Annotated in this window: 35 protein-coding genes (1 of these 35 running past the window's edge); 19 read left to right on the top strand and 16 right to left on the bottom strand. The window is 68.0% G+C overall.

The genetic code is table 11. The features are described 5' to 3' along the window. A protein-coding gene (pglW, locus tag ACIRD7_RS39575; RefSeq protein WP_403460866.1) for a BREX system serine/threonine kinase PglW crosses the window boundary here: on the bottom strand, positions 1–1,520 show its 5' portion. It extends 2,968 nt beyond the left edge of the window; the window shows 1,520 of its 4,488 coding nt (coding positions 1–1,520); the start codon lies at positions 1,518–1,520; its stop codon lies off the left edge, out of view. 235 nt (positions 1,521–1,755) lie between these two features. On the opposite strand from pglW, the gene ACIRD7_RS39570 reads away from it, so the two are divergent. The 7 genes from ACIRD7_RS39570 (at position 1,756) to ACIRD7_RS39540 (ending at position 10,969) form a co-directional block, all read left to right on the top strand. Next, positions 1,756–3,711, top strand: coding sequence for a DNA/RNA helicase domain-containing protein (locus tag ACIRD7_RS39570; protein WP_403460865.1), 1,956 nt, complete (start codon positions 1,756–1,758; stop codon positions 3,709–3,711). A gap of 134 nt (positions 3,712–3,845) precedes the next feature. After that, positions 3,846–5,750, top strand: coding sequence for a DNA/RNA helicase domain-containing protein (locus ACIRD7_RS39565; RefSeq protein WP_403460864.1), 1,905 nt, complete (start codon positions 3,846–3,848; stop codon positions 5,748–5,750). Between the two features lie 1,118 nt (positions 5,751–6,868). Beyond that, on the top strand, positions 6,869–8,170 hold the full coding sequence (locus ACIRD7_RS39560) for a transcriptional regulator (RefSeq protein ID WP_403460863.1): 1,302 nt from the start codon (positions 6,869–6,871) through the stop codon (positions 8,168–8,170). Then, positions 8,167–8,739, top strand: coding sequence for a helix-turn-helix domain-containing protein (locus ACIRD7_RS39555; RefSeq protein ID WP_403460862.1), 573 nt, complete (start codon positions 8,167–8,169; stop codon positions 8,737–8,739). The genes ACIRD7_RS39560 and ACIRD7_RS39555 overlap by 4 nt, the downstream gene beginning before the upstream one ends. A 191-nt stretch (positions 8,740–8,930) precedes the next feature. Further along, positions 8,931–9,647, top strand: coding sequence for a ParA family protein (locus ACIRD7_RS39550; protein WP_403460861.1), 717 nt, complete (start codon positions 8,931–8,933; stop codon positions 9,645–9,647). 587 nt (positions 9,648–10,234) lie between these two features. Then, positions 10,235–10,531 (top strand): hypothetical protein, encoded by a 297-nt coding sequence (locus tag ACIRD7_RS39545; protein ID WP_403460860.1) that lies wholly within the window; start codon positions 10,235–10,237, stop codon positions 10,529–10,531. Positions 10,532–10,657: 126 nt separating this feature from the next. Continuing rightward, positions 10,658–10,969, top strand: coding sequence for a hypothetical protein (locus tag ACIRD7_RS39540; RefSeq protein ID WP_266704048.1), 312 nt, complete (start codon positions 10,658–10,660; stop codon positions 10,967–10,969). A 642-nt stretch (positions 10,970–11,611) separates the two neighbouring features. On the opposite strand, the gene ACIRD7_RS39535 is transcribed toward ACIRD7_RS39540, so the two are convergent. From ACIRD7_RS39535 to amcB, 10 genes are all read right to left on the bottom strand, one after another. Beyond that, positions 11,612–12,268 carry an HAD family hydrolase gene (locus ACIRD7_RS39535; RefSeq protein ID WP_403460889.1) on the bottom strand — a complete coding sequence of 219 codons (657 nt, stop codon included), beginning with the start codon at positions 12,266–12,268 and terminating at the stop codon, positions 11,612–11,614. A gap of 92 nt (positions 12,269–12,360) precedes the next feature. After that, positions 12,361–13,638, bottom strand: coding sequence for a hypothetical protein (locus ACIRD7_RS39530; RefSeq protein WP_403460858.1), 1,278 nt, complete (start codon positions 13,636–13,638; stop codon positions 12,361–12,363). Between the two features lie 44 nt (positions 13,639–13,682). Next, positions 13,683–14,960, bottom strand: a complete 1,278-nt coding sequence (locus ACIRD7_RS39525) for an ATP-grasp domain-containing protein (protein ID WP_403460856.1) — start codon at positions 14,958–14,960, stop codon at positions 13,683–13,685. Between the two features lie 129 nt (positions 14,961–15,089). Next, the gene (gene egtD / locus ACIRD7_RS39520) at positions 15,090–16,097 is read right to left on the bottom strand and encodes an L-histidine N(alpha)-methyltransferase (RefSeq protein ID WP_403460854.1); all 1,008 of its coding nucleotides are present in this window, start codon (positions 16,095–16,097) and stop codon (positions 15,090–15,092) included. Beyond that, positions 16,094–17,350 (bottom strand): MFS transporter, encoded by a 1,257-nt coding sequence (locus ACIRD7_RS39515; RefSeq protein ID WP_403460853.1) that lies wholly within the window; start codon positions 17,348–17,350, stop codon positions 16,094–16,096. Before ACIRD7_RS39515 ends, egtD begins: the two co-directional genes overlap by 4 nt. Further along, positions 17,347–17,751, bottom strand: a complete 405-nt coding sequence (locus ACIRD7_RS39510) for a hypothetical protein (protein WP_403460852.1) — start codon at positions 17,749–17,751, stop codon at positions 17,347–17,349. Before ACIRD7_RS39510 ends, ACIRD7_RS39515 begins: the two co-directional genes overlap by 4 nt. Continuing rightward, positions 17,748–18,764 (bottom strand): hypothetical protein, encoded by a 1,017-nt coding sequence (locus tag ACIRD7_RS39505; RefSeq protein ID WP_403460851.1) that lies wholly within the window; start codon positions 18,762–18,764, stop codon positions 17,748–17,750. Before ACIRD7_RS39505 ends, ACIRD7_RS39510 begins: the two co-directional genes overlap by 4 nt. Before the next feature lie 176 nt (positions 18,765–18,940). Further along, positions 18,941–20,179 (bottom strand): MFS transporter, encoded by a 1,239-nt coding sequence (locus ACIRD7_RS39500; RefSeq protein WP_403460850.1) that lies wholly within the window; start codon positions 20,177–20,179, stop codon positions 18,941–18,943. Between the two features lie 656 nt (positions 20,180–20,835). Beyond that, complete coding sequence (amcA, locus tag ACIRD7_RS39495) at positions 20,836–21,027, bottom strand: multiple cyclophane-containing RiPP AmcA (RefSeq protein WP_403460848.1); 192 nt, start codon at positions 21,025–21,027, stop codon at positions 20,836–20,838. Beyond that, the gene (gene amcB, locus ACIRD7_RS39490) at positions 21,024–22,250 is read right to left on the bottom strand and encodes a cyclophane-forming radical SAM peptide maturase AmcB (protein ID WP_403460847.1); all 1,227 of its coding nucleotides are present in this window, start codon (positions 22,248–22,250) and stop codon (positions 21,024–21,026) included. The genes amcA and amcB overlap by 4 nt, the downstream gene beginning before the upstream one ends. Before the next feature lie 140 nt (positions 22,251–22,390). On the opposite strand from amcB, the gene ACIRD7_RS39485 reads away from it, so the two are divergent. Further along, complete coding sequence (locus tag ACIRD7_RS39485; protein WP_403460846.1) at positions 22,391–22,912, top strand: NUDIX hydrolase; 522 nt, start codon at positions 22,391–22,393, stop codon at positions 22,910–22,912. A 35-nt stretch (positions 22,913–22,947) separates the two neighbouring features. After that, the gene (locus tag ACIRD7_RS39480; protein WP_403460845.1) at positions 22,948–23,880 is read left to right on the top strand and encodes a hypothetical protein; all 933 of its coding nucleotides are present in this window, start codon (positions 22,948–22,950) and stop codon (positions 23,878–23,880) included. A 65-nt stretch (positions 23,881–23,945) separates the two neighbouring features. Here the strand turns inward: ACIRD7_RS39480 and ACIRD7_RS39475 are convergent, their stop codons facing one another. From ACIRD7_RS39475 to ACIRD7_RS39460, 4 genes are all read right to left on the bottom strand, one after another. Continuing rightward, on the bottom strand, positions 23,946–25,409 hold the full coding sequence (locus ACIRD7_RS39475) for a hypothetical protein (RefSeq protein WP_403460844.1): 1,464 nt from the start codon (positions 25,407–25,409) through the stop codon (positions 23,946–23,948). Between the two features lie 82 nt (positions 25,410–25,491). Next, a complete protein-coding gene (locus tag ACIRD7_RS39470; protein ID WP_403460843.1) occupies positions 25,492–25,680 on the bottom strand; it encodes a hypothetical protein in 189 nt (62 codons plus the stop codon). Positions 25,681–25,704: 24 nt separating this feature from the next. Further along, on the bottom strand, positions 25,705–26,499 hold the full coding sequence (locus ACIRD7_RS39465) for a hypothetical protein (protein WP_403460842.1): 795 nt from the start codon (positions 26,497–26,499) through the stop codon (positions 25,705–25,707). After that, on the bottom strand, positions 26,496–27,689 hold the full coding sequence (locus tag ACIRD7_RS39460; protein ID WP_403460841.1) for a hypothetical protein: 1,194 nt from the start codon (positions 27,687–27,689) through the stop codon (positions 26,496–26,498). The genes ACIRD7_RS39465 and ACIRD7_RS39460 overlap by 4 nt, the downstream gene beginning before the upstream one ends. Positions 27,690–28,115: 426 nt before the next feature. Between ACIRD7_RS39460 and ACIRD7_RS39455 the strand changes: the two genes are divergently transcribed. The 10 genes from ACIRD7_RS39455 (at position 28,116) to ACIRD7_RS39410 (ending at position 56,073) form a co-directional block, all read left to right on the top strand. Continuing rightward, positions 28,116–28,439, top strand: coding sequence for a hypothetical protein (locus ACIRD7_RS39455; protein ID WP_262505522.1), 324 nt, complete (start codon positions 28,116–28,118; stop codon positions 28,437–28,439). Then, on the top strand, positions 28,439–29,236 hold the full coding sequence (locus tag ACIRD7_RS39450) for a hypothetical protein (RefSeq protein WP_403460840.1): 798 nt from the start codon (positions 28,439–28,441) through the stop codon (positions 29,234–29,236). Before ACIRD7_RS39455 ends, ACIRD7_RS39450 begins: the two co-directional genes overlap by 1 nt. Continuing rightward, positions 29,226–30,767 carry a hypothetical protein gene (locus ACIRD7_RS39445; RefSeq protein WP_403460839.1) on the top strand — a complete coding sequence of 514 codons (1,542 nt, stop codon included), beginning with the start codon at positions 29,226–29,228 and terminating at the stop codon, positions 30,765–30,767. Before ACIRD7_RS39450 ends, ACIRD7_RS39445 begins: the two co-directional genes overlap by 11 nt. Before the next feature lie 31 nt (positions 30,768–30,798). After that, positions 30,799–32,298, top strand: coding sequence for an SCO6880 family protein (locus ACIRD7_RS39440; RefSeq protein WP_403460838.1), 1,500 nt, complete (start codon positions 30,799–30,801; stop codon positions 32,296–32,298). A gap of 2 nt (positions 32,299–32,300) precedes the next feature. Then, positions 32,301–33,680, top strand: coding sequence for an ATP/GTP-binding protein (locus ACIRD7_RS39435; RefSeq protein WP_403460837.1), 1,380 nt, complete (start codon positions 32,301–32,303; stop codon positions 33,678–33,680). Continuing rightward, complete coding sequence (locus tag ACIRD7_RS39430) at positions 33,677–35,497, top strand: type IV secretory system conjugative DNA transfer family protein (RefSeq protein ID WP_403460836.1); 1,821 nt, start codon at positions 33,677–33,679, stop codon at positions 35,495–35,497. Before ACIRD7_RS39435 ends, ACIRD7_RS39430 begins: the two co-directional genes overlap by 4 nt. Then, positions 35,490–36,095 carry a hypothetical protein gene (locus ACIRD7_RS39425; protein ID WP_403460834.1) on the top strand — a complete coding sequence of 202 codons (606 nt, stop codon included), beginning with the start codon at positions 35,490–35,492 and terminating at the stop codon, positions 36,093–36,095. The genes ACIRD7_RS39430 and ACIRD7_RS39425 overlap by 8 nt, the downstream gene beginning before the upstream one ends. 22 nt (positions 36,096–36,117) lie before the next feature. Beyond that, positions 36,118–36,447 (top strand): hypothetical protein, encoded by a 330-nt coding sequence (locus tag ACIRD7_RS39420; protein WP_403460833.1) that lies wholly within the window; start codon positions 36,118–36,120, stop codon positions 36,445–36,447. 274 nt (positions 36,448–36,721) lie between these two features. After that, a complete protein-coding gene (locus tag ACIRD7_RS39415) occupies positions 36,722–36,994 on the top strand; it encodes a hypothetical protein (protein WP_403460832.1) in 273 nt (90 codons plus the stop codon). A 53-nt stretch (positions 36,995–37,047) separates the two neighbouring features. Beyond that, on the top strand, positions 37,048–56,073 hold the full coding sequence (locus tag ACIRD7_RS39410; RefSeq protein WP_403460831.1) for a UvrD-helicase domain-containing protein: 19,026 nt from the start codon (positions 37,048–37,050) through the stop codon (positions 56,071–56,073). Positions 56,074–56,109: 36 nt separating this feature from the next. Here the strand turns inward: ACIRD7_RS39410 and ACIRD7_RS39405 are convergent, their stop codons facing one another. Further along, a complete protein-coding gene (locus ACIRD7_RS39405; protein WP_403460830.1) occupies positions 56,110–57,522 on the bottom strand; it encodes a hypothetical protein in 1,413 nt (470 codons plus the stop codon). Positions 57,523–57,671: the final 149 nt, after the last annotated feature.

The raw sequence follows: 57,671 nt of genomic DNA, 5'->3' as shown, positions 1-57,671 counted from the left end.
TCGGGATGGGTGGCCTGCTGGATGAGGTGGTCGAGTTCCTCGGAGAGGCCGTCGGCGACCGCGATGAGACGCAGCCCGGAGTCGGTGCGCAGCCGTTCGCGCAGAGCACTGCGCCGGTCAGCCGGCGGCTCCCCGGTCAGGATGAAGTACGAGACCGCGCCCAGACCGAACATGTCGAGGTCGGCTGGATCCGCGTAGGGCTGCTCGCTCTCCGGGGCGAGGTAGACCTGTGCGGCATCCTCGATGAGGCCCACGTCGAGAGTGGCATTGCCTAGGGAACGCAGCAGGGTCGCGTTCGTGTCGAAATCCCGGGCCGCGGTCTGCCAGTCGGTGATCCGGAGCTCGGGGCGAGAACCGTCCTGACGGGCGCTGACGTAGACGGAGCGTGCGGCGAGCGCGCGATGGTAGAGCGAGCGGCTGTGGGCATGACGTACGGCCTCCGCCAGCTGCCGGACCAGGTCCAGACGCATCTCGGGGGTGAGTCTGCCGCCGTGAGTGGCCAGGTACTGGTCGAGCCGGAGGTCAGTCTTGCGGTGGCGGAACAGGATCGCCGGACCCGCCTCGTGGTCACGGATCTCGACCGCCGCCGAGATGCCGCGGTGCGTGATGCCCTGGAGCACCTGGTACTCGCGGCGTGCGGCGCGCTCAGTCGCCCGCTTCACCGACTCGTCGGTCTGCTGGCCGACAAGGTAGATCCGGACCCGACCCTCCTCTTGTACAAGGCCGTCGACCCGCTCGGCCAACCGGTCCTCCCAGGAGGGGCCGGCGTCCAGCGGGTGCGGCCGCATCCGCCAGGCATCACCGAACTTGAGGTGGGCGGTCGACTGCCGGATACCGATGGCCTTGAGCAGCCGAGGCAGATGCTGGTGCGAGAACTCCTGGGTGATGCGGCGCTCCGGCCGGTCCGGCGGCAGTCCCAGGAAGTCCTGCCAGATGCGTGGCAGCCCGCTCGCGCCGTCGTCCCTGCCGAAGACCCGGATGCGCTGGACGTCGTCGAGGTGGCTCTCGAGATCCGGGGAGGAGAGGAAGACCGCCGGTTCGATGCGCGGCAGCGGACCCGTGTAGCGCAGTTGACGTGCGGCCCACTGAAGCTGGCGTTTGAGGTCCTTGGACTTGGCGTCGTTGAAGTGCAGCGGGTTGTTAATCGTCCGGGTGCGGTCGGTGCCGTGGAAGTTCCAGGTCGAGCCGGAGTTCTCCAGACGGCCCGGATGGCTCTTGATCTCGACGAGGTAGAGCCCTGCGGGAACCGCGATGAGCAGGTCGCACTCGTTGATCCGTCCGGACTGGGCGGTGAAGGAGAACGTCGCCCAGGCACGGTACGGCTCAGCCGGCGGCATGAGACGTCGAACGTGATCGAGCGCGTCCTGTTCCCATGGATACGGGGACGGACGCTCCTGGTTCCACTGGTTCGCGGGCCGCGGCGGGGGTCCCGGCTTGGGTGCGGGAGGCGTGCCTGTCGCCGTCACAGTCCGACCTCCGCGGTGTCCTTCCGTTCCCGTACCGGCAGGCACGGGAAGCATTCGCCCAAAAATCCTCCGGCCGACACTACCTTGCAGCGATTATCTCCCTTCCATACTCACTGGGAATCCCTGGCTCGATCTTGCGCATGCGACTCCCAATCGAGCTAACGTTGCACGCTGTCATCGCGGCCCGCCAGGCTTCCGCCTCCCAGGACATGCCTCCACCCGCATGGGATTTGGCGTGCCGTGGGGGAAGTCCTTGTCGTCGTATCTGCTCCGGGAGTCTGCTGCTTCGTTGGCCGAGGAGGTCAAGCGGCAACCCGGAATGGTTCATCGTCCGCTGACCGAACGGCTGATCCTGGCCTACAAGGACAAGCACAAGCGGAAGAAGGGCAAGGATCAGGACGGAACGCCTCCGGCGAATAGTCTGGTCGAGGCCTGGGAGAACAGTCTTCCGCCGGTGATCAATGCCCTCCTCGAGCGGGGCCTTGGTCAGGTGGAGGTGTTCATCGAGTTCGGGCTTCCGCACACCAACGCCGATGTGGACATGCTCCTGGCAGGCGTGCACCCGGGCAGCGGCGCACCCTCGTACGTGTTGATCGAGCTGAAGCAGCAACGTTCCGCCGCCGTGCACCCGGAACGGTCGGTCGCTGTCGATCTCGGCTTCGCCAACTGGAAACTGCATCCGGTCCGGCAGGTGCAGAAGTACTGCGACTACCTGGTGCAGTACAAAGCCGCTCTGCGCGGCAAGCCCGAGAGCGTCGTCGGAGCGGTGCTGATGCACAACGCTCACGACGATGACATACGAGAGCTGTTCAAGCTTCCGGAGAGCGAGCACGGGCGGCTCTACACCATGGACCGGTTCGAGCAGTTCCGTAAGTTGCTGGGTGCGCGGCTGGCCGCACTGCCGGGTGGAGAGGCCGCCCAGGTACTGATCGACTCCCCTGAGTACGATCCTCCGAAGATCGCCGACGTCAACCTCCCCACTCGTATGGGGCCGCCAGAGCGCTTCCAGCTGCTGGACGAGCAGGAATTGGCGCACCAGGACGTACACGAGGCTGTACGACGGGTCCGTGAGGGTGGCACCAAGGAAGTCATCATCGTCCGGGGCGGGCCGGGCAGCGGCAAGAGCGCGATCGCGCTCGAACTCCGACGCACTCTCGACCTGGCTGGCTGGAACGTCGTTCACGCGTCGGGAGCCAAGGCACTCACCCTGACCCTTCGCGAGACCTACGCGCAGAACGCGCCGCGTGGCATGAAGGGAAAGCTGAAGAAGGAAGCCACCCGCCTCTTCACCTATTTCAACCAGCTGAAGAAGCTGCCGCCGGACAGCTGTGACGTGGTCATCTGCGACGAGGCACATCGCATTCGCCGCCACTCCGTCGACCGGTACACGCCGCGCGAGGAGCGGGAGAACGCACGACCTCAGGCCGACGAAATCATAGAAGCCGCACGGGTCCCCGTCTTCCTGCTCGACGACTGGCAGTCCCTGCGCCCCGGCGAGGTCGGCACAGCCGAGTATCTGATCGAACGCGCCAAGGCGTTGGGGCTTCGGCACACCCTCATCGATCTCGACGGCATGTTCCGGGCCCAGGGAAGCGCCTACTACCGGGACTGGGTGCTGAAGCTGCTCAGCGTGGGCGTGCACACCCCTCAGGTCTGGGTGCCAGACGGGCGGATGCAGGTGCACCTCGCCGACTCTCCGCAGGAAATGGCGGACTTCCTTGAAGAGCATCGGCTCACCGGAGCGAGCACGCGGACGGTCGCCGGTTTCTGCTGGCCGTGGAGCAATCCGGACGAGAACGGCGAGCTGGTCCCGGACGTCACCATCGACGGCTGGCAGCAGCCCTGGAACGTGAAGAGCGGCCATGCAGTGGAGGGCGCACCCGATGCCGACTTCTGGGCCACCGACCCGCGCGGAACCGGGCAGGTCGGTTGCGTCTACACCGCCCAGACCTTCGAGTTCGACTGGGTAGGCGTGATCATCGGCCCCGATCTCGTCTGGCGTGAGGGCCGTTTCACCATCGACCGAACCGCCACCCATGACCCGGAGCTGCGGTCCAGGACGATCGACGAGGCCGATATCGACCGATGCATCCGTAACGCCTATCACGTCCTACTGACCCGCGGAATCATGGGCGTGGTGATCTACTCCACGGACGAGGCCACCCGGGACGCTCTGCGCGGGCATGTGATCACCTCGGTGCAGCACCCACTCCCCAAACAGATGCGCAAGATTGCCAGCCCCTGACGACGTTTTTCCGCCAGTTCGCCGGGGAGTCTGTTCGGTAGCATTCGATCAATCGTCATTGCGGCCCGCCGGGCTTCCGCCTCAGGACATGCCCCCACCCGCACGAGTTGTTTCGTGCTGCCTGGGGGCTTCTCTTGCTGTTCCGCGACTCCGCCACCGCGGTCGCCGCCCGCCACCTCGAAGGATCGTTGGGCCTCTACCTCACCGAGCAGTTCACTCGGGCTCATGGGTACAGGCCGAGCATGGCGGAAGCGCGCTCCTGGGAACGGAGCATCCCGGCACTCACCGACGCACTGCTCGACGCGGGGCTGGGTCAGGTGGAGGTGCTGGTGGAGTTCGGGCTGCCGTTGACCAGCAAGCGGGCCGACGCGGTTCTCGCCGGAGTCCATCCTCGGACCGGTGAGCCCTCCTATGTCGTCGTTGAGCTCAAGCAGTGGAGCGAGGCTCACCCCGACGATGACGATCCCCTGCTTTGCTTCCTGGCCGACTACTCCCATCCAGTCCTCAACCCCATTGTGCAGGTGCGCGGTTACTGCGACTACCTCGTCGCCTTCAACGGCGCACTGGCCCAGCATCCTGAGCGGATTTCGGGCGTCGCCTACCTTCACAACGCGACCGCATTCGGTGTGTCCGGCCTCGATGAAGTCGAACTCAGTGAGCGTGGCCGCATGTTCACGGCAGACAGGCGCGGGGACCTCCTCGCATACCTGCAATCGAAACTGGCCGCCGTATCTGGAGCCAAGGCGGCCGACGACTTGATGCTCGCCAAGGTCCAGCCCTCCAAGCAGTTGATGGCCGTTGCGGCGCAGGAGGTCCGCGAGCGGGAGCAGTTCGTGCTTCTCGACGAGCAGCGTGTGGCGTACGAGACCGTGCTGAAGGCCGTCGAGCGGGCGCACGATGCTGATCACAAAGAGGTTGTGATCATCACGGGCGGGCCGGGGACCGGCAAGAGTGTGATCGCCCTGTCGCTCCTCGGGGAGCTGTACCGGCGTGGAGTTCCCGCTCTGCACGCGACCGGCTCGCAGTCGTTCACCAAGACCATGCGCAAGGTGGCCGGCGCGCGGAAGCCCGAAGTGCGGGACCTCTTCAAGTACTTCAACAGTTTCGTGGCCGCTAAGCGGAACAGCCTGGACGTGCTGGTGTGCGACGAAGCCCATCGTGTGCGGGAGACGTCTGCCAGCCGTTTCACTCCGGCGGCACAACGCACCGGCAAGCGGCAGCTTGAGGAGCTGATGGACGTGGCCCGCGTGCCCGTCTTCCTCCTGGACCAGCACCAGGTGGTACGGCCCGGGGAGACGGGGACCGTCGAGGAGATCAAGGCAGCGGCCGCGCAGAAGGACCTGCAATGCAGAGTGGTGGAACTGGACAGCCAGTTCCGTTGCGGTGGGAGCGACGCATACCTTCGGTGGGTCGTACGGCTGCTGGGGCTGGAGGGCGACGAGGCCGTCGTATGGGAGCCCGATGGCCGGATGCAGCTCGAGGTCGTCGATTCTCCGGAGGAGTTGGAAGCCCTTCTGGACGAAAAGCGGTCGAAGGGGTATGGGGCCAGGTTGTCAGCCGGGTTCTGTTGGCGCTGGTCGGATGCCAAGCCCGGTGAGCCACTTCCCGCCGATGTCCAGATCGGCGACTGGCGCCGGCCGTGGAACCTCAAGGGGGATCGGTCGATCATGGGTGCACCGCCATCAGCGCTCTGGGCCACAGACCCTGCGGGCTTCGGCCAAGTCGGCTGCGTCTACACGGCGCAGGGCTTCGAGTACGACTGGAGCGGCGTGATCATCGGGCCCGACCTTGTCTGGCGGGAGAACGGATGGGTCGTCGACCGGGCCGCTTCGAGGGACCCCGCCCTGCGGAAGGGGAGCGGCAACACTTCCGCATCGGACGTCGACGTGGATCGGTTGATCCGCAATACGTACAAGGTGCTCCTGACGCGTGGCATGGTCGGCACGGCCATCTACTCGACAGATCCGGAGACTCGGGCGAAACTGCGCGAGCTGGTGAAGCCTGGAAGATCGACTGCCGCAGCTCTCAGTGCGTCATAACGCAACTCACGGAATCAATTCCTGCCTCGTCACGACTGCAGTCCACCGGATCGATCGCGTAGGCGGCCCAGCCGTCGCGGCGGAAGCCAAATATCCCGGGCCAAAGGTCACGTGCCTCAGGTCAGGTCTCCAGGAGTTCTGATCCCTCGCTTCATGGCTACGTTACGTAGCCGCACGACCCTGTTTGAACCGGTAGGGATCGGGTTTCGATCAAGCTCCCTTATCCGGCACAAAGATCCCTGACCTGCGGAGTAGCGCGTCAGGGATCCTGAGCGGCAGACGAGTCGGGCTATACGCCGGGTATTCCTGGAGCACCTTTCTGACCTGCGAGTTTCCGGGATCGGACCGGCTGTGACCTGCAAGGACGGGTTGCAGAGGCGATCGGAGGCAGTCAGAGGAAACCGCTCTGATTCGACCCCGATTCGACCCGGGGCGCTCAGAGCCAGTCAGAGGCAATCCCTCTGATACTGGCTCTCTGAGCAGCCGGGTCCGATCAGAGGCAATCAGACGCAGTCACTCTGTCAGCCGACCGAGTCGGGCGGAAAGTCGGCCAGAGGCAATCGCGCTCTGTGCCGGCCCCTTCCGAACCGGTCGGGCCTCAGTCGCTCGGTGTGAACTCAGAGGCCCTACCTCTGATTGAACCCCGATCGGCTGTGACCTGCCAGGGCATTCGAGCCGGAATTCGGCTCGGGCCGCTCACAGGCAGTCAGAGGCCCTCCGATCGACCGTGGTCGAGCTGTGATGGGGACGCCTGCCTCCATTGGAGCCAGGCATACGAAAGCCCCCAGGACGGCAATCCTGGAGGCTTCGCTGGCACCGATTGGAGGTCGGTTCCGGACACCACCCGTGGTTTTAGCGGGCCTTGGTGGCGTCCATGTCTTTGCGAGACGACCCCCAGAATGCCATACGACGCACCCCCTCCGCACTACTCGCAGCAGGCTTCATCCCAACCAGAGGCAGTCACAGGCACCCAGACCCAGCGGCAGGGGCTCGCCCGGCTCCCGCGCACCGCGGCTGATCTGGTCCTTCTCGGAGACCTCACCGGTCGTTACGCGGCAGGCAGTTACAGCAAGCTCGATCGCGACGGACGGGTCGTTCACCGCGAAGGTCGCCAGGGCATGGCCGAGCACGGCCACCGGATTACCGCGGCCATCGCCTGCCATGTTGCCCGCGCCGGAGGCACGGTCGACCAGCTCACAGGTCTGCTCATGCATCCGGACCACGAGGGCGGCAGGCACACACAGAACATCGCACTGCGTTCCGGGCAGGCGCGAGCCCTGGCCTACCTCCATCGGGTCTGGAGCAGCGCCTGTGCAACCGTCAGCAACACAACGGAGGTTGATTCTCGCCACGACTCCTACGAGGACCTCGCCACCCTTCGCGACCGTATCGAGGTCACCCCATGGCGCGGGGAGCGCGGACGCACGGCTCTACGAGTGCTGCGGGCGCATCTCAACTTCGCAGAAGTCGCTGGCGGCCGTCTGCACGCCGCGAGCGAGCGCCAGACCGCAGAGGAGGCCGGAATCTCCCGGCAGACGCTGCGGAAGGCGTACGAGAACGTCCTGAAGCCCGGCGGATGGCTCCGCCGGCTGCGGGTCGGACGCGGCAAGGAGGGCTCCTCCTGGTACCTCGGCAACGGCCCGGGGAGCATCACAGAGAAGCGGCTTTCTCGCCCACAGACCACTCAGTTCCCCCCCGTCCCAGCGCTTGAGGAGTGGTCCACCTCCGAGACAGCGCTTTCGGCCGACATCGACTCCACCGTCGTCAGCCACCTGATGTCCCACGATGCCTTCGCTCACCACGCACTCGGCAGCTCAGCCCTCGTGATCATCGGGGCCTTGCACGCCCGCCCTGCCCAGACGGTCGGCGAACTTGTCATCACCTCGTCCGTCTCCCGCGCCACTGTCTATCGGACCCTCCAGCGCCTCGCGACTCACGACCTGGTGCAGCACGTCGGCGAGACCTGGACCCTGACCCCACGTGCCTTGGATGACTTCGGTAACAGCCCGCAGGAGGCTGTTACCGACCCAGAAGTCATGGCCTCGCGCGGGTGGGACGTGATCGCTCGCCGATGCGGAACAACGGGCATCGGCGCGCGTCGAAGGGCGCTCCATGCCGCAGAACGCCGCACCTATCGGGCGGTGTTGGACCGGCTCGCAGAGCATCGCAGCAGGGCCGTGGTGATCGTCCGCGACGGTCGCCAGGTCCTCGTTCCAGCGCCCCGACCCGACGAGATCCCCTCCGCCTGGCGCACACCAGACGGACACGTCGCCGATCCGTTGACCGGCCGCGCAGCTCCCGACTGGCGGATCGCCACAGACGGACGGCTGATCCTCATCACCCCGGCTGACCAGCGGAGTTACGACGAGCTGACAGCCGCCCATGCCGAAGCCCTCAGTGAATGGGAGTCCGCAGCATGACCTCACACGCCCAGAACACGCCTCCCGAGAGCGAACCGCCAAGCCCGCAGGCCTTGCGCGCGCGATACGAGTCCGGCGCCACGGTTGACGAACTCGTAGCCGATAGCGGGCTGTCGTATGGCACGGTCCTCAACCGGCTGCACGATGCCGGGACCGTTATGCGCACGTCGTGGCAGACCCGACGTATGCGCGAAGACCCTAAAGCGCGTCGGCGGCTCGCGACCCGACTGCGCGCGCTCTACGAGAAGCACGGCGCGACCCTCACCGAACTCGCTGCAGCGGCGGGAGAAACGAGGATCGTGGCCCGACGCTTGCTGATCGAGGCCGGCGGCACCGTGCGCACCACACGGCAGACAGTACAGCTGCGCTCCGCCGCGCGAGCGGCTGAGCGGCAGAAACTCGCGCTATCTCTCCGAGCGCGGTACGAGGGCGGGGCCACGGTCCCTGAGCTTGCCGCAGAGTGCAACTTCTCCACTGCCACGGTCTACCGGCTCCTGCATCAGGCCAACACGCCCATGCGCCCCCAGCACCGTCACGGTCCCGCGGATCAGATGAGGAAACGGCCATGAACTCGCTGGCCCTGCCCGATGTCGCCCGCAGCATCGCTCGGCCCAAGACCTCGCCCATCCGCCATTCCAGGTACAGGTGCGCGTCGAGGGCACCCCCTCGCCTCGCTGCGCCAACTCCGAGTTCGAGTCGCTGCCGTCGAGGACTCGTGCCAAGTCAACGCACCCTTCCAGTTTCAGGAGATCAAGCACACGTGAATGAGAACACCCGTCACAAGACCCTGGCCGCAGCCACTGCCCGCGTCTGGGACGCGTTCGTGATCGTCGTCGGCATGCTCAAGGGCGGCACCGCCAAGACCACCTCGGCCTGGTTCATCGCCCTCTACTACGCCGTCGTCCTCGGCCTGCCCACGTTGCTGCTGGACGCCGACGCGACCAGTCAGTCCGCCTACGACTGGTTCAAGGTCGCCCAGGCCGCCGGCTTCGAGATTCCCGAGAACCTGGTTGTCGAGCGGTACCCGTTCGACGACATCGCCGAGTACATCCGTGCCAAGCGCGCCGAGTTCGGCGCGATCGTGGTCGACGCCGGCGGCGGCAGCGCCCGCATCTTCCACGAGGCTGTTACCGAGGCGAACCTGCTGCTCGTCCCGGTCGCACCCACCAAGATCGAGCGCCGCAAGCTCGTGGCCACCTTCGACGAGGCCGAGCGCGCCGCCGCCCGCAACGAACACGGCGTCACCGCCCACGTCGTCATGGTCAAGGCCGACGACCGCACCAGCCTGCCCGGCCGGGCAAAGGACCAACTGCTCGACCCCGCCGAGGGCGAGGGCATCGGCCCGGACCGCGACGAGGCGTTCCCGCTCGCCGAGACCACCATCCACTCCTGGGTGCACTACATGGAGGCCTTCGGCGAGATCCCGACCGAGCTGAGCGAGTACGCCAAGCTGATGAAGGAGCTGACCGCAGCGTGAGCGAGAAGAACGAAAGGATCAGGCCTCCGGCCCGACGCACGGGCGGTCGTGCCTTGGGCGGAGCAAGGAAGACGACCCCTCCGCCCCCTCCCCCGACCGCCGAGCTCACCCACGAGCAGTTCGCTGCTGAGGAAGCCGCTGCCCAGGGCGAAGGCCAGTCCCCGGCCAGCACGCCCCAGACTCCGTCTGCTCCGTCCAGCGCTCCTGTCGAGACGTCGGCACAGGAAGGGACCGAGACGGTGCCCGAGGTGGCGCAGGGCCCTTTCGCGGTGACCGCCGCTACAGCGCCAAGCGACTCTGGGCAGGAACCTGCTCCCAGTCGGCCAGCCCACGTAGTCGTTGCCCCTGAGGCAGGGACGGAATCCGCAGGTGAGCCGATGGGGCGACAAGTGCCGCCTACGGCTCCGGCTACCGAGCCCGCAGCACCTGCGGTCCAGCCCGCCCAGCAGGCCCAGCAGGCCCAGCAGGCCCAGCCTCTGGAGCCTGCCTCGTCCCACGTCACGACCGCGCCTTCTTCTACGGGCCCGTCCGCCGAGGTTGCCGTACGCCCTGCCGTGCCTCCGATGGCAGGCGGTACGGCCTTCCCGGTGAGGACTGACAGCCCGGGGTCCCATCAGGAACAGGACGCGCGAGCGCATGACGCGCCCAGCCAGGGAACGCCCTATGCCCACGGTCCTGGCCGGCCCAAGGACATCCCCGAGGCTGCCGTCGTCCTCAACCAGCGAATCATCGCGCGCGAGAGTCTCGACTCGTCGGTCCCAGCCGCGTTGAAGCTGAAGAAGCGGCTCAAGCGCTTCGCGCTGGACAACGAACTCGACCACCTGCCCATCGGCGACATCGTCTCGGTCGCCCTGGACGAATGGCTCAGCGCCCGCGGCTTCTGACGCGGGGTACATCTCGCAGGGTGTCCGCGAACGCTCAGCTCGTTCGCGGACACCCGTCCCACCGACTATTCCACTAGTCGACTAGGCGGCTAGCTAGTCGACTAGTGGTCCGGACCGGAGCACCGTATGCCCGATCTCTCCCACCACGCCCGCCAGTTGCGCGAATTGGCTGACGCCCTTGATGCGCAATCCGAACTCACTGAGGACCCGTTGGCCCCTCACCCTGACACTTTGGAGGTCGTTGATGCCCGCCATACCAGTCGCGGGCAAATCAACTACGCCGTCCCAGACGCTCTCCAACTCCAACGGCGCATCCGCCGTTACCACGCGGATCACGGCATGCAGCACGGTGACATCGTTGCGATCGCGCTCGACGTATTCCTTCGCGCCAAGGGATATCCACCCGACCTCTCCTCGGCCAAGGAAGATCCCTCGTGAGCAGAACAGCCGATCAACTCCTGTTGGAAGATGCCGGTCTCTGGCGTCGTCTCGCAGAAAGTCGGGCCGACCAGCTCTCGCTTCTTGGGGAGCCAATGCAGATTCGGCTCCCCGCGGAACTCTGGCGTAACTGGTTGGCTGACGACGATGTTGTCGCTAGGTTCGAAGCCAAGCGTTATGCCAGGTCGGCGGGCCAATGCACTCCGTGGTTGGGGGCGGTCTCTTCAACCGGCCATGGTTCCTTCCGGGCAGCAAGCCTTCCCGGGCCGTCCCGGCGCGGAACGGTGCCAGCGCATCTGTTTGCCTACCAGCTCGCGTACGGAGTGATAGACCGACCTGGCTGGACGGCTGCCGAGGATCCAGTCGTGTGTCACACGTGTGACTTTCACGGCTGTACAAATCCAGCCCATCTCCGGCTCGGTACGGCAGCCGAAAACCGTGCCGAGTGGTCATTACGCCGGGGCAATCCGCACGGTCCCCTGGCGGATACACGCGGGGCCGCTGGGCGCACACGTGCCATCGCTGAGGCCATTCGTGCCGGGCTTCGCGCGGGAGAGCCGTCCGCAAAGATCGAGAGGCGCATCCAGGCGGCAGAGGAAGCAGGCCTCCCGCTCACCCTCTGGTGACGCGCCCGGTGCTGGCCTACATGGTCTGGTTCATGCTGTGGGCGTGCTCTATCGCCAACGCCGCAGCCTCGGCCAGTGTCTCGGCGACAGGTAGGCCACTCTGCCGGAGAATGTCGGCGTGCGTCAGGCCCCCGGCGTACGGCACCGCGTGCACACGGTTGGCGAACGCGGCGCGGACGTCATCGAGGGCGTCGCCGATGACCACGACCGGACGGTCTCCGATGGCTTCTCGCAGCATCGCCACGTGCTTCGCAAGGGGCTGCTTCTTGCTCCTGGCGGACGGACCCGTCCGTCCGTCGACCCGCAGAAACAGGGAGGCGACGCCCAGGTCGGAGATGTGCTGGGTCAGCCCGTTGTGGGCGCTCAGCGACAGAACGGAATGGCTGCACCCGCTGCGGATCAGTCTTGCGAGCAGCTTCTCTGTCCCAGTTGTGAGCCGGGCCGGCGGTCGTCGGGATTGGTAGTTCTCGAAGGCCACGCTCGCATTGACTCGCTCCCGATCCGTTAGGGCCCGGCGGAGTATGGCGGCGCACAGGGCGGGAGCTGATGTGGCAAAGTGGCGTCGAACCGTGTCGAGTTCGACCGGTTCGGCGCCCAGAGAGGCCAGGGCTGCGTTCACCGCTCCGACTTGGTGCTGGACGTCGTCGGCGAGGGTGCCTCTCCATCCCCACACCAAGTGCGGCCGGTTGAAGGTCCGTGGCACGGGAAGCGCTTCCTCTCTTGATCAGATGAAGGGTACGGCGGTGCCTGCCGGAGTAGGAACAATTAGTGGTGCCATTCCCTGTGAAGATCTGCTGTGAGGTCCCTGATAAGGCTGTAGTCCTTCTCAATGGCTTCGGAGTCGGCATGCGCGAGGACGACTTCCCAGGTCCCGCCCGCTGAGAGCGCCGCGTTCTGGGACATGAACGAGTTCGGATCCTTGTCGATGCACGCTGTTGTAGGCAGCCCGGCAAGGTCCTGCAGCATCGCCGGTCGCGAGCCGTCCCGCCGTTGGGTGTCCACGTAGGTTCGGGTCACGTGGATGCGAGGGCCGATGCGGCTGCTGCGGTGGGCGAAGAGGGGTCCGTCGAGCGTTGCGTCGATCGGGTCGCAGTCTGTGATCGCCCACACGGCCTCGTCGGCATGTGATCGGTGGGTGACGGTGCTGGCCGACAACAGGACCGGCCCTAGCTCGGGCCCGAAAGCGAGATGGCATGACGCCGGCCCCGATGCCACGCCGAGCGTGTCCAGCACGCGGCAGACGTACAGCGACAGCCGGCGGGCCAGGAGGCCGTGTCGGTGCAGGAGGTCGGTTCGATCGAGCAGCCCCGTTGAGCTGTGGAGGAGTGTCCAGATGCCGGTAACAGCGTGCTGAGGTCCGTCCGGGCCGAGTTGGGTAACGCTGTCGACGACGTACTGCCGCCCCTCCGTGCGCTCTTCCAGGACGAGGGAGGCATTCCCGCTGTGGCGGTAGGCAGCTTCCTGGATCTGCGGCCACACGGCGGCAATCCCTTGCGGGGTACGGCAGTTGACCGGCCGTACAGGCACACCGAGCGCGGCGGGAGCCAACCGATAGACCGACAGCGAACGGTTGGCGACCCATTCAAGGGCTTCTGCGAGGCGGGCGGTGCGCACGCCAGGCGGCACCGTGATGCCCGCCTGGGCCAGGGCTCCTGATTGGACACCCCTATCAGTCCGCAGAAGGGTAGAGCCTGGGATACCGCTGCCGGGGAGACGGAGTTGCCAGGCGATCCGCTCGGCCAGCTCAACGCCCACCGGGCTTGCGGCCATCACCGCCTCTACTCCCGCCGCCCTCAGCTTCTTGACGGTGCGCCGCAGATCACCGTCGTACTCAATGACGTCGACGTACGCCTCGTCGGGCGCAACGTCGCGGTAGGCGGCGGGCCTCGCGCTGCGGCCCAGGGTGACCGCGACGGAATCGCGCCCCCGACGCGCGAGCGCGCCGGGGTAGCCGGAGCCGGCTTGCGGGGCGATGACGGCAACGCTCGCGGTCCCCGTCGTGCAGGGAACGCGCGCCCCAACTGCGAGGCGTGCGGTAGCCATCAAGCACCCTCCTCGGGAGATCGGTATCTGGGTGGCGGGAGCGGTCACTTTGTGCAGCTCGTGGTGTGGGCAGGGCGGGAGACGCGTACGGAGAGGTGGTCGGCGACCATGTCCCGTCGTTTGGCGCAGTCGGCGGCCGTGGGGCCGGTGACGACCCAGTGCGCGATGCGGTCGTCGATGCTGGAGCGCGGCGCCGCGGTCACCTGGGTGCCGGGATCCCGTGTCCACACGAGCCGTTCCAGCCATAGCTGATGGCGCAGAGCACCGTGCACGTCGAGCTGTTCGATGTATCCGGTGTGCTCGGGGTACAGGAAGCCGATCGCGGCGGCCTCCGAGCGGGTAGGGGTCAGGTCGGGTGTCCCGCCGGCGGCGAGAACTGCCAGTGCCTGGGGCAGGTTGACGCCGGTGGCCCGCTCGACAAGGAGCGGGATGAGGTCCCCGGCAGGACGACCGTTGACCTCGATCACCCGGGGACCGTCGGAGGTCAGCCGCAGCTCGATGTGCAGGACGCCTCGGCTGAGCCCGAGGGCCCGCACAGCCGCTGTCACGACGCCGGCGAGGGCGCTGTCGTGCAGCAGCGGGTCCGCGGCGTCGACGCTGTGTCCGACCTCCTGGAACTGCGGTTCCGGGCCGAGGGTTTTGCGGGTGACGGCCACGATCCGTATCTGGTCGGGGGCGAGGACCACGGTCTCCACGCTGATCTCGGGTCCCTGGAGGTACTCCTCAACGAGGGCTCCGGTCACAGACCAGGCCTCCAGTCCCAGCACGCTGTCGACCAGGGCGCGGTGGAAAGCCGCGCGTACGTCGGCGTTGGTGTCGGCCCGCAGGACCCCTGCGCTTCCCGCCCGGCCGCGCGGCTTGACGACGACGGGATAGCCCAGTCGATGGGCGATCTTCACTCCGTGGTCGGCATCCTGTGCGAGGTACGAACTCGCCGAAGGGACGCCGTGCTCGGCCAGGAGTCGCCGAGTGGTGGCCTTGTCACGGCAGGCGGCAGCGGCCATCGGGGAGTTGCCCGGCAGGCCGAGCTGGTGCGTGATCCGTGCCGTGAGCTCGACGAAGTGCTCCATGTAGGTGGTTACGCCGGCTGCGCCGAGCTGGTCCGCGACCTTGATCAGGGATGCTTCCGCTGCTTCGGGGTCCCGGAGGTCGACGGCCGTCTGGGCGGCGAGATAGGGACGGGCCCACTTGGGCGGGTCCTGGTCGACGAGCACCACAGGCCGAACGCGAGCGATCTGTCGCAGGACGTACTCCCGAAATTCGGGTGCTCCGGCGCCCAGCAGGAGGATCGGACGGGAATCTGCGGAATGGTGGTGGCTCATGCTGTGTCTCCCGTGTTGTATAGGGGAAAAGCGGCGGTGAGCCGCAGGGCGCCGCAGGCGCTCACGCTGCCGCTCCAGGCGAAGCGTGATGTGAAGGCGTCGAGGAGTTCATGACGAACCGCGATTGGCTCAGGACCGACGCGAGGCGGCATCCGTCCGGGCTGCGGCCGGTGGAGTCGAAGGCCGAGCGAGCGTGAGGCCGTAGAGCGGCCCGGCGGTCCACCATCGCGTCACCTCCAGTCCCCAAAGCGCCAGTTCGCGACGTACGACCGGCTCACGGAACTTGGCCGACACTTCCGTCCGCAGCTCCTCGCCGGCCGCGAAGTCGACCGTCAGGCTGAGTGCGGGAATCTTCACGGTCTGGTCCGTGCGCGACCGCAATCGCATCTCGATCCACTCGTTCGCCGCGTCCCACCGGACCACGTGCTCGAAAGCGTCGAGAGCGAAGTCGGCGCTCAGTTCACGGTTGAGGACACTGAGCACGTTCTTGTTGAAGGCCGCTGTCACGCCGGTGATGGTGTCGTCATAGGCGGCGATCAGGGAGCGCTCGTCCTTGACCAGGTCGGTGCCGAGCAGGAGGGCATCGCCGGGCGAGAGCAAGGAGCGTATGGAGGACAGCAGGGTGGCGCGTTCGCGGGGCAGGAAGTTGCCGATGGTGCTTCCTAGGAACACCAGGAGCCGCGGCCCGGGCGTGCCCGGCAGCGCCAGGCCGGTGGTGAAGTCGGCTATGAGGGCGTGGACGTTCAGGCCCGGGCGTTCCTCCATGAGGGCGTGTCCGGCCTGCGTGAGGGCGCTCTCGCTAACGTCCACCGGCACATAGGTGTCCAGGTCCGGCATGGCGTCCAGCAGGTAGCGCGTCTTCGCGGACGAGCCGGAGCCGAGTTCGATCAGGGTGCGTGCGCCGGTCACCGCAGCGATGTCGGCGGAGCGGGCGATCAGCAATTCGCGCTCGGCGCGTGCGGGGTAGTAGTCGGGCAGTTCGGTGATCTTCTCGAACAGTTCGCTGCCGTGTGCGTCGTAGAACCACTTGGGCGGCAGCGTTTTCGGGGTGCGCGTGAGACCGCGCAGGACATCGGCACGCAGGGCGGCGTCGGTGGCGTCCTCGCGCAGGGTGCGGGTGATCAGGAACGGGCTCACAGAAGGGGCTCCTTGTTCGCTTCGAGGTCAGGCAAGAGAGGGAGGGCGTGCGGACATGCCAGGGTGAGTCGACGTCGAGCGGTGGCGAGGATCAGTGCTGCGGCGGCTGCGCCGGCCGGGAGGAGTACCTGGGTGTGGGTGACGCCTGCGGCGGCCGTGCCGATCGCGCACCCGATATCCAGGAAGGCGACCAGCAGGGCGTGGGCCTCCGTGGTGTGCCCGGGTGGAGCGAAGGTGCTGGTCATGACGAAGCCCGCGCCGAGCAAAGGGGCCATGGCCAGCCCGGGGATCGCTGCCGCGGACAGGGCAGTTGTGGGGCTTCCTGCGACGACCAAAGGGATCCAGCCGGCTGCGAATACGACGGACAGGACGATCAGGTGGCTGACGGTGCTGCCCCGCCAGGCTCGGGCCCCGTAGGCGAGGCCGCCGACGACGGCGCCGCACGACAGGGCCGCAGGCAGGCCTCCAGAGAGTTCTGGGGCATCGAACTGGTCAGCCGCGTCCACGGCAAGGGGGGTGAGAGCCCCGATGGTGACTCCGACGCACGCCATCGCCGCGTACAGCACGCGAAGACGTACCGAGCGGATCGGGCCAAGCCAGTCGGGCTGTGCGGACTGCGGCTTGAAGCCGTGGTGTGCGCGGGAGACCGGGGTGCTCACGAACAGGACGGTGCCGAGGGCGCCGACGGCCGCGGTCGCCACGAGCGCCCAGGAAGCGGACGTGGTCGCGACGATGGTGGCCACCAGCAGTGGGCCGGCGATGTAAATGAGCTCCTGAGTCCCGGAGTCCAGGGCCAGCGCTACCCGCTGGTGGGCGGGCGACGGCATCATCCCGCGCACGCCCCACAGCGTTCTGAGCGCTGCGTCCAGCGGGGGTCGGGTTGCCCCTGCGGCCGTCACGGCGGCGATCGCCCACCAGATCTCCGCTGGACTGGCGGCCAGGGCGAGGAAGGCGCTGCTGCTCAGGACGGCACCTACGGGGAGCACGCGCCTTGGCCCGTAGTGGTCGACCAGGCGGGCGCTGAGTGGGCCGCCAATGGCGTTGGCCACCAGGTACACCGCGGCGAGCAGGCCGGCCGACGATCCGTCCTCGGCACTGAGGAGGATCGCCAGCGGGGCCATACCGGTCGGCAGTCTTCCGATGAGCGCCCCGCCCAGCAGCTGCGCCACGTAGGGGACACGCAGCACGTCTCGGTAGCGGACCGCGGGGAGCGGTCTGCTGCGGGACGCCCGCGTGCTGTCGAGCAGGGTCATGGCCGGAGCGCCGAGACGTATCCGCCGCTGTGGGCGACGGGCGCGGTGGCCGTGGGATGGAAGGCAGGTTCCCATCCTGGGGTGTTCTGCCAAGCGCTGTGGGCCAGGCATCGCAGCGCCCAGCCCATGGCGTCGGCCTCTGTAGTGGGTGGGTCCTGCGGGCTGGCCGCGGCGAGTTCGCGCTTGTGGTGCCATTCGGTGTACAGATCGAGCAGGCCCGCCGCGAGCTTTCGCTCGGCGAGGCAGCCGGTCGCCTCCACGTCGGCGAGCCGCTGGGCAAGGAATCGGGCGAATTGCGTGTCGCGCTCGCGGGCCCACCCCTCGTCGTGGAGTGTGGCGGTGAACCGAAGATTCGTCTGGGGGTGTCCGTCGGCCCGGCTCGTCCGGTGCGGCACGCTCACCGCGAGTCCACCATCTGGTACTCGACGCCGAGCACCTTCGGTTCACCGGCGGGTGTGAACTGTGCGAGGGCCTGTCCTTGAAGCTCGTCCAGGATGGCCACGCGCGGGGTCTTGTTGTAGACGGCCTGCTGCGACCCTGGGGTGATCTTGACGTAGCCGGTGTAGATGTATCCGTCCTTGAGCTGCTCCATCCGGTTGTGCGCGGTGGGGAAGACCGCGAGTGTTCCGCCGGCACGCAGGCGAAGGACGTAGATCTTCGGGTGGGTGGGCTGAGTGGCTTCCCAGTGCAGCGTGGCGTATTTGGCGTTCTTGTAGGTGGTGCGTTCGCGGTAGGTGTTGAGAGCGGTGCGGGTGACTGCGGTGCTGGCGAGTTGGGCGCCTGTGTTCTTCCCGCCGGTCTCGTACAGGTCCTCGTAGGCGCCGGCTATCTGGTCGGGGGCGAGGGCCCCAACGCGGGCCGAGGGGCTGGCTGCGGACGCCAGGCCGTGGTTGCTGGTGTCGACGGCGGGAATCGGGCTCTTGGGGTCGGTGTAGACGGCGGCGACCATCTTGAAGTGGCGGCCCGCGGTCTTGTCGAAGACGAGGAGCGCCTGTTCCTTCGAGCCGCTGGCAGTGGCCTTGACAGCGAACCAGCTCTGGCCCTGAGGGATGTAGTAGGAGCGGTCGCGGTAGGCGAAGGGCTTCCGGTAGTACGCCTGGTCCTTCTCCGGCCAGGTCGGGAAGAGCCGGTAGTCGGCCTTGGACTGCTCGTAGAGCTGGCCGCCTTCCACTGTGCCGAGAAGTCCTGCATTTTGGATCTTGTTTGCCTGTGCGTTGATCTCTTCGTAACGGTCGAGGATTCTGGCGGCTTCGGTGCGCGTGACCGCTCCGGTGGGTGTGGGGCTCGGGGTCGTCGTGGGTACTTCGGCCTTGACGGGGTCCGAGCCGCACGCGGCGAGGGTGGCGGCCATGGTCAGGCCGACGGCGAACACGGTCAGTTGGTGCAGGCGCCGGGATGCGGGTGTGTGTCGCATCGTGCGGTGTCCTCCTTCTGCAGCGGTGGGATGTGAGGCTCGGGCTGGTGCGTGGCTGTACAGGGAGCTGGCGACTCCGCCGGGGACCTGTGCCGTGGTGAGAGCGCGAGTGATCGGCCAGAGGCCCTTGACCGGCCGCGGGGCGGTGACGTGGGATGGCCGACTGTGACGCCCCGTCATGCGGGCGCTCGCGACGGACGGTGTAGGAGCGCGGCCAACGGCAGGCAGAGGGCGGTGCCGAGCAGGCCAGTCATGAGGGTGGTCAGGGCGACGAGGCGGTGGCCGCCCAGGGCGAGAGCCCACCCGCCGAGGGCGGGGGCACACAAAACCGCGGCCGCCAGCGTCGTGCCCCAGATGCCTGCGTACACGCCTCGGCTCGACGGCGGCGCGATCCTGTTGAGGACGTCGGTGGCGGCGACGAAGGCGATGATCTCGCCCGGTACCGCCAGTACGGCGGCGATGCCGTACCCGACGGTCGAGGAGGCCAGGCCGGCGGAACCCATTCCCGCGCCGAGGATGATCCCGCTCGTGCTGAGCAGGCCCACCATCGGTGTTGTGCGCCTGGCCCGGCGTACAAGCCAGGGGTTGAGAAGGGGGGACAGCCCGATCACGGCGGCGGCGCTAGCAGCTTGGGTCCAGCCGTATGCCGTGGGCGGCAGACCGTCCTGGGCCATCATCATCGGGAGAACGGAAAAGAGAGCGGCCACCGGAATCAGGATCAGTAGGCTCGCCAGCCACAGCAGCCACAGCAGCGGGTCGGTGAAGGCTTGCCGGTGCGCTCCGTTGCCGAGGGAGTGTCCCGGGTTGGGCGGCGGGACAATCCGAAGCGCGACGACGGCGAATACGGCGCACACCACCGCGTTGGCCCAGAACAGCACCGAGATGCCGACCGGCTCCGCGAGGGCTCCGCCGACAAGCCCCGTGGTGGCGGCTCCGAGGTTGACGGCGAAGTGCCGCCACCCGGTGATGCGTGCGCGCCCCGGTTCGTCCGGGACAGTGTCGGCGACGAGGGCGGAGACAATCGGGCGGGGAGCGTCGTAGACAAGACCGGACACAGCAGCTGCGGCACCGAGAGCCAGCGGGGTGCGGGCCTCGGCGAGGAGAGGGAAACTCACAGCCGCCACCGCCATGGCGCTGACCAGGGTGGCCCGGCGGCCGACCCGGTCGGCCAGCCATCCGCACAGCAGTTGCCCGGTGAACCAGCCGGCGCCCCACAACGCCAGGACCGTGCTCACAACTGCCGTGTCCAGGTGCAGTTCATCCAGGCGATAGGGCAGGTACGGGTAGACGAAACCGGCGGCGCGCACGACGAACGTCGCGACGAGCAGCGCCCAGATGATCGGAGGCCACCTATTCGAGGCTGGGGCCGGGGGTGGCGTAGCCAGCGATTGCGGGGATGAGGCTGTTGCGGGCACCAAAACTCCAGGTAGCCGAAGAGGTGCGGCGCCTCTCGGCACCGGGGGCGGGAAACCGGAACGGGTCGGCTGATCAGCCCCCTTCGGCGCACCCAAAAGCCGCCTGAGAGCGAACTCCAGGCAAAGCGGGGCAGGTTGGCACGAGGGACGCCGACTCGCTCCGATGCTCGGCTTCGGCCGCTAGCCCCACCGGCCACTGACCGCCGGGAGCCAGGCCTGACGGTCCGGAAGCCCAACGACCGCCAGACAACGCCGAGCCGAACGTCATCGATCCCGCGGCGCCCCGCTCCGACGACTCTCGTTCTCGACGGCCAGGTGGCGTCAGCAAAGGGATGCCGAGCGGTTGGTGAAAGAGCTGGGGCCGCAACTGCCGGAGCAGCGCGAAAGCCTTCAAGCGAGTGGTGCGCCGGTGTCGAAGGATGTCCACGGATGTCTCCGTATGAAGAGGAAGCGATGCCGCGTGATGCCTGATGCCGGTCTTGCGTCGTCGCCGTGATGCCGTCCGACGAGCGCGCGGGCGCCAAGCACCGCGGTCGGAGCCATGAGCCGGACAGCGGAGGGGGGGGGCCCCCCCCCGCGGGGGGGGGGCCCCCCCCGGGGGGGGGGGGGGGGGGGGGGGGGGGGGGGGGGCGGGGCCCCCCCCCCCCCACCACCGGTCAGCTCCGCTTGTTCCAGTTGTCCCAGGTCGGTCGGTTGTCGAAGGGGGCCGGGGTCTTCTGCCAGTTGTCCCAGGTGGGCCGGTTGTCCCAGGCCGCTCCCACGGTGAAGGGAAGAGAGAGATCCGAGGTAGTGATCAAGTCCATCACGACGGGCGCGTCGGAGGTGGCCAGTTCGTCCAGGAGTGTCATGCGGCTGACTCCGTTTCCTGTGTGGCGAGGGTGGACAGGGCAGTGATCAGGGCCTGCCGGGAGACCCGGCAGTAGTGGGTCTGGGTGGTGGCCAGGCTGCCGGTCTCGAAGTAGCGGTTGGCGGCCTGGGCGCCGCGGCAGAAGTCGAAGAACGGGCACTCGTCCCGGCAGCCCTCCAGACCCCTGAGAAAATCGCGCACGTAGGGCAACTGGTGGGCCTGGTCGAGAAGTTCGGTCAGCGGCTGGCGCAGGATGTTCCCGGCGAGGAAGTTGTCGTAGGCGGGGGCTGTAGTGTCGGCGAGTTCGGGCGAGAGCAGGACCACGTCGCCGTTCACGGACACGGTGGGGATGGGGTCGAGGCGGCGCTGGTCCCAGTTGGCACGCCGCCCGTTGCGGATCAGCCGCAGGTACTCGGAGAGCCGCTCGATCTCGCGTACCCGCAGCCGGTTGCCGGGACGGCGGGTCCAGGTGATGGTGCGGCGCCAGAAGTCCTCGGCCTGCTCGAAGGTGGGTGGTCGCCGGCCGGTGTTGATGCCTTCGATCTCCTCGATGTTGAAGCCGGCCTCGTGGCAGCCCAGGCTCGCCAGGAAGTCGAGCACCTCCTCAGGCTGTGTGATGGTGTCGGTACCGACGACGCAGATCACGGAGAACGGGACGCCGTGCTCGCGCAGGCGCTGGATGCCGCGCGTGATCCGGTCGGCGGCGGGTCTGCCCCGCAGGTCGACGCGGTGGATGTTCGCCGAGGGCGGGCCGTCGATGCTCACGCCCACTCGGACGTCGTACGCGGCCAGCAGCTCGCACCAGGGGTCGGTGATGAGGGTGGCGTTGGTCTGTACGTAGTGGTGGACGCGCTTTGCGCGGCGCAAGTCCTCGAAGAGCGCGAGCAGGGCGGTGAACTGCTGCCGACCGGTGGCCAGGGGCTCTCCGCCGTGCCAGACGACACCGACCGGCCCTCCGTGCTCGGCGAGCTGGGCGACCGAGGAGGCCAGGGCGGCAGCGACCTCAAGGGGCATGGACCGCCGCAGTTTGCGCAGCGGCAGGTAGCAGTAATCGCAGTCGAGATTGCACCAGGTCGTGGGCTGGGCCACGACGGTCTGCGGGGTGGTGAACCACTCGCTGTAGCGGGAACGCCAGCCGGCGGCACGGGCGCGCATCGAGGTCCTCTCCCTCGGCGACAGGGACACGGCGGCCCCGGTCGCGCCGGGGCGGGCCGTGTCCACCATCCGGCCGTTGATGACGTGTACCCGATGACATCGCGATGTCATCGGCGATGACGTGTCATCCGGCGCTCGATGACATGTCATCCAACTCGTCTGACCGGCGGTGAAGTTCGCCTGTCGACGGGTGGGCTATCGTGACGGGCGTGCCTCGCTCGATTCTGATCCATGACGGCCAGACCGCCCGCGACATGGGCCTGGTGTACATCTGCTCGGGCTACCTGGTCGAGCGCGGCAAGGTGCTGCTCGTCCACCACAACCGCTTCGACAAGTGGGTCCCACCCGGCGGTCATATCGAGCCCGGCGAGTCCTTCGCCGACACCGCGGTCCGCGAATTCAAGGAAGAGACCGGCCTGCTGGTCGAGGCGATCTCCAGCCAGCCCGCCATCCACCCGGCCGACGACAACGCCACCCCGGAACCAGTGCCGTTCTACGCGGACATCGAGCGCGAAGGCTTCGCCGTCCCGGCCCTGGCCCAGTTCTACTTCGTACGCCGCCAGGCCAGCGCCCAGGGCAAAGCGGTGGAGGCGCAGCTCAAGGAAGTCCACGGAGCCGACTGGTTCGGGTTGGACGACCTCGCTGAGTTGCGGACCTTCGATCAGGTCCGCTCGCTGGCCCGCTACGCTCTGCTCAACTACCCCATCGCCTCCGAGCGCGCCCAGCAGTAGGCGCCTCACCCCCTTCGAGCCGAAGGACCGATCGCGTGGACCTCCACCGGGAGCTGGACGAGCTTGATGCTCACGCGGAGGGCCTCACTCCTCAGGCCCGCGGACGCAGGTTCGAGAAGTGGCTAACCAAGCTCCTGTCCCGGGACAACCTCGCACCCCGCGCGGCGTTCCGCCCCCAGGGCGAGGAGGTGGACGGTTCCTTCCAGTACGGGGGCCGCTACTACCTTCTGGAGGCCAAGTGGTGGGCGGAGACCAGCAAGGTGCCTGCGTCAGCGATCTACCAGTTCAAGGGGAAGGTGGACGGCAAACTCGTCGGCACCATCGGCGTGTTCATCTCCATGTCCGGTTACAGCGGCGAGGCCGTCGACGCCCTGCGCGTCGGCAAGGACCTAAACGTCATCCTGTTCGACAAGAGCGACGTGGAGTACGCCGCTGACGTGTCCTTCGTCGAAGTGCTCGAATTCAAGCTCCGGGAGGCGGCCGAACTCGGCGAAATCTTCGTCCCCTACAAGGCCGCAGTCGGCCCACCTCCCACCGTGCCGAAGCCGCCACTGACCATCGTCGTGGAAGGCCAGGGAGACTCGGCCATCATCGGCGGCATCGCCGATGCACTTCGCGACAGAGGTGACACGGTGCGCGGCTTGAACTTCATCGAGGCAGGAGGGGTCGTGGGTCTCGCCCAGGTTGCGGCAACCGCAGCTCGGGTGAACCCCGGAACGATCGTCATCGTTGCCGACTCCGACGGAGTACGGACCACCATCCCCAAGGCCGATCAGCTTGAAGGCTACGACCACGAGATCATTATCGTGGACCCCCGGATCGAGAAGTGGGTGGGCATGGCCGCGCCTTCCGAGGCGCGGCGGCTTCCCTGGGCAGAGCTCGTTCGGCGCGCGGCGGCGATCGACCTCGATGAGACGGCTGCTCAGGATGAGCAGTTCGCGCGGCTGATCAAGTGGCTTACGTCCTAGATGTATGAGGGCTCGACCCGCAACACCGAGCTGCTGCCGGCGGACCAGGCTCCAGGGCCGCCGGGTCAGATCGGCTTCGCCGGGCCGACCAGGCGGTAGCCGCTGGCCCCCTCCACGGTGCTGGCGATCAGGAGCCGCACCGGCACGCCGCCGAACGCCGAGGACACGGCCTGATTGAGGCGCTGGATGTATTTGGGTATCGAGGACGGGGCGACGAACAAGGTGCTGGCGATCGCTTCGGTCGACAGTCCCTGGCCCGGACCCGCATGAACGGCCTTCACCAGATCGAACAGCCGCTCCGACAGCACGCACTCGACCGGCGCATCGCGGTCCGGTGCGGAAAGCAGGAGCGTGCGGTCAGAGGCGAGCACCGTGCTGGTGATCCGGACCTCGCCGCTCACGCTGGCGGCGGCAGGCTCGTCGTCGCTAAGGCCGAGACGAACGAGGCTCCGCTGGGCCTCACGGTAGGCCGAGACGGTGTAGTACGCCGCGCGGATGGTGGCCCGCTTCCCGGAGGCCCCGGGCTCGTTCCACATTCCGGCCTCGGCGTCCCACAGGTCATTCATCAGCCGCCATGCCTTGGACAACCGTGCGTCACGCGTGTTGGCGCCGGACCGGATGGCGGCCTGGGTGCACAGTGCGTACGCCATGTGCTCCCAGGCGGTGCCCTGTACGTCCTTGTCGTCCTCGACGAAGGTCTCCCAGCGGGGGTGGTTGCGCAGCAGCCACTGCCCGGCCTCGGTGATGACCTCGGACAGCCGCTTCGCCTGTACCTGCCCGTGGACCCCGCCGGTCTCCCGGGGAACGTCCTCGTATACAGGCTCGCAGGACGGACCATTGCCCTCCATGACGGCGCAGAATGCCAGCAGGCACAATGCGGTCTTGCTCGGGCTCGGATCGGTGTCGACGTAGGTACGCCAGCCCCAGGATCCGCTGGGGCGGCGGTGGTAGAGCAGGCCGTGTACCCCGTGGCTGATCAGCGGTTGGACCCGCTCCAGCAGACTGCTGGTGTCGATCCCGTCGGCCAGCCGCAGCCCCGGCCCGAGCTCGTGCAGGGTGTCCCTCAGCTGTGCGAGGGCGTGGACGACGAGCGCGGTCTGGTGCAGTGAAGTGTCATCAAGGCCGAGTACCTCCGGCCACCCGTGATCGACCTGGTGGTCTTCGAGCCAGCCCACGCACCAGGCCACGGTCTCGGCGACACGGTCATGGTGGAAGAACCGCGGTTGCGACAACAGCCCAGCCAGGCCGAAGGCGACGAACCGGGTGTGCTCACCTCGCCCGCCCTTGGGACGCGGCCGGCAATGGTCCGCGATCGCTGTGGTGAGAAAGCCCATCGCGTCGCGCACTGGCTGGCCGGCGACACCAGCAGCACTCAGGACGGGCAGGACCTCACTAGTGTTGACGATCGACGACACCGAGGTGAGCGTGAGCCCCCACCCTCCGTCATACCCCTGGTTCTGCAGCAAGGTACGGGCGGCCTGCCCGGCTCTCGCCTCAAACGACGAAAACCCCGCACGTGCCGCCTTCATACTGCCCCTCCACGTCGGCAAGCCAGACCATCCAACGGGTCCGTACCCAACTCCCTATACAAAGAAGCTAGTTCGAGACCTGTCAGTAGCCGTTCCGCCGACCGCGTCGCCAAGCCCAGAGTGCTCCGATAGCGGTTACGCCCAGAGCCTCGAAGGCAACGCCGGTGCCGCCCGGGGCAGCGGCGACCTTCGACGCGGCGAGGACTCCGGAGACGACGAGGATGTACGGAAGGAGGAAGAGGACGGTACGGCCGAGACGGATGGGATTCATAGGTCAAGTATCCCTATATGTCCGCTAGTTGGCCAGGGTGATTCTCTGTACTCGACGGTTGATGGTCCGCATCGCCGCTTCGCCGTCCGGGAAAGAGACGTTCCGGAGAAACGCGACTACGTACGGGGCCAATTCCCTTGCCTCGGCGGGCTGAAGTCGGCGCCAGCAGCCGAGTGCGTTGCCGACGGCGCGAACGGTGGTGCTGTGCTGGGGCCCGAGGTGGACGTGCCATGTCCGAGCCATGAAGACCCAACTCTGCAGGCCGTATCGGAAGTCTTGGTCGAGCCAGGCAATGTCACCGCGTACGAGGCCGGCTGCCAGGGTGTAGAGGTGGCTTGGGCCGAACTGGGCGGAAAGCTCTGTGAGTAGTTGATCGGCGTCGCGGGCGGCTTCGGTGAAGAGGTTCTGGTTGGCGGTTGCGCAGATGGCGACAAGCCGGCCGCGGTAGGGCTCGGGGAGCGGCTCGTATGGCCGGTCGGGCGGCACCGGGTCCACGGTCTGTAGCTGCTGCACCGGCAGATGCGTCGGCGATGCGGGTGTCTGCGGCAGGCTCGGTGCGGCAGGGACCTGAGCTTTGCTGTCCAAGGGATCGCTGGTGCCGTCAGTGTTGACCTGGATCACGGTCGTGTACTGAGCTTGCTCGTCCTGGATCACAGCGCGGATCGGCATCTCCAACGCGGCAGCCTCCAATTGGAGGTGCGCCAGGACCGCTTCATTGAGCGAGACGCCTGGCGGCGGTGTGAAGTATTCCTCGTCAATGAAGCAGATCCCGTCGGGCGTGATCCGAACCTGCACCGCGTCTGGGGATATGTCGCTCACTGCTGGTTCACCAGCTTGTCTGGGAGGAGGGGGATGGTGCTGATGCCGCCGGCGCTCGGGAAGCTCGGTTCGGCCCATCCGCGGTAACGCAGGCGCCAGGCGCCGTTCGTGAGCTCTTTCCGCGAGACGATGGCGATCTTGCCTTGGCGCGGGTAGTCGTCACCTACGTCATTGCTGGCCACCTGATCGTTGCCCAGGTAGAGGGCGACGTGCCCGGCCGAGCTGCCTGTGTCATAGAACAGCAGTGCCCCCGCGGGCGGTGACACGTCACCCGGGTGCGCGAGTCCGGCGTCAACGAGGCGGTTCCAGTGAACGTTGGCCGTTGCTGATCCGGATGAGCCCCAACCGTATGCTTGGGCTACGAAGTTGTCGCACATCCGGTACCAGCCCGTCTTGCCCGCTTCATTCCGGGCACTCGCGATGGCCTGGGCCGCAGTGCGCGGGTTCTTGACGTTGAACCTTGTCGTGGGGTCTTTGCCGCCCGAGGCGGCCGGGTCGTTGCAGCCCGTGCTGATCGAGGTTACGGCGTGGGTTCCCCAGGTCTTGGCGACGAGCGAGCCGGCTGCGGACTCCCACTTGGCGTACTCATTGCGGTACTTCTCGGCGGGGCGCTGGATCGTGGCGGCGACCTTGGTGAGGGCCTTCTGCTGCCAGTTTTCGACCTTGACAAGCCGGTCGTAGAACTTTCCGGATGCGTAAACCGGGTCGGTAAGCTCACTGACCGTGCCCCAGCCCTGTGAGGGCCTCTGCTGGAAGAGCCCCACACTGTCCGCGTGGCCATGGTGCAGGTTGTTGAGGGTGCTTTCCTGCATGGCGACCGCCACGGCGATGACCGCGGCGCGAGGTGAAAGGCTCCTGGTCCGGGCGACGTTGGTGATGGTGGCCGCGTTGCGCACCTGTCGAGCAGTCCAGTTGGCGCTGTTCTGTGCACCTTCCGGATGCAGCGGAACCGTCACCTGGGTGCTGCCTGCTTCCTGCTCGCCGTCGAACTTTGGTTTCTTGCCCCCCGCACCGGCACCGCTTTCCCCGTCTCCGATCGGCTGAAGGCCGCTCTGGCAGGTGTTGGCGTTGGCCTGCGTCGTGGCACCGCTGACCGCGAGGACGCAGAGCGAAAGCACCGAGACGCCTGCTGCGGTGACGCCGATGGCGGCCTTGCCAAGCCCGTTCATCCCCACCCCGACCATAAACATGTGTTGATGAAAGAAGGTCAGTGAACCTCACTCGCGGCGGAACGGCTACCGGCTTCAGCGGCTTCTGCCTGTCGTGGGACTTCGTCCGCGTCGGGGAATCATGTCGGCGAAGCGCCACTGGCCGCGCGGCTGCCGAGAAGGGAAGCGTGCTATCTAGCCACCCCAAGCGCGTAGCGTAGGCGGGGAAGAAGGCTCACTGAACTGCACATATGTGATGGGCTGCAATTTCAAGGCGTCTTCCGGTGGGCTGCGTCTCCTTGGTCGGTCACCCGGGAGGACTGTGCTCGCGGCGGTTGCCTGAGGGGTGGCGTGGACTGGTCTGTCAAGTCGTAAACGCTTGTTGTCAAGTTTGTGTGTATGTACCTTTCACCGTCACGGCCCGGTTTCGGGCTGACCTCCATGACGAGGGTGGAAGGGAGTCGGGGGATGCCCGTTTCACAACACCTGGTGGATCTTGCGGCGAGTGGTGACATCGGCACCCTCGTGAACGGGCTGTCCCCGGACTGGGGCCCGTTCGGGCAGCTGGGGACAACCGGACGAACGGTGATCCAGGCCCTCATGGCAGGCGTCGTTCTCGTCCTGCTGGGGCGCGCGATCCTCGGCGCGGTGCACCTCAAAGTCGGCGAGGGCCAGCACGACGTCGCCCAGGTCAGCAAGGGCAAGAAGGAGATCGCCGGCAGTCTCGTCGGGGCCTTCGTCGTCGCCTCGATAGGAACGATCTTCACCATCGTGTACGGGATGGGTATCTGATGGCCCGCCAGAACACCCGTGGCAGGGGCACCCAAGTCCTCATCGACGAGACGCCGACCGAAGTGCAGGGCGGCAAGCCCTGGTGGCGGGGGATGGCCATCACCGGAGCGGTGTTCCTCGTGCTGGTCATTCTCGCGGTGTTCATGAGCCTTTCCGGGGGTGGCGCTGGGGCCGGCGGCTCGTCCGACGGCCAGAGCCAGACCGCACCGGCAGAGAAGAACACCACGGGAGGGGACACCAAGAGCACAGCGAAGAAGCTGGTCAATGGTGTCCCGGTCGGCTACACCCACAATCAGGCCGGCGCGGTTCAGGCCGCGGTGAACTACCAGGTGGCGCGGTCGTCTGCCGCGTACTTCACCGACGAGAAGGCCCGGCACGCGACGCTCACCGCGATGATGACCAGTCAGGCGTTGGAGCGGCAGATCCGCAACGACGACACCGGGATGCAGCAGGTCCTCACCTCGCTGGGCGTCACCGCCGGGAGCGCGGACGAACTGGTCGCGCGTGGTGCGGCGATGGGCACCAGGGTCACCACGTACACCGATCAGGTAGCCACCGTCGAGGTGTGGATGGCCGGACTCGTCGGCGTCACGGACAAGAACGCCCCGATGCCGGTATCCGCGTCGTGGACCACCTACACGCTGACCCTGCAGTGGCAGTCCGGTGACTGGAAGCTGAACGCGATCACTTCCGTCAACGGCCCGACCCCCCTGGATACAGGCAGCGACAACCCCACCAGCGTGGATGAGTTCCGCACGGCAGATCGGGAGTTCAATGCGCCCCCGTATGTCGGCTGAGACTCAGTATCGGGTACGGACCCGCCTCGTCTGGATAACCGGCCTGACCGCCACGCTCACCATCATGCTCGCCCCAGGCCAGGCCCAGGCGAACGACTTCTCCGACTGGTCCTGCAAGAACATTCCGTTCGCCGACAAGGTCTGCAACGTCGTCGAGAAGACGAACCAGGCGATCGATTTCGCGAGCGACCCCCTGGGGTACATCGCCCAGTTTTTCAACAACGCCGTGACCAGCATCTTCACCCAGATGATGAAGGCACTCGGCTCGACCACACGCATCGACTGGCAGGATCCGGGATTTCTTCGGACCTACACCATGGCCTTTGCCGCCTCCACGGTGCTGACGGTCATCCTGTGGCTGATCGCCGTGGCCAAACGGGCGATTCAGGGGGTGCAGCCGCTCCAGGCGCTGGGGGAATCCATCGGCTTTCTGCTGATGTCGGTCCTGGTCTCCGCCTTCGCACCGCTGGCGGTCGCCTACACCGTGCGGCTCTTCGACGAGGCTGCCGAGGCCATGTTCAAGCCCGTGGCCGGAGACGCCGCCGACATGGTGCTCACCGTCACCACATCGATGCTCGCGCTGATGCAGATCCCGGGCGGCGCCATCATCGTCATCTTCTTCAGCCTGGCACTGCTGGCGGCGGTGGCCGGCGTGTGGCTGGAGCTCATCGTCCGCAACGCCTTGATCCTTTCCGGACTCGTCTTCGGACCGACCGTGTTCAGCGGCCTGGTGGACCGCGACCTGTGGGGACACACCAAGCGCTGGTGCGGCGTCATGGCCGCGATCATCGCCTCGAAGTACGTGACGTTCACGGTCATCGCTCTCGCCACTGGAACGCTCGCTTCCGACAGTCCCAACAAGAGCCTGGGGCAGTCCTTCGCGACCGTCTTCACCGCTCTGGCGCTGCTGTTCCTCGCCTTCTACATGCCCTTCCAGCTCTCGAAGTTCCTCCCGGCGTTCGGCGACGAGGTGCGCGACATGTACGCGGCCCGCGACGACCTCAAGGGCCGGGCGAAGAACGCCGGCGACCAGGTGGGCGACTCCTACAAAGAGCTCAAGTCGCGTATGGGCGGTGGCGACGGCGGTGGATCCGGTGACGACGGCGATGAGGGGGAGACCGACGCCGCGGACGGCGAGACCCTGAGCGGGGACGGCGCGGCCGAGGCCGGAGCGGCTGAAGGAGCGGCTGCCGCGACTGGTGTCGGGGCGGCGGCCGTGGCCGCGAAGAAGGGGGTCGACAAGACCAAGGACGAGGCCGAAGCCGCCGTTGAACGCGGAGTCGACGGAGCAACCGCCGGTCTCGACTCCGGCGGTTCGTCTGCGGCCTCGACGGCGGGCGGCGATTCCGACGGCGGCGGTGGTCACGCCTCCGGCGGGGACGCGCCGTCTGCCGGAAGTGCTCCTGACTCTGCTGTCCCGGACAGCGCGGCGGCGGGCGTGGAGCCGGTGGATCCGGCGGGCCCGCAGTCCTGGCCGCCACCTGAGCCCCCGGAGGAGCCGGAACCGCCGCCGGACGAGGAGATGCGCTGATGCCCGTCCCGACACACGTCCAGGAGTAGTTGTGGCTCGCACCTTCACCTACCCGCGGCCGAGGCCGCGCGGCCTGCTCGGTCGCAAGCTCGAAGCCGATGAGCAGCTCGTCTTGGGATGCGGCTTCGTCGGCGGACTCATCGCTGCCTGGATCCTCGGCGGCATCCTGCTGAAGATCGTCGGCTTCGTGCTGATCGCGGGCGCCTGTGCCTGGGCCACTCTGGCGCCGTACCGGGGGCGCACCTACGTCCGATGGTTCGAGATCAACCGGACCTACAAGAAGCTGCTGCGGGACGGCTCGCTGCTCTACAGGTCTAGGGCGCCGTACGCCGGCCGATACGCCGACGGCCGCCGCGTCCCGATCGACGTCCCGGTCGGCGTCCCGCGGAACATGCAGTGGATCACCGCCCGTACCGCGTTCGGTGAGATCGCGATCGTGCTGCAGCCGGACGAGCTGATGTTCACCGCTGTGGTCGAGGTGGAAGGCCAGCGCGACTTCGGCAGCCTCGATACCGCGGACAAGGAGGCCCTAATCCGGGCCTACGAGCACCTGCTGAAGACCACGGCCGACAGCGGCGGGCGGATCCGCCGCCTTCAGTGGGTCAGCAGGGTCATCCCCACCGACCCCAACGCCCATGCCCGGGACGCCGCCGAACGGCGTGACACGAACAGTCCGACGTGGCTGCAGCAGTCGTATGACGACCTGATCCGGCGCGTCGCGGTCACCGCAGAAGACCGTCGGCTGCTGCTCGTGGTGGGCATCCCCTACGCCGCTGACCTGGTCGCCGAGGCCCGCCGCTACAACACCCTCCACGAGGGTTACGCGATCACGCTCGGGCGGGAGATCGAGAGCTTCATCCGGACGCTGGGACGCGGACAACTGCGCCACGTCCGCAATCTCGACGAGGCGGGGCTGGCCTCCTATCTGCACCACGCCTACGACCCCAGCCACTGGATCGACGACACAGCCGGCATGGACCGGATCACCTGCTGGCCCGCCGTCCTCGACGCCCGCAACAAGAAGTACATGGCCTCCCGCAGCTGGGAGACCACCGAGGACAACTGGTACTCGATGACCGCCTGGGTGAAGGAACTTCCCGTCCTCCCGGTCGGCATCAACTTCCTCGCGCCCGTCCTGCTCTACCTCCAGGACATCATCCTGTCGGTGTCCGTGGTCATGGACCTCGTCAGCACGGACCAGGCGATCACCGAAGCCATGGCGGACGCCACCAACGAGCTGGGCCAGGCGGACAAGAAGGCCGGACGCATCGAGGACCCACGGGAACAGAAAGCCCAGAGCGCCTCGATACGCACCATGCGGGACATCGCCGACGGTGCGGCGGGCACGCGGCTCGCCGCCTGGATCACCGTCACCTCGCCCACCCTCGACGCCCTGCGCCGGGACGCCGACACAGTCCGCGCCGGCGCCACCCGCGCCGGCCTGCGACTGGAGTGGTGCGACACCGAGCACCACCGGGCCTTCGCCAACACCCTGCCCTTCAACGCCGGACTGCTGAAGGAAGGGCGGTAGCGATGCTGGAGATGCTGCGGCGCCAGACACAGACCCGGCGACGGGCCGTCCGCTCGACCACCAGCCACGCCTGCGGCCTCTACCCGGCAGTCGGCGCGGCCAGCATGGACCCCCGCGGCGTGATCATCGGCCGGGAGGCCTACAGCGGCAAGGCCTACATCTACGACCCCTTCATTCTGTACAACCCGCAGGCGCGCGTCCGGCTCGCCAGCGGGCACGCGCTGATCCTGGGCAAGTCCGGCTACGGCAAGTCCGCGCTGGAGAAGACGTACGTGTTGCGGCAACTGCGCTTCCGTGACCGGAGCTTCGCGATTCTGGACGCGCAGGGCGAGGACGGCGCCGGTGAATGGGACGGCATCGCCCGGCAGTTGGGCATCACGCCGATCCGGCTCGTCTACGGCGCGGGCGACGTCGGCGAGGGAGTGCGGATCAACCCGCTCGACGGCCGCATCCCTGCCGAGCACCAGTTCAAGGTGCTCGTGTCCATGATGGAGATCCTCACCGGCACCCTCACCTCGCAGACCAAGTTCGCCCTGGCTGAGGCTCACAAGACGGCCATCGCCGCCGCCCGCGAGCAGCAGCGCGTGGCGATCCTCTCCGATGTCCTGGACGGGCTGACCGCTCCGCAGCCGACCCTGCTCGGGCAACAGCCGGTCACTCCCGAGGAGTTGGTGGAGTGGGGTCAGCCGGCCGCGCTTGCCCTGGACTCACTGTGCAACCCCAGCCGTGACTTGGCGGGCATGTTCGACGGGCCGACGACCGAAGGGATCGACCTCGACGCCCGGTTGATCATCTTCGATCTGACGAAGCTGCCGCGCGAGGGCGAAGCCATGCCGTTGTTGATGGCTGTCATCGGGCCATGGCTGAGGTTCGGATGGATCAAGCCGAATGACCGGATCAAAAGGACTCTGATCGTCGAGGAGGCCTGGCACATCCTCTCCCACCGCCCGGTTGCGCGGCTGTTCGAGGAGCTGGTCCGGTACGGCAGGCGCCTGGGGTTGTCCTTCTGGGCGGTACTGCACCACCTCGGGGATCTGCTGTTGGAGCAGGCCCCGGAGGCGGCGGCCATTCTGAAACTGACGGCGACCCGGGTCCTGTATCACATGGACCGCGACGAGGCCGAGACCACCGCCAACTACCTGGGACTTCCCGACTGGGCGCGCAAGGCGCTGGCCGACGGATCCAACGTGTGCGCGCCAGGTCGGGCCATCTGGCAGGTGGGTTCGCGGATCAATCTGGTGGAACATACCCGGACACCGCTGGAGATCCGGTTGACGGACACGAACCGCAGGATGTCGGAGGGGCAGCAGGAGCCCACTGACCGCCAGGGCACACAGGCACCGGCGCCGACAATACGCCTCCACAAGGGGGCGGCGGCATGATGCCGAAAGCCGCTACCCCGAAGACCGCGGCACGCCTGCGTCTTGGCCGCGATGCCGTGTGGATCCTCCCGCTGATCGCGGCGTTCGTGCTCACCGCGCTGCTGTGGTTGACCGCTCTCCTGTCCGGCCTCCTGGTACACGGACGGCCCGCGGCCGTCAGCTGGGACTCCGCGGGCCATGCGGTCGTCGCTGTCTTCCGTCACCCCGGCGACCCTGCAGCCGCCTGGCCGCCGAGTGCGGGCGTAGCCGGCCCGTTCGTGTTCTGGCCCGCTTTCCTCCTGCTGCTTGCCGCGGCGACCTGGGGGACGTGGAAGACGTACTGGTGGTGGAAGCACCGCGGCGTTGACGGCGCCGACGGGATGGCGACCCGGGCACAGCTGGAGAAGGCCATGGGCGAGCAACAGGCCCTGTCCCGTGCCGGATCGCTGCGTCCCACGCTCGCCGAGCAGAACCCCAAAGCCATCACCATCCGCGACGTCGCCGTCTACATCGGCAGCGCAGACCCCTCGGAAATCCATCTCTGGATCACGATCGAGGAATCGATGATCCTGGTCGCCCCTCCGCGCGAGGGAAAGACCTCCCAGATCATCCTTCCCGAGATCCTCGAATTCCGCGGAACGGTCCTCGCCACCAGCAGCAAGACAGACGTCCTCTACAACACCGCACTTCTGCGGCAGGAACACGGTCCTGTCTGGGTTCTGGACCCGACAGGACTGTCCGGCTGGCCGAATCAGCTGCGCTGGCCGCTGACCGCAGGCTGCGAGGAATACCAGGTAGCGCGCAAGCGTGCCGAGACCCTCGCAGCGACCACGAAAAGCGAAGAAGGGACAAAGAATGGCGGTTATTTCGCGCTCAACGCGAAAACCCTTATTACCTGCTGGCTGCATGCCGCAGCCCTCCATAACCGGCCCGTCCTCGACGTGCTGGCCTGGGCGACGGACCCCGACAACCGCGAAGCCGTCGACCTTCTGGCAGCGAAGGGCAAGCACCTGCTCGCCGCCGCGCTCGCCGGCCAGCACGCCGCGGCCGAGGAGGAACGATCCGCCACCTGGAGGACCGCAGAGCAGTCATTCATCGCGCTCTACGACGAGAAGGTCGCCGAGATCTTCGCCCCCCAAGGGGACGTGGAAGTCTTCGACATCGAAACGTACCTCCGGCAGTCCGGAACGCTGTTCCTGATCGGCGAGGACGAAGAAGGATCCGCCCTGGCACCGCTGAATGCCGCTTTCGCCAAAGCGATGTTCGACACCGCCAAGAGGGTTGCGGCCCGCAGCCCTAACGGGCGCCTTCCGATTCCGCTCGGCTGCTTCCTGGACGAGCTGGCCAACGTGGCGCCTCTGCCCGAAATTCCGAGCCTGATGAGTGTCAGCGGATCGCAGAACATCTTCATCATGGCGGTTCTTCAGGGCTATGCCCAAGCGGAGGAGCGCTGGGGTGCCCTGGGCGTGCGGAAGATGTTCGCCAGCGGCACGGTGAAGGTTTTCCTGGGCGGTATCAGCGACCCCGAAGAATTGAAATCCTACAGCTCTCTCGCGGGTGAATTCGACGAGGACGTGGAGACCGTCTCCGATGACGGGGACCGGGTCTCGGTGTCCACGTCGGTGCGCCGCCGTGCGGTGGTGGAGCCTGCCACGATCCGGATGATCCCGGAGCGCGGCGGGATGGTGTTCCACCGCCGTACCCCCGCCACGCTCGTCACGTTCATCCGTGCCCACGAAGGGCCGCGGGCGGCGGAGATCAAGGAAGCCACCCGCAAGGCGCACGAGATGGTCGCAGACCGCGTCCGGCTGGAGAAGGCGGGCGGCGGCCATGGCTAGCGGCTTCGATGACATCTTCGCCGAACTCACCAACGTCAACGCCGAGCAGGTGCTTCTCAGCGAGCGGGTCAAGCTGCTGGAGGAGCAGCTGGAGGCCGGAGGATCCGGCAGCGGGGATGCCGACGGAGAGCAGGAACGCCCGGTCGGTGCCCCGGTGCGGTGGCACGAACTCGACGCCGAGGAACGCGCCGTGCTCTGGCCTCAGTTCGTCCGCTGGGTGATCTGGGTCGCCGACCGGTACGAGATGACCACGGATCAATTGCCCAGACACTGCTGGTGGAAGCACGGCGCGGTCGTCGAGGAACTCACGGCGCTGTGGACCTCCCACGAGTCGGCCTACGCCGGCGGGGAGGACGGGGGGTCGGCGCCGTACCTGTGGCAAGACGCCCTCGCCCGGGCCGTGGAGCGGATGGGCCGGTTCTGGCTCGGCGCGTGCCGCAACGGCCAGCACCGGGCCCGCCACCGCGATGCCCCCTGGGGCGGAGACGCGGCCTACCTCGCCCTGCTCCTTTCCGCCGACGGCCCCGAGCCCGACGGCGAAGCAGCAGGCCCGGGCGGCGGCGACCGGACCGATCCGGACGAGGACGGCAGCGGATGACGACACGAGCCGGGAGCCAGACATGATCATGAACAGGTACGGGCGCGCCGCCTGGGCCTACTGGCGCGAGCATCTGCCCGGCCGGTACGGGATGCTGCCGGACCCGCTGGCGTATTTCACCCGCCTCGGGGAGAAGGCCGAGCGGCAGGCCGGGGAACTGACGGACGCGATGGTCCTCGCGGGCACGCCCGCCGGCGGTGAGACCAGTGAACAGCGCTCCCGACGGCTCCTTGCGGTCCAGGACGAGGCCGAACAGGTCGTGCTTCGCGAGCTGATCCGCCCATCCGCTGCTCCTTCTCCGGACGACGCCGCCTCCGCCCGAGATCTCACCGTGCCGTCATCCCCTATCTGACCCAGCCCACCAGCAGCCCGTTGGGGCCCCGATGCACACAACCGCCCTTTTCGACGTTGGGAGCAGGCGTTGAGTACACCGCAGCAGCCCGCCGACGACAATTCGATCAACGACAGCGGCTTCCTGCCCGGCCTGGACTTCGGTGACCAGGACCCTCCGGCGCGGGAAGGGGCTGCGGCACGCCCGGACGGCCCGGCGGCGGGAGAGGATGAGACGGGGCACCCGGTCCCGTCCACCAGGTCCAACAGTTCAGAGCAGACAGGGGAGTTCGGCGATGAACCGGTACGGCGCACAGGCGATGACGCACTGGGAGGAGCACAAACCCCAGGCGTTCGGGGAGCTGGAGAACCCGGAGGAGTTCTTCACGGAACTCGGGGAGGAGATCTCGACGGAGATCGAGACCCGGGCCCGGGACCTGGCGGGCCAGGAGCCGGACGGGGAGGGATACCTGCAGCGCCTGCAGCGGCTGAACACCTCCCGTTTGACAGCGGAGGGCGAAGTGCTGAGGGAGAGGGTGCTCCTGGACGTGGAGCCGGACCAGGAGTAGCACGGCCCGGGCCCCGTACGGAGCGGGAGCGGGTAGCCGCGAACATCGCGGCCGTGCACGTCGTGCTGCGGCTGCGGGCGGAGGACCGGCCGGCCACGGATGCCGAGCGGCAGGTGCTCCAGCAGTGGACGGGCTGGGGCGCCACCCCATACCTGTTCGACGAGCGCAAGAAGTTCGCCGCCACGTTCGCGGCCGAGCGCGCCCATCTGCGGGACATCCTGTCGGACGACGAGTACGCCAAGGCCCGCTCCTCGACCCTGAACGCCCACTACACCGATCCCGCCTACGCCCGCGTCGTCTGGCAGGCCCTGCAACGGTTCGGCGTACCGGCCGGAGCGCAACTGCGAGTGCTGGAGCCCGGCGTGGGCGCAGGGCGCTTCCTCGCCGATGCCCCCGCCGACGCCGAGATCGTCGGCGTCGAGGTCGACCCCATCACCGCGGCCGTCGCCCGCGCCCTCTACCCGAACGCGCAGATCCTCACCGAGTCCTTCGCCGACACCCGGCCACCTGAGGAGGACTTCGACGTCGTCGTCGGCAATGTCCCGTTCGGCAAGTACAAGGTCACCGACCGCAAGTACAACCCCGGGCGGCGCCACTCGATCCACAACCACTTCATCCTCAAGAGCCTGGCGCTCACCCGGCCCGGCGGCATCGTCGTCCTGATCACCTCCCGCTACACCCTGGACGGGACCGACGAGGCGCGCGAAGCCCGGGAACAGATGGCCGCAGTCGCCGACCTCCTGGGCGCCGTCCGGCTGCCCAGCAACTCCCACCAGGACGCTGCCGGCACGAATGTGGTGATGGACCTCCTCGTTTTCAGGCGTCGCGGAGAAGGGGAGACGCCGGCCGAAGCCGACTGGCTGACTGTTGAGCCGACGGTTCTGCCCGGAGCCCGAACCGGCGTTGCCTCCCAACCCATCGAAATCAACAACTACTTCGTGCAGCACCCAGAGATGGTGCTCGGCACACCCAAGGTCGATATCGTTCGATACGGCCCCAAACTGGTCGTCCAGGGGAACCCGCAGGCCGAAGCCGCTCTCGGCGCGGCTCTGGACCAAGTCGCGCAGCGCGCCCACGAGTCGGGCCGTACCTTCACCGAGCGCATGGTCTTCCACGGAACCCTGGAGAAGTACGACGGTCTTCTGGAACTCGGCCCCGAGGGCACCTTCACCGAGATCCGCAACGGCCGGCCCGTCCCGCACGTCCCCGCTAAGACTCAGGTCCGGGAGCTGCGCGAGCTGATCGGCCTGCGCGACATCGCGGTGGCCCTGCTGGACGAGGAGTCCGAGCACCACCTCATCACCCCGCGCATGACGCAGCTGCGGGCCGAACTCAACCGCCGTTACGACGCGTACGTGGCACGGTTCGGCCCGATCAACCGCTTCAAGGTCAACAACCCGCCGTCTGGCGAAGCGGATCAGGACGACAACGCGCCCGAGCGCCGGACCTACCCGCGCATGGGCGGGTTCCGCAACGACCCCTTCGCCCCGTACGTCTTCGCGCTGGAGAAGTTCGACGAGGACCACCAGAGCGCGGCGAAGGCCGACCTGTTCGCCAAGCGGGTCGTTGCCCCGCCCGAGCCGCTGACCCGGGCGGACAGTGCGGAAGACGCGGCGCTGATCTGCTGGGACCAGTACAACGAGATCCGCCTCGACGTCGTGGCCGCCCTACTAGGCCTGGACAGCGAACGCGCAGCACGTGAGGCGCTGGGCACCCTCGTCTACGACGATCCGGCCGGCGGTCTGGTGCGCCGCATGGAGTACATCTCGGGCAACGTCCGCCGCAAGCTCGCCGCGGCCGAGAAGGCCGCGGCCAAGGATCCCGCGTTCGCCGTCAACGTCGAGGCCCTGCGCGAGGTCATCCCCCGCGACCTGCAACCCGCAGAGATCCAGAGCCGGCTCGGCGCCGCCTGGGTCAGCGCCAAGTACGTACAGCAGTTCCTGCGCGAAATCCTGGAAGACGACGACATCAAGGTCAGCAACCTCGGTGCCCGCTGGAGCGTGAAGGGCGGAGAAACCGGCAGCCTGCTGGCCCGCACCGTCTGGGGTACTCAGGCCCGCTCCGCCCAAGCCCTTGCCAGCAACCTGCTCAACAACCAGGAAATCCTGGTCACCAGGAAAATACCGCCCGACGGACAGATAGTGACGGACCGGCAGGCGACGGCATTCGCCCTGGCGAAGTCCAAACAGCTTGACGACCGCTTCCGGATGTGGCTGTGGGAAGACCCCGACCGGGCCGAGACCCTGCTGCGGTACTACAACGACCGCTACAACGCCATCGTCCCCCCGACCTACAACGGCGTGCAGATCACGGCCCCAGGACTGTCCAAGGCCTACACACTGCACCCCCACCAGAAGGCCGCGGTCGCCAGGATCCGTGCCTCCAGGCACGGCGTCGGGCTCTACCACGGCACCGGTGCAGGCAAGACCCTCGAAATGATCGTCGGCGGGATGGAACTGACCCGCCTCGGCCTCGCCAAAAAGCCGGTCTACGCCGTGCCCAAGGGCGTTCTGGGCCAGTTCCAGCGTGAGTTCCTCCAGGCCTACCCACGGGCCCGGATCCTGGTCGCCGACTCTTCCGACCTCACAGGAGAACGCCGGCACAAGTTCGTCGCCCGCTGGTCGACCGGAAACTGGGACGCGGTCATCATCAGCCACACCGCGTTCAAGAAGATCCCGATGTCCAAACCGGCCCGCCTGGACTACATCAACCGGGAGGTCAAGCGCCTGGAGGCGCACCTGGACAACGCTGATGGCGACGACAAGTACACCGTCAAGGACATCGAGAACCAGATCGCGACCCTGAAGGGGCGGATCGAGGACGAGCTCAAGACACCGGGCGATTCGGGCGTCGAATTCGAGCGGACCGGCTCGACCTACATCTTCTACGACGAAGCGCACACCCTCAAAAACCTCCGGGTGATCTCCTCCATCCGCGAACTCGCCCTCGAAGGCAACCAGATCACCGCAGACATGGACATGAAGCTGTCCTACCTGCGCAAGAACTATGGCGGCCGGGTGACGACCCACGCCACCGCCACGCCGGTGGACAACTCCCCGATGGAGATCCTGACCGCCATCAAATACCTCGGTCCCGACCTGCTGCGCGACGAGTGGGGCATCGAGGAGGACGACCAGTTCGTCTCCACCTTCATCCAGCCCGTCAACCGGGTCGAGATGAGCCCGGACGGCAACAGTTTCTCCACCCGGGCTCGTTACGCCCGCTACGTCAACCAGACCGAACTCAAACGCGTGTTGTTCACCATCGCCGACGTCAAACTCAAACGCGATCTCCAGCTCGGCGAACCCGCCATCATCGGCGGCGAGATGCGGATCCTGGAAGCCGAGGCCTCCCCGGAACTGCGCCAGCTCATGCAGTCGCTGGGCCGGCGGATGATGGGCATCCGCCTCGGCAGCCCTGACCTGAAGTACAACCGCAAGGGCAAGCTGGTCGAGGACAACACCCTGTGGATATCCACGGACGGGCGTCTGGCCTCGCTCGACGTACGGCTGGTCAACAAGAGCACCGACGAAGCCCAGAAGGTCGACGTTGCCGCCGACGAGCTGTTCCGCCTCTGGCAGCTGCACAAGGACGACGTCTACTACGACGACGACGGCAACGAGGAACCCAACCGCGGCAGCCTGCAACTCGCCTTCTGTGACCTCGGTGTGCCCGGACCGGACAAGGAGTTCGTGTTCTACGAGGCGCTGCGCGAGGCACTGACCGCCCGCGGCATGCCGGGCAGCCTCATCCGCTTCGACCAAGAGGCGAAGAACCCGCAGCAGAAGGCCCGGCTCGACAAGGACGCCCGCGAGGGGCGGATCGCCGTACTGGTCGGCAGCCGCTCCGGCCTGGGGACCGGCCGCAACCTGCAAAAACGCGTCATCCACGTGATGCAGATCGACCCCACCTGGAAGGCCACCCCGATCATCCAGAGCCTGGGGCGAGGCAAACGCCAGGGCAACCAGAACAAGGAAATCCACCACACCGCGATCATCACCAAGAAGTCGTACGACCCGTTCCTGTGGCAGAAGGTCGCCACCAAGCAGGCATTCGCCGAGGCCATCCTCGACATCAACGACACCAGCCGCATCCTGGAAGCCGCTGAGGACGGTGACGACGGACGCATCCCCGCCGGTGTGATGTTCGCCGTCGCTGCGGACAAGCCAGAGCTGGAACAGTTGGAGCGCGTCGAAGGCATGCTCGCCAAACTGCGCCTTGAGCAGCAGATGTGGCACGACGAACAATTCGCCTACGAAGTCACCGGCGAGCAGGGGCGACGTCGCGTCCAGGACCTCAAGGCTCACATGCAGGAGGCCCGTGCCGCCATGGAGCGGCGCACCGCCACCCGAGGCGACGCCTTCACGATGACGGTCGACGGCCGCGCCTACGACGAGCGCCGGGAGGCCGGCGAGGCGCTGGCCCAGCGACTCGAACGGCTAGTCCGCGTCTCGGTCAACAGCGGCGGCCAGCAGCAGGACGCCTCCGTCGGGGAACTCGGCGGCATCCCGGTCCATGCCCTCGTACAGCGCAGCTTCGAGGGCCTGATCGTGGGGGTGTACTTCCAGAATGTTCCCGTCGACACCATCTGGCTGTCGGCGAGCGGCCTGGCCAAACAAGATCGCGTCGGCCTGATCCGCAAGCTGGAGAACGCCCTGGACGGCTTGGAGACCGTTCACGCCAAGGCCGAGCAGCACATCGCCAGGATCGAGGCGAACATCGCGCGGGCCAAGGCCCTGGTCGGCAAGCCCTTCCCGCAGCAAGCCGAACTCGACAAGATCGAGGCCCAGCACCGCAAGCTGACCAAAGCCCTCGGCGTGCAGGGAGCCGCGGAAACGAGCGAGCCAGAAGTTCACGACGCGGCGGTCACCGAACCCGGCGCCGACCTGGTCGACGCAGCGGTCCACGACGCCATGGTCATGGCTGGTGGCTCCGCCGACGGCTGGGTGGAGGTCGATCCGGCAACCCTCACGCCCGACGACATGAGCGACACCACTCGCGGCTTCCTGGAAGCGTTGGCCGACGGCACGCGTACCCGGGCCATACCAGATGCCGCGCCCGCCGGCTCGGATGCCCGTAAGACGGCGGTACGCGCTGCGGTCGGCGCGGGCGGAGAACCTGGCCCTGTGGCCTCGGCCCCGTGGCCGTATCCGGATGAGGCTGCCGCCGTTGCGGGTGAAGACGCCGTCTTGGCGGACTTCGCCGCCTGGCAGAACTTGGACGTCGTTGAGGGGATGTCTGGCCGCGGCCAGGAACTGGCCGGTCACATGGAGCAGGCCGGGCTTGCGCTGGCTGAGGCCTTGCACCATGCGCGGGAGTCCGCCGAAGAGACCCCTGTGGCCGGAGGCGATCCGTGGGCTCTGGATCTCTTCCATGGTCTTGCTCGCGCCTGCGAGGACTTCCTGTCCCACCTGGACTCCCCACGCTTCCAGCCCAACGCGACCGGTCGCGCGATGAGAAACCTCACGGAGCAGGTCGCCCGCTCCGCCCGCGAGCACATCACTTACGTTGCACCGCTGGAAGGCCGCCGGCGCTCTGTACAGCCGACCACAGCTCCAGCGCATCCTTCCCCCTCACGTCAACCGGCCCCCGGCGCCCCTTCCCCCGACACAGGCCGACCCTTCGATCCGGACCGCTGGTACCAGCACACCATGCTCGGCGGAACCCTCAGCGACTCCCGCGGCACATTCCTCAACGAAATCGTGCAACAGCTCGGCCATGACGGGTCGGACGTCGCGATCGAACCGGACGCCACCGGCACGGTCGTGATCACTGGCCCGATGGGGAAGGTGAAGGTCACACCGCTCACCGAGGAGCTTCCTGCCAGCGTCGCCCAGGCCTACGAGGCGGCAATCGACCAACTCCTTCATGACGCCCAGCGTGCTCTTCGCGGCAACGGCAGCCAGGCCGGTGACCTGTTCGATGCCTGGCTGACCGACCAACTCGGGAGCCGGGCCACGTCGTTGAAAGCCGCCCTCGCAGGTGACGGTGACGAAACCGCGTTCCGACAGGCGATGCGGGTGCACTTCTACGAGATCGCGCCATGGGCCCACCCGGACACAGCCGACCGTCCCCAGCCGGGACCCCGAACACAGCACGAAACCGCAGCCGACGCCGAACTGGCCGATGCCTCACCTCCATCCCGCGCCCGCGCACCGGAACAGACACCAGGTGACGCGGCCTCCGCGTCAGCAGTCACGCCGGCCGCGAGCCCGCCCGCCGCAGGAGACCACCGTCAGGACAGCCCGCCCACGGCAGACACTGCCCGGACAGCACAGGAACACCCAGGCTCCGCAGCCGAACCGGAGCCTGTTCCAGCGACGACACCACACGCGACCACCCAGCGACCCGGGCACGTACCGAACACCCCCTATACAGACCGCTCCGAGTCCTGGACTGCGGAGCAAGCGGCACTGACCGCCTACCGCCGATGGGCGTCCGACCATGCCGGGCGCCTGGCCACAGGTGAGCGGGCAGAAGGCCTGATGGCGGCGGCCGACACCGCGATGACCTCCAGCCGCAAGGGCCGGATCGCCCGCCTGCTCGGCGTGGAGCTGCCAACTGATTGGGCGCACCTGCTGCGCTTGGCCGACCAATGCCGTTCCGTGGTCGAACAGTGGGAGCGGGAAGACGGACGGAGCACCGAGGGGAACTGGGCGATCTACACGGCCCTGCGCGACCACGCGTCCCGGCACTGCAGCACCGTGGAGGACCGCAGCAGCGACGCCTACCAGCAGTGGGTCCGCTCCCCGGAACCCCTCACGCTCGACGAAGACGCCGTGGAATTCATCCCCGGCATCCTCCCGTGGGACCAATACACCGTCGCCGGTCCCCGGGGCCTGCGCGCCGGCCCGGTCAGCGGCCGTGACCTCGCGGCAGGCCTGGCGCAACTCTCCGCCGACGGCACGGACCTGGAAGAGACCGAAGACGGACTCGTGGTCTCCGGCCCCGACGATTTCCGGTTCTCCGTTCAGCTCGCCACGGCACAACCGGCCACCCCCGCCGCGCCGTCCGCCACGACGCCCACACCAGCACCGCAACCGGCGACGAGCGACGTCCCCTCACCGGAGCCGGATGGGACAACCGATGCGGAGGCTGAGACTCCCGTGGCCACAGCGTCCGCCCCTCCTGCGAACGCGGCGGGCACCAGGGCAGAGGGATTCGGCTCGGTAATGCCCCAGGTGGCGAACCTCGCGATCGTCCTCGAAGGCTACGCGGACCCCGCGGAACTGGTTGGTGGACGCCGCTACGTCGGTATGGCCGCCGAGCAGCTCCGGCGGGCCCTCGCACGACAGGAGAGCGATCCCCCGAGCCCGGCGCACCAGGATGCCGACGCGGCAGTCGCCGGGGTCATCGAGAGTGAACCGCGCACGCCCAGCGACGTGTTCAGCATCTACGACCGCCTCGCCGGGACCGCCGTACAGCTCGCGGACGACCCCCGACACGACGTGCGCACGGCCGCCCAGAAGGTCGTCCAGTACACGGAGCGCCACCTGGCCCGCATGCAGGGACGACCAAACGACCTCGCCGAGATGCTCCTGGACGCAGCCGACCTCGACGAGGATCACACCTCCGTCCTCGACCACCCCGACCCACTCCGGCTGACAGCTCCCTGGTACCAGGACAGTGCCGAGATCGGGCGGGCTCTGTCTGACATCTTCGACAGCTTCCCGAAGTGGCCGCACGCCTATGACGACCACGGCGGGCCGTACTCGGACCGGCTGCGCGGAGCCATGCTCATGCTGCGTCGGCCACACGACACGGTCGCCTCAGCCCTGACCGACTGGATGGAGGTCACTTCCCATGCCCTCGGCGCCGCGCAGGAGGCCGAGGCCGCCGGAGACGGAGTCAGCCGGTACGCGCTGCGCGACCTGGCGCGCAAGGCATTCCAGCACCACCAGCGCCTCGCGGCCCACGAGCTGGGCATGGAGGAGATTCCGTACGAGGCGGCCGATGACTTCGTCGGCGGCGCCAACAAGGCGGAGTCCGCGTGGAACTGGTGGATGGCGAGCGATACCGCCAAGGCGCTACTCGACATCAGGCCAGACGCATCCGGCGCCCGCCAGGCCCTCGACGCTGCCGGGGACACCCGGTATGCCGCCGATTTCGTCACGCTAGCCTCCGAGAGCCTGGACGACGTCAACCGGCACGCGACGGCGATGGCGCACGCAGCGTACGACCTGGTGCTGAGCCTGCCCGCCAGCTTCTACCGGCATCCCGACGACGCCAAGCGGCTGGGCGACCTCGTCCGCCGCTCCTACGAACACGCGGTCGCCTGCCGGGCCTCCGCCGCACGCCCGGAGACGGTGGCCGCAGTGCAGGGAGGCGTTGCCCAGCGCCGTCAGCGGCTCGAAGCCGAAAACGGCCCTGTTCCCGAACCGCAACAGACCCAGCCGTCCACCGGCACAGTCCTGGAGATCGAGCACCACTACCGGGGCACCGTGGTCCGCGGCACCACCAGCGAGGACTCCGACGCGCCTATCCGTGCTGCTCTGGACCGCCACAAGTTCCGGTGGAGCCGCAACCAGGGATTCTGGTACCTGAAGCGGAACATGAGCCGCCCCACGCGGGATCTTCATGTACGGAATCTCACCGGCGAGCTAACCCGCATGGGACGCCCGTTCCGCATGGTCGAGGAACCCGAGCAGGACTCGGCCACCGAGATCGTCATCCCCGTGGGGGAGCCGTACACGTCGAAAGAGGATGCCCAGAACGACTTCTGGGAGATGTACGGCGCGCTGTCGGGACTGAAAGACACCCCGGCGGGCCGGCGTCTGATCGGACGGGGCATCACCGACCAAGGAGTGCAGACCCGCCCGGACGGCCAAGCGGTCTGGCTGGCCATGGAGGAGCTGTGTGACGGGCCAGTGGGACGCGTGAGTGATCCATTCACGCATCCGGCCGACACCGTGGTCGAGCGCTGCACCAAGCTCGCCCGCACCGTGCTGGTCCTCGCCCGGAATCTGGAGGAGGAGCGCTACCGGGCCCCCAAGGCGATGGGCCACTTCCGCAAGATGAACAAGTTCGCCGTGCAGTTGGCCTCGCGTGTCACCGCGACCGCCCAGCACGGAAACGACTGGCAGGAGATCTTCGGGACTCCTGCCCTCCCGGCAGCACAGACCGAGAGCGAACGCCCGGAACCGGTCGGACAGGAGACCGCCCCCACCCCAGGCAGCCCCCGTCACCCCGACGTGCGTGAGGACGAGCAGGCCTCCGTGCCGACTGGCCAGATGGCTGGGAACGAGCCGGCAAAGGTGCAGCAGCGGCGCATCGAGATCACTGTGGCAGCCAGGAGCGCCGCGGGACACCTGCTGGTCAACGTCGCCATCCCCGCAGAACGCACCGGCGCCGCCCAAGAGGTTCCCGACCTGCGCGGCGCCGACATACCGGGCCTGACCCTGCCCGCACATGCCGCGTTGCCCCTCCTGCAGCGGCCGGCAAAGCTCTCCGAATCACTCGTATCCGACGAGGAGGTCGATACCTGGCTCAGCGAGCACCTGCCCGACAGCCCGGTAGCACCGGCCTGGAACGCTCCCGCCGTGCGCGCGGTGATCCAGCAAACGGTCCGCGATCTGCTGCGCGACTCCATGGCCCCCGACCACGAGGACGTCGCGGCGTGGCTGGTGAACGCGGCGAGCGAGAACCCTGCCCTGGTCCAGGCCGCGCACGCCAACAATCAGGCCGACTTCCGCGCTGTCTTCGCCACCGCCGCCGACGAACTGATCACGGACGGCGGCTCGGAACACCTGCTGTGGACCTACCTCAAGGAGGACGGACGCCGCCAGGTCCTCGATCTGGCATGCCCCCGTGCACACCGGGAACTGCGAGCGCAACCCGTGGCGCCCGTGCCGCAGGAGCCCGGCCCGCCCGTGCCCGATGAACAGTCGGCGGCTTCGCCCGCTGTCGACGAGAACGACCGCGAGCGCAAGCGTGCCGAGTTTCAGGCCGAGAGCGCCCGCTGGGCCGCCGGGATGCGCGACGACGCCCAGAAACGCGCCGTACGAGTGGCCCTCGCCGATGACCATCTCCGGGCACTGCTGGCCGACGGGCGCCCACGCGAGGAAGCCCGTGAGTTGTTCATGGCCTGGCTCGGCAGCGCCGATCTGTCGGCGACCGGCGCAGGGGGTGACAGGTTCCGGGACTGGTTCCGCCATGACCAGCAGGAAGTGCAGGAGCAGTACGCGACAGGCGCCTTCGAGCAGGTGTACTACGCGGCCCTCGCCGCAGCACCGAGTGACCAGCCGGCCGAAGCAGGCGCAGCCCGCCAAGCCGAGGCGGCGACGGCCGAATCGGCGACGCCATCTGCCGTGAGCAAGAGCTGGCCAACCACTGCTCCGCGCAACAGCAACAGCGCCGAGCCCTCGGCCCAGGCGGTCAGCGAGGCCTCGACCGGTGCGCTCACCGGGCCCTCCCTGACCGAAGAGCACCTGCATTCACTGCCCCTCGGCCCCGAGCACCGACCTGGTGAAGACGTCCGTCTCGCCGTGCTGGCGACACTGCCCTTCCGGGACGGACGAGTTCGCGACGCGCTCCTGCTGCTGCAGCAAGTGGAGGACGATGGCGACGATCTCCTCGTGTACGGGGCGCAGATCGTGCCCGCGAACGATCACGTCGTCAGCACCGTGGATGGCCGCTGGGCCCCTGAGGACCTGCTGTTCCTGCCCGACACCTGCGTACTGCCGCTCGCACGCCCGATCCCTTGGGCAGAAGCCGAGTCCCTGGTCGCAATGCCGTACGAGGAGGCAGTGCGGTGCCTTCCCCTGACCGGCGCAGACGACGGCAACCGGCACCCGCCGGAGGCACTCGCGCCGACGGAGAGCCCCTCTTCTACGGATGAGGCGGACCCGGCCGAGGTACCGACCACCGCGGCGGTGACCGCAGACCCGGAACATGCCACCCCCCATGCTCCCCAGCAGATCGCGCCCGCTGGGCCTGAACCCGTCGACACTCAACAGCTGTTGAGCAGCGCCGTCGAACCGCTTACCCAGGATCACCTTCGTGCACTGCCCCGCTACGACGAAAGCCCCCCGAACGACGCGGAGATCCAGTTCGCAGTCGTAGCCACCCTCGCCTATCCCAACGGCGTGATCCCCGACGCCGTGATCCTGCTGCAAGCCGCCGAGGAAGACAGGCGGTACGGCGACGCGCTGCACGGTGTCCTGATCGCCCCAGAGAGCAAACTCGCACTCACCTCCAAGACGGGGTACACGGTGCTCCCCCGTGACCTGCTTCATCGAACCAACGCCCGGCTGCTGCCACTTGAGGACGGACTGACCTGGGAGCAGGTGGAGGAACTCGTCCGGCTGCCCTACGCGCAGGCCCTGGGACGGCTGCCGCTCGCCGCCCAGAACACCCCTTCGACAGGCACACCCGCTCGGAATGCCCAGCAGAAGGCCGAGCAACCCAACCAAGGGACCGCACCACTTCAGGAACTGATCGGCGCCCTCGGCGACCGCGTCGTCATCGGTCACATCGGCCCCAGCAGCCCCGCGCAGGCAGGGAAAGCCGCACCGGCTACGGCACCGGAACCCGCACCTGCACCGATGTCCCCGGCCGACGAGCAACAGGAGGAGAGCGTGACGTCGACCGCGCCGGAGACGGCGGCCGAAGGACCCTGGACGAGCCGAATCAAGATCGTCAGCGATGCGACCGGTACCTACGTCACGGGCACAACAGGCGCCCCCGCGGAAGACGGCCTTCGCGAGCTGCTGAAGCGGGACCGCAACTTCAAGTACGAGAAGGGCCGTTGGCGCTACAACGGCATGCGCGGGCAGAAGGAGCAGCTCCTGGGAGAAGTCCGGGCCTTCCTCACGGCCCGGGACGCCCAGGAAGGCGCGGTCGCGGCCGTGGCCAGCGGGAAGTACCCGCCAACCGCTCAGCAACAGGCGATCATCGATGCGGCCGTCGAGGGCAAGCACGTTGCTGTCCAGGCGCTCGCGGGCACCGGGAAGACCTCGACGTTGGTGATGATCGCTGCTCAGATGCTGGAGCGGCGCATCGGCTACATCGCCTTCAACCGGGCTATCGCCGACGAAGCGGGCCAGAAGTTCGGTCGCAATGTCACCGCCCGGACCAGCCACTCCTTCGCACTGCAGGATCTGCGCAACACCCCCTACCGGCAGAAGGTGTCCATCGCCGGCTCGCGCAACAGCGGCGCCCGGCGTCCCAAGGACGTCGCGGCAGCGCTCGGCATCACCGCTGAGATACGGGTCGGCGACCGCGACGGCAACCTCCAGCACGTCGGGCCCGAGGACATCGCCAAGATCGTGATGGGGGCGCTCCGCCGCTACCGGCAGAGCGCTGATGTCGAACTCGGGCGCCAGCACCTCGGGGAGAAGTGGGCGCACGTCCCCGCCGCGCGCACGCTGCTGGGGTACGCCCGCCGGGCCTGGGCGGACATCGCGGATCCGAACAGCAACAAGATCTTCTTCGACCATGACGACTATCTCAAGATCTGGGCCCTGTCAGACCCGCGCCTGAACTTCGACACGATCTTCTTCGACGAGGCCCAGGACATCAATCCTGTGCTGCGGAAGGTGATCCAGGACCAGGACGCCCAGATCATCGTCGTCGGCGATAGCAATCAGGCGATCTATGAATTCCGCGGTGCCGTCGATGCTCTGCGGGACTGGCCGGCCGACGTGGTCTTGCCCCTGACACAGAGTTGGCGGTTCGGTGCCGCCGTCGCCGAGGTGGGCAACGCCTACCTCGCTCTCCTCGAATCCGACCTCCGGCTGGAAGGCGCACCCACCCTCGACACCGTCCTGGGCACCGTCGAAGAGGCCGATGCGATCCTGACCTACAGCAACGTCGGCGCCATCTCCGCCGTCTTCGCGGGATTCGAGGCCGGCAAGCGCGTGGCACTCGTCGGCGGCGGCCGGGACATCGAAGACATCGCCCGGGCCGCCCGGGATCTCCAGCAGGGCCGCCGCACCAAGCACCCCGAACTGTCGGCCTTCGAGAACTGGAACGAGGTCAAGGAGTACGCCGAGTCCGACGAGGACGCGAGCACCCTGCAGACGTTCGTACGGCTCGTCGACCGATACACACCCCAGGGCCTGATCAACATGATCCGCGACCTGGTCCCGGAGCAAGCCCGTGACGAGGAAACCCGCCCCGAACTGGTCGTCTCCACCGCCCACAAGTCCAAGGGCCGCGAATGGGACCAGGTCCAGGTCTGGAGCGACTTCCCCCAGCCCAAGGAAGACACCAAGACCGGCGAACTCATCTTGCCCGCACTGGACAAACTGCGCCTGGCCTACGTGACGGTGACCCGGGCGAGGAAACGACTCGACATCGGATCCCTCGGCTGGATCCACACCATCGGCGCTCTCGCGGACACCGTCCCGACCGAGATCGCTGCCACCCCGGCACCCGAGCAGGCCGCCCCCGCCCCCGTCGTCGCTGACGAGACTGCCGCCCCTGAACTGCCCCTGCCCCCAGTGTCCGTTGAGAGCGGGACGCCGGACGCCGTCCCCGAAGAGGAGCCGGAGCCCACGGTCAGCGAGGCGTCAGACGACGAGCCCGCCGCCTCGGTTCGCCAGGCCGCTGCAGCCTCCGCGGAGCCTGCCGACCCTGAGCCGACCGACGACACCGAGGCCGCGGCGTGGGACACGGCGCGGCCTGAAGAGACGGAACCCGGCCCTGAGTGGCAGCCTGAGCCGGCCGCCCCCCTCTGGGAGGATGCTGGCGAACCACTGAACGGCGCCGACCAGCCGTCCATGTTCGCCAGCCAGGCAGACGATCTGCCCGCTGACGAGCAGACGGCCGCCCCTTCCGCGCAGGACGCCGAGCCGGGCATCGCGCCCTTGCCCTGGGACGACCAGAAGATCAAAAAGCGCGGTACGGCAGGAATCCGCCGTGGACAGAAGAACGAGATCCCCAACCTCGCCCGTGAACTGCGTGAGGCTCTCGGCGACAACCAGGTCCGCGACATCTGGGAACAGGACAACCCCTGGGCCCAGTTCGAGGAGAACCTCCGACACACCCAGAACGAACTCGCTCAGCCCGACTCCGCCCTGACCACCCTGGTGACCCAGGCTGCGGAACAACTGCGCGCCCAGATCGACCAGCTCGCCGTTGAGGCCTTCAACAGCTTCGAGACCCTGATCCAGGCCCGCGCTGACGACCCGGACCAGCTGACCGAACTCGACACCCAGCTCGCTGAAGCGCACCGCCTGCCGGAACTCACCGACCCGCTGGTGCGCCAGGCACTGATCCTCTGCCTGGAGGCCGTGGACGACATCGAGCGCGCGGCGCGCAGCCGCAAGGTCAAGGCCGCCGCCGCACGGGATGCCCTGGAGCAGGTCATGGGGCTCGCCGGAACCTCGTACAGCCCCGACGGCCAGCAAGTGTGGCCGAACGTCGACGCGGCTCTGGCCCCGGTCAAGGTCCAGGTGGACCGGGCCCGCGAACGCATCGCCGAGTTGTCCAACTCGACGGTCACCGAGCAGTACGCCCGTCTGCGCGCCCTCATCGCCACTCACGAGGCGCAGCCGGCTGCGGAGCCCCAGACCGAGGACGCCCCGGCACCTGTCACCGAGGCCGCCGAGAACACCGGCGAGCCTCCGGCCCCCGCCGAGCAGGAGGAGCACGCACCCGAGCCACTGAGTGACCGGGACATCGCCGAGGCGCTGGGCAAGATGAGCCCGTGGGACTTCGGAAAATTGATCTTCGAAATGGACCAGAAGAGGAGGGCGACCCCGCAACTGTATGAAGGCTGGTTTAGCTTGCCGTCGGAGCCTGGTTACAACGAGGCGGGCAACGAGTTCGCCAGTGTCTACTCCCGAAGCGGTGCCATCGAGATCGAGGTCAAGACCTCTGACGACGCCGTGACGACGATCCGCGCCGGACGGCTGACCCTGGCCAAGGTCCTTGCGTGGCTCCGTCCGGCACTGCCGCCGGAACAACGTCAGCTGGTGGCAGCAGCATGGCGGACCAGGAACGCCATGTCCCGCAGTGAACTGGGCTTCAAGGTTATCGGCGAGTCGGGCCGCTGGAATGCGGCCGACAATGAGCTATGGCGCATCCTCGTCGACGCTAAGGCGACCGTGACCAAGGAGGCCCTGGAAGCTCACCTCACGGGTACTGCGGACGAGCGAGTCGCCCGGATCCGGGCCGCCGAGAACTGGGAACAGGGGCAGATGCTGCCGATCGACTTCGGCGGCATGGAGGACTCGTTTGCCGACATCGCCACGTTGGAGCGGGTGACCGCGCTCCGGGCCGTACTGCCTGACCGGTTCAAAGGCGCCTGCCGCCTCAGTGAGCTCACACCGGGGGACTGCATTACCGGCGTGTCCGAGGAACGGCTGCCGTTCATCGTGCGAGAGCGTCCCGTCGTCAGCGCGGACACCGAAGTGTTTGTCGTTGGGGACCTCGTCGTCGGGCCTGGTGAGCTGCGTCCCTACACGTGGGAAACCGGCCGCTACCCGGACGACCATGTCGAGCCCCTCCTTCTTCCGCAGTCGCTGGCCGGGCTCGTCGACCTGCCCGCGGACGCACCAGCCCCCCTCACGCCCGCCGTCTCAGCGACAGCCCGCGACGCGCTCACGGCGCCGGGGCCCGTGCCGGAGGCGGCGCCCCCCGCTGCGGGATCACCCACCACCGCGCCGGGCTCCGCGACCGCGCCCGAAAAGGCTCCCCGCGCCGACGAGCACCAGCCCGCTGTTCCTGTGGCGGCCGAGGCCACCGGACCGGCACTCGATGCCACCACCGCGCCCCCGCACCTGCCGTACGAGAACCAGAACGACTTCCTGGACGATCTGTGTGCCACGGAAAGCACCTACGACGCCTGGGCCAACTCGGCCACGGGCCGGCTGCTGCTGTCCGAAGCCCGGGAGCTACAGGAAGAAACCGGGGTCACGGACGCCAACGAGGCGGCTCGTATCCAGACGGCCTTCCGCGGCGCGATCCTCGCAGCCGACACCACCCACTCCTCGGCCGACGATCTGCTGAGCGCCTGCCGGGACCTGCCCACGACCGTCGTCGAAGCCGGACGCTCGCTGGCGACACGTACGGCGTTCGCGTCCGAGGAAGATCGACACCTGCTCCTCGCGGTGTACACCCAGGCACAAGAACAGCTGGCCCGTCTGGAAGCGACCCCGGACATGCAGGCCCTGCTCGACAGCGAACACAACGGGGCCAGGCTGCTCTCCCGCTTCAAGGAGACGCGTCTGGCCGAACGCCCCGACGCTCCCACGAGCCCCGAAACCGCACCGGCGCAAGCCCAAGAATCCGGTCAGGAACCGTCGAACGCGGAGTCCGCACCGGTGCAGGAGGCCGACACCGCCACCACAAACACGGGACCGGAACCGGCTTCATCCGATCCGGACGAGCCGGAGTCGACCACCGTGGTCGCCGAGCTGCCGACGGCGCAGGAGGAGAGCACCCGGGAGTCCGCACCGACTCCCGAGCCGCAAGAGGCGCAGACATCTACGCCGGGCGAACCGGACGCCGACGACTTCGACTTCTTCAGGGACGTCATCGGCGATGACCTGGTCGTCAACGGCGTCGTCTACAGCAGCACCGAATGGGAGCCGGACCCGGAAGAAGGCGTCCGTCGCCGCACCGTTGAACAGGACGAGCCGGTGTCCGCCGAAGAACTGGCCGCGATGGAAGTGGACCGGGAGTACGAGGCCCTGATCGAGGAGGAACGCATGGCTGCGGCCGAAGCAGTCACGGGAGAACCTGAAGTTCCGGGGCAGGACGACTTCGACCGGCACTTCGAGGACATCGTCGCCCTCTTGCGCAGCGCAGAACCCCCGGCGGAGACACAAACCCCCACTCCCCGGCCCCGATTCAGCGCCGAGGACGAACAGCGGCTGCGGGAACAGTACGCCGCCACTCGGCAGGCACTGTCCGGGATCCTCACCAGCATCGACGCAGACCCGATCCTGCCGGCGGTCGAGGACCCGGCGGTCGAGGCCGGTGACGCCAACGCCCTCGAAGCGGCGATGGGCAACGCCGCGGCCGAGGCAGGCGCCTACTGGGGCACCCCGGAATGGACGATGATCCGCTCGATCGGCCAGGCAGGCCAGCAACTCCGCGGAGCCGTCCGGGAGGCATTGCTGACCTACGCCGAGACGACGCTGCGCGACATCCGCGCGCACGGCATCAACCGGACGATCGAAGCCCGCACGGCGCGCGCCATCTCCCATGGGGCGATGCACCTGGCGAGGCGCCTGGAACGGTCGGGCCAGCGCGACTCGCGTGCCTGGCGGGCGGTATGGGGACTCCATCGGGCCGCCGCGACCCGCGCGGACCGGCTGACCGGGCTGCTGCCCGCCGGCCAGCGCATCGACCTGGCCGACCAGCTGGGCCGCGCCTGGCACTGGTTCACCGAGAGGCTCACCGCCCGCCGCCAGGATGCGGGGAACGGCACGGGCGGCGGCGACCAGGGGCGTATGCGCGCGATGCTGTCGAACAGCGTCGAGTCGATCCGCGGCATCTATGGTGCGGTCTCGGAGCGGCTCGGGGCCCTGACACAGCATCCTGTGTGGCGCCGGATCGCATCCGTGTGGTCCGCGGTGCGCGAAGCCGTCAACAACGGCTGGCTCGGCGTGGGCCGTTTCATGGCCGACCGCCAAACCCTGGGCACCGGACGTGCGTTGTGGGTCCGCACCCTGGAGATCATCTCGTCCGGGGCACAGGCACTGATCAACCGGCTGGCAGCGAACGGCGGCCGGAACGGACTGCGGTGGAACATGCTGCGCGTCCTGCGCCATGCCGCCGAGGACCACATCGCCCACCTCCACGGTCACCTGCCCGAGGACGTGAGCACTCCACTGGGCACCTACGAGTCCGCCGTCGGCGAGGCGGCCGAGCAGACGCCCGCAGAGAGCGAAGAGACCGCGCCGGGAGGCCCCTCCGCAGCAGAGGCCGAGCCTGCTCCAGTGGGCGAGAGCCTGGCGCAAGATCCGGACCGGTTCCGTGCGGTCGTGCTCCAGGTGGCCGCGAAGGAGTACACCCTGGCGCTGGACCTGAGCTACGACTATGGCATCCCGGCAGCCGAAGCCGACGCCCTGCTGACGCGCATGGAGGAACTCGGCATCGTCGGGCCCCAGGGGGAAGGCGGTGTCCGGGACGTCCTGGTCACGCCCGGCGACGCGGAGAACCTCATGGACGCGAGCCCGGCGCCCCGGGCTCCCGCGCCCCGATGGCAGCCGGCCAGCGAACCACTGACCCCGGCCTGGTTCGACGAAGTCAGGACCGCCGTACGACGCGATGTCCAGCCTGATCGCGGGTTGTCCCGGCGGGATTTGATGAGCCTGCTCAACCACGAGAACACGCGCCCGGGCAACAGGACGGACGCCGGCCGCCGCGCGAACGAGTCCGTTGGCCTCTTCCTGCAAGGGCGCGGCGACGAGGTACCGCAGCGTCTGGCGGGCGAGGGTTACGTCTACGTGCGGGGCGAGGCGAACAGGGACTGGGCGCTCCGGGAGGCCGTGCCCGCCCCGGCCTCGCCTGCGCCTGCCAGCGGGCAGACGCAGGCAGCAGGAGAACAGGAGGCCGCTGCGGGGCCGCAACTGCCGCGTCGGCGTCGGCCGACGCCGACCGATGGTCCGTCGAAGATCGAGCAGGCTGCTGCCGAACGGCGACGCCAGCCGTCCCCCGCAGAGGCCAACAAGCCGGCGGTCACCGCGAACACCTTCAAAGCACAGGCCCAAAGGATGCAGGACCGCGCCGACTTCGCGAAGGCTGCCGCGACCAGCCCGGCCGAGGAACGGGCCGCGGGCGTCCTGCAGACGATCGCGGCGAACTCTCGGGTCACCGCCGACAAGATCGCCGCAGCGGCACCCGCCGGGGGGCCACCGGCTTCCCCGCAGTCCGGGCTGACCGCCGAGGCCTTCCTAGCGGCGCTACGGACCACGGCTCAGGCGCGGGGGGCGCAGATCCCTGACGATCTGCTGGCCAGCGCCATGGAAGCGGCCCAGGAGGCGGTCGCCGCGGTGCCGCAGCGTTCAGCGGGCTCCGCCGGAGCACCGCCACGCCCGCCACGCCGGGGACAGGCCGAGCGAGAGCAGGCCGAGCACCGACTTCAGGGGCAGCAAAACGCCCCGAGCGGCGTCGGCCGCAGGTAGGGCGCGACGGTGCTCGGGGCTCAGCGCGGTGGGAGGTCAGGAAGCGGGATAGACCGCGACCACGTCGCGGGTGCGGAACACGCCGTGCCCGTCAGACGCCACATAGAGGGGGACCTCGGAGGCTGCGGGAAGCGCCTTGGCCGTCCCGCTGCGCAGGCTGACGCGTGCCGAGTCGTGCTCGGGTGTGTCCGTCCCGTCCTGGGCGATCGGCAGCCGCCCGTACAGGGAAGTGGCTCCCGTGTCGTCGACGACGTGCACGATGCCGTACGCCGTGCCGTCGTCGGCCACGGCGGTCAGATCGATGCCCTTGGTGCTGGCAGTGCTGGTGAAGCAGTGCCCACGGCCGGTGGCAAGGTCGAACCCGACCTGCCCGGAGACGAGGAAGTCACCGTTGGGCGAAAGGCGGGTGGAGGACTGCGCGGAGCCGGGCTGAAGGGTGAGCGCGTCGGCGGACGTACAGCTCACCTGTGCCTTGATCTTCCCGGTCGAGAGATCGTGCACCGCCAGGATGGTCTTCTTCGTGTCGGAGAGCGCGGGCGGGTCGGTCTGGGTGTCGCTGGTGTGCCAGGCAGCCACCAGGTACGGCCCGGTGACCGCGAGCGGGATGCCGACGTGCATGCCGCTGGGCGCCACGTTGGTGCTGGTCCAGGCGTCACCGACCTGGAATCCGTACGTGCACGGGGTGCCGTCCTCGGCCCACGGGTCGCAGCCGTCCTGCTGCTGGAAGGCGGAGACGACGCCCTGGGAGGTGGCGAAGGCTGGCGAGGTCTGGACGGCGCAGGACCCCGAGGCGCAGCCGGAGACCGTCACCGACGTCTTCTGCACGGTGCGCTTGGCTCCCGTGGCCGCGTCGATCTCGACGGCCTTCTCGTGCACGCCGTCGGTCATCGGGCCGGCCAGGATGCCGGAGTCGGTGGCCGTGAAGGAGGTGGCGGTGTCGTCAGGCGCCGCCAGGTCGAGGTGATGGGCGGCGGTCGCCTTGCTGGCCGAGTTCGCCGAGATGACATCGATCGTGGTCGTGCGGCGCGACGTGCTCAGGCCGCTTCCGCTGGTCTTGCCCTGGCGGGCCAGCACCACCTTCTCTCCGGCCTTGCTCTCCTGAACGAAGACACCGGCACGGACGCCGGTGAGGGCCTTGGGGGTGAAGGTCCACGCGGCCTTGCCGCTGGCGAGAGAGAAGGCACGCACGCGCGAGCCGTCGGCGGCTGCCTGAATCACCAGACCGCTCTTGGGAGCGACGGCGACCAGAGGGAAGCCGCTGGATCCCGGCTCGATGTCGGTGGCCTCGGGGCTCGCCGACGTGCTCCAGCCGGTCTCCGTGGCGAAACCGTCCGGGACCGGGAGCCGGACCGGTGCCGCGGCCTTGTGGGTCGCCCCGGCGGTCGGATCGGCCTTGCCGCCCGAGGTGTCGCTGCAGCCGGCCAGCGCGCCGAGGACAAGTGCAGCCATTCCCGCAGCGAGGGCCCGGTGTGGTGCGCGGCTCGATCTTGTTGCCGAGGACGCGTGGCTAGGGCGGCGCCATTTGGCTCCACCCGGGGCGACTCCAACTGGCCCCAGTTCGCGGATGATTCGTGAAGATCGGGCGTCGTGCGGTGGCC

The organism is Streptomyces sp. NPDC093568 (genome assembly GCF_044764945.1).
Lineage (GTDB): Bacteria > Actinomycetota > Actinomycetes > Streptomycetales > Streptomycetaceae > Streptomyces.
Note: the sequence above shows the minus strand (reverse complement) of the source record. Positions and strands in the feature narration are given on the sequence as shown.

Coding starts and splice junctions, on each gene's coding strand:
- ACIRD7_RS39560 (WP_403460863.1), top strand. CDS start 6,869: ATGGCCGAGCACGGCCACCGGATTACCGCGGCCATCGCCTGCCATGTT.
- ACIRD7_RS39555 (WP_403460862.1), top strand. CDS start 8,167: ATGACCTCACACGCCCAGAACACGCCTCCCGAGAGCGAACCGCCAAGC.
- ACIRD7_RS39540 (WP_266704048.1), top strand. CDS start 10,658: ATGCCCGATCTCTCCCACCACGCCCGCCAGTTGCGCGAATTGGCTGAC.
- ACIRD7_RS39530 (WP_403460858.1), bottom strand. CDS start 13,638: ATGGCTACCGCACGCCTCGCAGTTGGGGCGCGCGTTCCCTGCACGACG.
- ACIRD7_RS39525 (WP_403460856.1), bottom strand. CDS start 14,960: ATGAGCCACCACCATTCCGCAGATTCCCGTCCGATCCTCCTGCTGGGC.
- ACIRD7_RS39515 (WP_403460853.1), bottom strand. CDS start 17,350: ATGACCCTGCTCGACAGCACGCGGGCGTCCCGCAGCAGACCGCTCCCC.
- ACIRD7_RS39505 (WP_403460851.1), bottom strand. CDS start 18,764: ATGCGACACACACCCGCATCCCGGCGCCTGCACCAACTGACCGTGTTC.
- amcA (WP_403460848.1), bottom strand. CDS start 21,027: ATGACACTCCTGGACGAACTGGCCACCTCCGACGCGCCCGTCGTGATG.
- amcB (WP_403460847.1), bottom strand. CDS start 22,250: ATGGTGGACACGGCCCGCCCCGGCGCGACCGGGGCCGCCGTGTCCCTG.
- ACIRD7_RS39475 (WP_403460844.1), bottom strand. CDS start 25,409: ATGAAGGCGGCACGTGCGGGGTTTTCGTCGTTTGAGGCGAGAGCCGGG.
- ACIRD7_RS39470 (WP_403460843.1), bottom strand. CDS start 25,680: ATGAATCCCATCCGTCTCGGCCGTACCGTCCTCTTCCTCCTTCCGTAC.
- ACIRD7_RS39460 (WP_403460841.1), bottom strand. CDS start 27,689: ATGTTTATGGTCGGGGTGGGGATGAACGGGCTTGGCAAGGCCGCCATC.
- ACIRD7_RS39455 (WP_262505522.1), top strand. CDS start 28,116: ATGCCCGTTTCACAACACCTGGTGGATCTTGCGGCGAGTGGTGACATC.
- ACIRD7_RS39450 (WP_403460840.1), top strand. CDS start 28,439: ATGGCCCGCCAGAACACCCGTGGCAGGGGCACCCAAGTCCTCATCGAC.
- ACIRD7_RS39445 (WP_403460839.1), top strand. CDS start 29,226: ATGTCGGCTGAGACTCAGTATCGGGTACGGACCCGCCTCGTCTGGATA.
- ACIRD7_RS39435 (WP_403460837.1), top strand. CDS start 32,301: ATGCTGGAGATGCTGCGGCGCCAGACACAGACCCGGCGACGGGCCGTC.
- ACIRD7_RS39430 (WP_403460836.1), top strand. CDS start 33,677: ATGATGCCGAAAGCCGCTACCCCGAAGACCGCGGCACGCCTGCGTCTT.
- ACIRD7_RS39425 (WP_403460834.1), top strand. CDS start 35,490: ATGGCTAGCGGCTTCGATGACATCTTCGCCGAACTCACCAACGTCAAC.
- ACIRD7_RS39420 (WP_403460833.1), top strand. CDS start 36,118: ATGATCATGAACAGGTACGGGCGCGCCGCCTGGGCCTACTGGCGCGAG.
- ACIRD7_RS39415 (WP_403460832.1), top strand. CDS start 36,722: ATGAACCGGTACGGCGCACAGGCGATGACGCACTGGGAGGAGCACAAA.
- ACIRD7_RS39405 (WP_403460830.1), bottom strand. CDS start 57,522: ATGGCTGCACTTGTCCTCGGCGCGCTGGCCGGCTGCAGCGACACCTCG.